At 63.6% G+C, this 45402-nt stretch carries 43 protein-coding genes and 1 pseudogene; 20 read left to right on the top strand and 24 right to left on the bottom strand.

Features of this window, described 5'->3' with window-relative positions; translation table 11 throughout:
• Positions 1 to 99 precede the first annotated feature (99 nt).
• On the bottom strand, positions 100 to 1323 hold the full coding sequence (locus tag VKM35_RS13025) for a TCR/Tet family MFS transporter (protein WP_324321502.1): 1224 nt from the start codon (positions 1321 to 1323) through the stop codon (positions 100 to 102).
• Positions 1324 to 1406: 83 nt separating this feature from the next.
• Positions 1407 to 2585, bottom strand: coding sequence for a class I SAM-dependent rRNA methyltransferase (locus VKM35_RS13020; protein ID WP_324321500.1), 1179 nt, complete (start codon positions 2583 to 2585; stop codon positions 1407 to 1409).
• A gap of 269 nt (positions 2586 to 2854) precedes the next feature.
• Here VKM35_RS13020 and VKM35_RS13015 point away from each other — a divergent pair.
• Together VKM35_RS13015 and VKM35_RS13010 are read left to right on the top strand one after the other, a co-directional pair.
• Positions 2855 to 3607 (top strand): annotated as a pseudogene (locus tag VKM35_RS13015) (rhomboid family intramembrane serine protease); the annotation flags it as partial.
• 103 nt (positions 3608 to 3710) lie between these two features.
• Positions 3711 to 4886: a GGDEF domain-containing protein gene (locus VKM35_RS13010; RefSeq protein WP_324321498.1), complete on the top strand. Its 1176-nt coding sequence runs from the start codon at positions 3711 to 3713 to the stop codon at positions 4884 to 4886.
• A 49-nt stretch (positions 4887 to 4935) separates the two neighbouring features.
• Here VKM35_RS13010 and VKM35_RS13005 read toward each other — a convergent pair whose 3' ends face one another.
• Positions 4936 to 5562, bottom strand: coding sequence for a DUF2238 domain-containing protein (locus tag VKM35_RS13005; RefSeq protein ID WP_324321496.1), 627 nt, complete (start codon positions 5560 to 5562; stop codon positions 4936 to 4938).
• A gap of 12 nt (positions 5563 to 5574) precedes the next feature.
• Positions 5575 to 6054 carry an Lrp/AsnC family transcriptional regulator gene (locus VKM35_RS13000; protein ID WP_324321494.1) on the bottom strand — a complete coding sequence of 160 codons (480 nt, stop codon included), beginning with the start codon at positions 6052 to 6054 and terminating at the stop codon, positions 5575 to 5577.
• Between the two features lie 140 nt (positions 6055 to 6194).
• On the opposite strand from VKM35_RS13000, the gene phhA reads away from it, so the two are divergent.
• Positions 6195 to 7082 (top strand): phenylalanine 4-monooxygenase, encoded by an 888-nt coding sequence (gene phhA, locus VKM35_RS12995; RefSeq protein WP_324321492.1) that lies wholly within the window; start codon positions 6195 to 6197, stop codon positions 7080 to 7082.
• A 93-nt stretch (positions 7083 to 7175) separates the two neighbouring features.
• Positions 7176 to 8258: a M23 family metallopeptidase gene (locus VKM35_RS12990; protein WP_324321490.1), complete on the top strand. Its 1083-nt coding sequence runs from the start codon at positions 7176 to 7178 to the stop codon at positions 8256 to 8258.
• A 73-nt stretch (positions 8259 to 8331) separates the two neighbouring features.
• On the opposite strand, the gene VKM35_RS12985 is transcribed toward VKM35_RS12990, so the two are convergent.
• Positions 8332 to 9354, bottom strand: coding sequence for a hypothetical protein (locus tag VKM35_RS12985; RefSeq protein WP_324321489.1), 1023 nt, complete (start codon positions 9352 to 9354; stop codon positions 8332 to 8334).
• Between the two features lie 70 nt (positions 9355 to 9424).
• Complete coding sequence (locus VKM35_RS12980) at positions 9425 to 10132, bottom strand: hypothetical protein (RefSeq protein WP_324321488.1); 708 nt, start codon at positions 10130 to 10132, stop codon at positions 9425 to 9427.
• 142 nt (positions 10133 to 10274) lie between these two features.
• Here VKM35_RS12980 and VKM35_RS12975 point away from each other — a divergent pair, with 142 nt between their 5' ends.
• The 4 genes from VKM35_RS12975 (at position 10275) to VKM35_RS12960 (ending at position 13940) form a co-directional block, all read left to right on the top strand.
• Positions 10275 to 11411: a sensor histidine kinase gene (locus tag VKM35_RS12975; RefSeq protein ID WP_324321487.1), complete on the top strand. Its 1137-nt coding sequence runs from the start codon at positions 10275 to 10277 to the stop codon at positions 11409 to 11411.
• The gene (locus VKM35_RS12970) at positions 11408 to 12046 is read left to right on the top strand and encodes a response regulator transcription factor (RefSeq protein ID WP_324321485.1); all 639 of its coding nucleotides are present in this window, start codon (positions 11408 to 11410) and stop codon (positions 12044 to 12046) included. The genes VKM35_RS12975 and VKM35_RS12970 overlap by 4 nt, the downstream gene beginning before the upstream one ends.
• Before the next feature lie 81 nt (positions 12047 to 12127).
• Complete coding sequence (locus tag VKM35_RS12965; protein ID WP_324321483.1) at positions 12128 to 13156, top strand: class 1 fructose-bisphosphatase; 1029 nt, start codon at positions 12128 to 12130, stop codon at positions 13154 to 13156.
• A 79-nt stretch (positions 13157 to 13235) separates the two neighbouring features.
• A complete protein-coding gene (locus VKM35_RS12960; protein WP_324321481.1) occupies positions 13236 to 13940 on the top strand; it encodes a 2OG-Fe(II) oxygenase in 705 nt (234 codons plus the stop codon).
• A gap of 5 nt (positions 13941 to 13945) precedes the next feature.
• Here VKM35_RS12960 and VKM35_RS12955 read toward each other — a convergent pair whose 3' ends face one another.
• Entirely contained in the window at positions 13946 to 14119 is a 174-nt protein-coding gene (locus VKM35_RS12955) for a hypothetical protein (protein WP_324321479.1), read from the bottom strand.
• A gap of 162 nt (positions 14120 to 14281) precedes the next feature.
• Between VKM35_RS12955 and VKM35_RS12950 the strand changes: the two genes are divergently transcribed.
• The 4 genes from VKM35_RS12950 (at position 14282) to VKM35_RS12935 (ending at position 17003) form a co-directional block, all read left to right on the top strand.
• Positions 14282 to 14536: a GlsB/YeaQ/YmgE family stress response membrane protein gene (locus VKM35_RS12950; protein ID WP_324321478.1), complete on the top strand. Its 255-nt coding sequence runs from the start codon at positions 14282 to 14284 to the stop codon at positions 14534 to 14536.
• Between the two features lie 89 nt (positions 14537 to 14625).
• A complete protein-coding gene (cls, locus tag VKM35_RS12945; RefSeq protein ID WP_324321477.1) occupies positions 14626 to 16044 on the top strand; it encodes a cardiolipin synthase in 1419 nt (472 codons plus the stop codon).
• A 37-nt stretch (positions 16045 to 16081) separates the two neighbouring features.
• Positions 16082 to 16351 carry a hypothetical protein gene (locus VKM35_RS12940; protein WP_324321475.1) on the top strand — a complete coding sequence of 90 codons (270 nt, stop codon included), beginning with the start codon at positions 16082 to 16084 and terminating at the stop codon, positions 16349 to 16351.
• 115 nt (positions 16352 to 16466) lie between these two features.
• Complete coding sequence (locus VKM35_RS12935) at positions 16467 to 17003, top strand: 4'-phosphopantetheinyl transferase family protein (protein WP_324321474.1); 537 nt, start codon at positions 16467 to 16469, stop codon at positions 17001 to 17003.
• A 75-nt stretch (positions 17004 to 17078) separates the two neighbouring features.
• Here the strand turns inward: VKM35_RS12935 and VKM35_RS12930 are convergent, their stop codons facing one another.
• Positions 17079 to 19967 (bottom strand): diguanylate cyclase, encoded by a 2889-nt coding sequence (locus tag VKM35_RS12930; RefSeq protein ID WP_324321473.1) that lies wholly within the window; start codon positions 19965 to 19967, stop codon positions 17079 to 17081.
• A gap of 109 nt (positions 19968 to 20076) precedes the next feature.
• Between VKM35_RS12930 and VKM35_RS12925 the strand changes: the two genes are divergently transcribed.
• Positions 20077 to 20844: a pyridoxine 5'-phosphate synthase gene (locus VKM35_RS12925; RefSeq protein ID WP_324321472.1), complete on the top strand. Its 768-nt coding sequence runs from the start codon at positions 20077 to 20079 to the stop codon at positions 20842 to 20844.
• Between the two features lie 8 nt (positions 20845 to 20852).
• Here VKM35_RS12925 and VKM35_RS12920 read toward each other — a convergent pair whose 3' ends face one another.
• The 11 genes from VKM35_RS12920 to dnaA form a co-directional block, all read right to left on the bottom strand.
• Entirely contained in the window at positions 20853 to 21251 is a 399-nt protein-coding gene (locus VKM35_RS12920) for an ExbD/TolR family protein (RefSeq protein ID WP_324321470.1), read from the bottom strand.
• 117 nt (positions 21252 to 21368) lie between these two features.
• A complete protein-coding gene (locus VKM35_RS12915; protein WP_324321468.1) occupies positions 21369 to 21812 on the bottom strand; it encodes a biopolymer transporter ExbD in 444 nt (147 codons plus the stop codon).
• Positions 21813 to 21837: 25 nt separating this feature from the next.
• Positions 21838 to 22254: a biopolymer transporter ExbD gene (locus VKM35_RS12910; protein WP_324321466.1), complete on the bottom strand. Its 417-nt coding sequence runs from the start codon at positions 22252 to 22254 to the stop codon at positions 21838 to 21840.
• Positions 22255 to 22286: 32 nt separating this feature from the next.
• Positions 22287 to 23057, bottom strand: a complete 771-nt coding sequence (locus VKM35_RS12905; protein ID WP_324321464.1) for a MotA/TolQ/ExbB proton channel family protein — start codon at positions 23055 to 23057, stop codon at positions 22287 to 22289.
• Positions 23058 to 23080: 23 nt separating this feature from the next.
• Positions 23081 to 23737, bottom strand: a complete 657-nt coding sequence (locus VKM35_RS12900; protein WP_324321463.1) for an energy transducer TonB — start codon at positions 23735 to 23737, stop codon at positions 23081 to 23083.
• 112 nt (positions 23738 to 23849) lie between these two features.
• Positions 23850 to 25169, bottom strand: a complete 1320-nt coding sequence (locus tag VKM35_RS12895) for a tetratricopeptide repeat protein (RefSeq protein WP_324321461.1) — start codon at positions 25167 to 25169, stop codon at positions 23850 to 23852.
• Between the two features lie 94 nt (positions 25170 to 25263).
• Entirely contained in the window at positions 25264 to 26064 is an 801-nt protein-coding gene (locus VKM35_RS12890; RefSeq protein WP_324321460.1) for a M48 family metallopeptidase, read from the bottom strand.
• A gap of 94 nt (positions 26065 to 26158) precedes the next feature.
• The gene (gene gyrB / locus VKM35_RS12885) at positions 26159 to 28603 is read right to left on the bottom strand and encodes a DNA topoisomerase (ATP-hydrolyzing) subunit B (RefSeq protein WP_324321459.1); all 2445 of its coding nucleotides are present in this window, start codon (positions 28601 to 28603) and stop codon (positions 26159 to 26161) included.
• 92 nt (positions 28604 to 28695) lie between these two features.
• Positions 28696 to 29808, bottom strand: a complete 1113-nt coding sequence (gene recF / locus VKM35_RS12880; RefSeq protein ID WP_324321458.1) for a DNA replication/repair protein RecF — start codon at positions 29806 to 29808, stop codon at positions 28696 to 28698.
• A gap of 106 nt (positions 29809 to 29914) precedes the next feature.
• A complete protein-coding gene (dnaN, locus tag VKM35_RS12875; RefSeq protein WP_324321457.1) occupies positions 29915 to 31015 on the bottom strand; it encodes a DNA polymerase III subunit beta in 1101 nt (366 codons plus the stop codon).
• A 218-nt stretch (positions 31016 to 31233) separates the two neighbouring features.
• Positions 31234 to 32559 carry a chromosomal replication initiator protein DnaA gene (gene dnaA / locus VKM35_RS12870; RefSeq protein WP_324321456.1) on the bottom strand — a complete coding sequence of 442 codons (1326 nt, stop codon included), beginning with the start codon at positions 32557 to 32559 and terminating at the stop codon, positions 31234 to 31236.
• Positions 32560 to 32737: 178 nt separating this feature from the next.
• On the opposite strand from dnaA, the gene rpmH reads away from it, so the two are divergent.
• The 5 genes from rpmH to VKM35_RS12845 all read left to right on the top strand — a co-directional run bounded on the left by rpmH (position 32738) and on the right by VKM35_RS12845 (position 37915).
• Positions 32738 to 32878, top strand: coding sequence for a 50S ribosomal protein L34 (gene rpmH / locus VKM35_RS12865; RefSeq protein WP_324321455.1), 141 nt, complete (start codon positions 32738 to 32740; stop codon positions 32876 to 32878).
• Positions 32879 to 32925: 47 nt separating this feature from the next.
• The gene (gene rnpA / locus VKM35_RS12860) at positions 32926 to 33363 is read left to right on the top strand and encodes a ribonuclease P protein component (RefSeq protein WP_324321453.1); all 438 of its coding nucleotides are present in this window, start codon (positions 32926 to 32928) and stop codon (positions 33361 to 33363) included.
• A gap of 30 nt (positions 33364 to 33393) precedes the next feature.
• Positions 33394 to 35109, top strand: coding sequence for a membrane protein insertase YidC (gene yidC, locus VKM35_RS12855; RefSeq protein WP_324321452.1), 1716 nt, complete (start codon positions 33394 to 33396; stop codon positions 35107 to 35109).
• Positions 35110 to 35287: 178 nt separating this feature from the next.
• Positions 35288 to 36637 (top strand): tRNA uridine-5-carboxymethylaminomethyl(34) synthesis GTPase MnmE, encoded by a 1350-nt coding sequence (gene mnmE / locus VKM35_RS12850; RefSeq protein WP_324321451.1) that lies wholly within the window; start codon positions 35288 to 35290, stop codon positions 36635 to 36637.
• A gap of 279 nt (positions 36638 to 36916) precedes the next feature.
• Entirely contained in the window at positions 36917 to 37915 is a 999-nt protein-coding gene (locus tag VKM35_RS12845) for an energy transducer TonB (protein WP_324321450.1), read from the top strand.
• Between the two features lie 102 nt (positions 37916 to 38017).
• On the opposite strand, the gene VKM35_RS12840 is transcribed toward VKM35_RS12845, so the two are convergent.
• The 4 genes from VKM35_RS12840 to VKM35_RS12825 form a co-directional block, all read right to left on the bottom strand.
• Positions 38018 to 39187, bottom strand: a complete 1170-nt coding sequence (locus VKM35_RS12840; protein ID WP_324321449.1) for an ABC transporter permease — start codon at positions 39185 to 39187, stop codon at positions 38018 to 38020.
• Entirely contained in the window at positions 39184 to 39930 is a 747-nt protein-coding gene (locus VKM35_RS12835; RefSeq protein WP_324321448.1) for an ATP-binding cassette domain-containing protein, read from the bottom strand. Before VKM35_RS12835 ends, VKM35_RS12840 begins: the two co-directional genes overlap by 4 nt.
• A gap of 52 nt (positions 39931 to 39982) precedes the next feature.
• The gene (locus VKM35_RS12830) at positions 39983 to 41524 is read right to left on the bottom strand and encodes an alpha/beta hydrolase (RefSeq protein WP_324321447.1); all 1542 of its coding nucleotides are present in this window, start codon (positions 41522 to 41524) and stop codon (positions 39983 to 39985) included.
• 141 nt (positions 41525 to 41665) lie between these two features.
• Positions 41666 to 42415, bottom strand: coding sequence for an FAD-binding oxidoreductase (locus tag VKM35_RS12825; RefSeq protein WP_414636661.1), 750 nt, complete (start codon positions 42413 to 42415; stop codon positions 41666 to 41668).
• 136 nt (positions 42416 to 42551) lie between these two features.
• Here VKM35_RS12825 and VKM35_RS12820 point away from each other — a divergent pair, with 136 nt between their 5' ends.
• Together VKM35_RS12820 and VKM35_RS12815 are read left to right on the top strand one after the other, a co-directional pair.
• Positions 42552 to 43502 (top strand): ABC transporter ATP-binding protein, encoded by a 951-nt coding sequence (locus VKM35_RS12820; protein WP_324321446.1) that lies wholly within the window; start codon positions 42552 to 42554, stop codon positions 43500 to 43502.
• A gap of 181 nt (positions 43503 to 43683) precedes the next feature.
• A complete protein-coding gene (locus VKM35_RS12815; protein ID WP_324321445.1) occupies positions 43684 to 44454 on the top strand; it encodes an ABC transporter permease in 771 nt (256 codons plus the stop codon).
• A 60-nt stretch (positions 44455 to 44514) separates the two neighbouring features.
• Here VKM35_RS12815 and VKM35_RS12810 read toward each other — a convergent pair.
• On the bottom strand, positions 44515 to 45402 hold an 888-nt coding region (locus VKM35_RS12810), incomplete at its 5' end, for an efflux RND transporter permease subunit (RefSeq protein ID WP_324321444.1).

Genomic DNA, 45402 nt, shown 5'->3' with positions numbered 1-45402 from the left:
AATACACGGACGGCGGCTTCGGCCTCGGCGCGATCGGGTTGGTCGCTCATGCGGATCTCCTGTTCAATGTTGGATGCTACGCGCCACGAAGGTCATCGCCTACTCGCCGCGGGTGACGCGCCAGGCGACGAAGCCGCCGAGGCCGACGATCGCGCCGGCCAGCCAGAAGCCAGCCCCGGCGAATGCCATCGGCACCGACGCGGTCGCGACGCCGGCGAAAACACGCGTGAACAAGGTCGGGCCGAAAATACCGGCGATGCTGTTGAGGCTGCCGACCGCTCCCTGCAGTCGACCCTGCTCCTGCGCGGAAACGTGCCGGGTCATGATCGCCTGCGCGGCCGGGCCAGAAATGCCCCACAGCGCGGCGATCGGCATCGCCGCCCAGAACCAGTAACCGCCGGGCGCGAATCCGTACAGCGTGAAACCCAGCGCGCCGCAGGCCAGGCCGATCAGCAAGGTACGACGCTCGCCGAAGCGGGCGATGAAACGCTTGATCAGCCCACCCTGCACGATCACGGCCAGCACACCGACGAACGCGAGGGTGTTGCCAGCCATGCTCGAATCCCAGTGGAAGCGATAGTCGGCGTAGAGAACGAACGTGCTTGGATAAACCACATGCGCGAGTGCCATGAGGAAAAGGACGCTGGCCAAGCCGAACAGTTCCGGATGGCCGCGCAGCAGGCGCAACGACGCGAGCGGATTGGCCCTGGCCCAGGAAAACGCCGAGCGGCGCTCGGGCGGAAGCGATTCCGGCAACACGAACATGCCGTAGCAGAAATTGGTCAGGCTCAAACCGGCGGCGATCCAGAACGGCAGGCGCGGATGCACCACGCCCAACCAGCCGCCGATTGCCGGTGCGACCACGAAACCGATACCGAAAGCCATGCCGATCATGCCGAAGGCCTGCGCGCGCTTTTCCGGCGGTGTCACGTCGGCAAGATAGGCATTGGCTGTGCTGAAGCTGGCGGAAGTGATGCCGGAAATGATGCGGCCGAGAAACAGCAGCGGCAGGCTCTGCACCAGCGCCATGAAAAGAAAATCGACGCCGAGGCCAAGATTCGAAAGCAGGATCACCGGGCGTCGCCCGAAGTGATCGGACAGCGCGCCCTGGATCGGCGAGCAGACGAATTGCATCAGCATGAAGACGGTCGCGAACCAGCCATACCAGACCGCCGCTTTGGAGAAACTGCCGCCGAGGAAACCGGCGATCAGATGCGGCAGCACCGGAATGATCATTCCGAAGGCGAGGATGTCCAGCAGCACGGTGATGAAGATGAAAGCCAACGCGGCGCGGCGCGCGGGCTGGGCGACGGATTCGTCCACGGGCGATCCTGCAAAAGGGAGGCGGGAGTTTAGATGACTCCCTCTCCCCGTTCACGGGGAGAGGGCTGGGGTGAGGGGTGTTTTCAGTCCACGCGGCAGAAAACCGCCTTGAGGTAGCGGCTTTCCTTGACGTGCGCCATGAACGGATGATCGCCGCCGGCGCCGGACACCTTGAGGATCTGCACGGTGCGGCCGGCATAGAACGCAGCGCGGCGGATCATGTCGAGGAATTCTTCTTCGCTGACCAGGCCGGTGCACGAACAGGTCAGCAGGATGCCGCCCGGCCGGATCACCTGCATCGCCAGCTTGTTCATGTCGTTGTATTTTTTCAGCGCGTTGATCACTTCGTCGCGGTCGCGGGTGAGCTTGGCCGGGTCGAGGATGACGACGTCGAACAATTCCTTGCGCTGCTGCGCGTCGCGCAGGTACGGGAACAGATCGGCCTGCACGAATTTTATTTTCGCGTGGTTGAGTCGCGCGTTTTTCTCCGCGACCTCGAGGATTTCCTCGTCGAGATCGATCGCGATCACTTCCTCGGCTTCACCGCGCGCCTTGGCGTAGATCGCGAAACCGCCGGAATTGCAGCAGATGTCGAGGACGCGTTTGCCCTTGGTGAAACGGGCAAGAAATTCGCGGTTGTCGCGCTGGTCGGCGAAGAAACCGGTCTTGTGACCGCTGCCCGGGCTGGCGCGGAATTTCAGGCCGTACTCGGTGATTTCGCTGGGCGCCGGCGGCTCGGGCGAGCGGAAGTCGAAGCTTTCCTGCTTTTGCACGTGTTCTTCGGCGAAGCTGTAGAAACGACAGCCGGGGAAACATTCCTTGAGCGCGTTGTAGATCCACTCGCGATAACGGAACGCGCCGGCGGAGAAGAATTCGACCACCAGCAGGTCGCCGTAACGATCGACCACCAGGCCGGAAAGACCATCGCCTTCCGAATGCACGACGCGCCAGGCGTCGGTGACTTCGTCCAGGCGCAGCATCTCGCGACGTAACGCGACCGCAGCGCGGATCTTGCGCAGGAAAAAGGCCTCGTCGACCGCCTCCTCGAAATCCTCAGTCAATACGCGCAGGGCGATGCGCGAATGGCCGTTGTAAAAACCGCGCCCGACCCAGTGATTGGTGTTGTCGACGATGTCGACGATCGAACCGGGCTTGGGCTTGGCGACCGGCTTTTCCACCATTTTCTGGAAAATCCAGGGATGGTTGGAGCGGCGCTCGATCTTGAGGTGGACGACGGGGAGTTCGGCGGCGGGTGTGTTCATCGGAGCATTGTAACGGGTGGGGGTTTTTCGGCAGTGGTATGACGGTGGTTTTGGCCGATCCCGCGACGCCATTTGCTCCCGTCATCCCCGCGAAGGCGGGGATCCAGTGTCTTTTCCTTGGCTCGTCGAAAGGGTCAGAAATGGAAAGTCGCTGGATCCCCGCCTTCGCGGGGATGACAGGAAATATGCGGGCGGTCGCCAGCGAGCTGGCTCCTACGAGCGGGTGGGTTTGGGCTTGCCTTGGCGGCGGTGCGCCCCATCTTTGCATCATGGACACCACCGACTCCGAGCACGACCCCGAACTCTCTGCCGCGCCGACGGTGTTGGCGCGCTTCAAGCGCGCGCTTAACCTGAGCATGGCGGCTGTGATCGCGCTGGCGCTGATCTTCATCGCCCAGGGCGCGTTCGACCTCGACCGTTTCGCGATCCGGCCGCAGCAGCCGGCCGGCCTGATCGGCATCCTGTGCGCGCCGCTGCTGCATGGCTCGGTCGGACATCTGGCGGCGAATGCGCTGTCGCTGCTGATTCTCGGCACATTGGCCGGCACCGTGTTTCCGAAGGCGACGCTGCGGGCGCTGCCGGTGATCTGGCTGGGCTCGGGCCTGGGCACGTGGCTGATCGCCACCGAAGGCCTGCATCTGGGCGCGAGCGGCGTGATCCATGGTCTCGGCTTTCTGGTTTTCACGCTGGGCGTGCTGCGCCGCGACCGGCCGGCGATCGCCGCGGCGCTGATTGCGTTCTTCTTCTTCGGCGGCATGCTGATGACGGTGCTGCCACTGGAGCTGGGCGTGTCCTGGGAATACCACCTGTCGGGCGCGGTGATGGGCATTTTCGCCGGCATCGTCTGGCGCCGCGCCGACCCCGCGCCGCCGCGCCGCCGCTACAGCTGGGAAGACGAGGAAGAAGCGGCGCAGGCCGATCCGGAACTCGAGCCGCCCTCACCCGAAGACGTGCCCGTGCTCTGGCATCGCCCTTCGTCGGCGACCAGCGGTTCCGTGATTGAATTCCGGCGGACAAAGCGTGAATCTGTGACCGAGTTGGCGCCTGGCGCAGAAACCCCGGGCAGAAATGGCCCGGGAATTGCACCGGATTCCAACGAATCCTCCTGATTCGCAGGCGCGCCCGATGGGCTGGACGTTCGACATCCGCACTGCCCTGTTCCTCGGCGCGTTCCTGACGTTGCTGATCGGCGTGCTGTTGTTCCTGGTCCGGCGCAGCGTCGCGACCTCGCTGCAACCGAGCCTGCGCTGGTGGATCACCGGCACCGTGTTGTATCCGCTCGGCTTCACTCTGATCGGCCTGCATGGCGCGCTCAGCGAAATCTGGTCGGTGGTGTTTTCCAACCTGCTGATCGCCACCGCCTTCGCCTGCATGGCGATTGCGCTGCGCACCTTCAACGGCAGCCCGCAACGGCGCGCGCGCCTGTTCGTGATCGTCCTGCTGGTGCTGGCGGTCGCGAGCTATTTCAGTCTCGTGCATCCGGACACGCCGGCGCGCATCGGTTGGGTCTCGGGCCTGATGGCGGTGTTGCTGGGTAGCAGCGCGCGAGCGATCTACCGCCGCGGCCAACCGCTCAATGCCGTGGTGCACGTCACCGGGGTGTTGTTCGCTTTCAGCACGGTGATGATGATCGTGCGCGCCTGGTTGAATCTTTCCGGCCACGGCAGCGTGCAGAGCGTATTCGCGGTCACGCCAATGCAGATCGTCGCCTACGGCCTCGGCAGCCTGCTGCCGGTGGTCAGCACCGTCGGTTTCCTGCTGATGTGCACCGAGCGCAGCCACCAGGACCTGGCCTCGGCGGCGCGTCTGGATTACCTCACTGGCATCTGCAACCGCCGCGCCATCGACGACCTCGCTTCGCGCGCGATCGCCGCCGCACGCCGGCATGGCATGCCGATGGCGATGATGATCATCGATGTCGACCATTTCAAACGCATCAACGACGAGTTCGGCCACGAGGCCGGCGACCAGGCGCTGATCGAAACCGTGCGCCGCATTCGCGACAGTCTGCGCGCCGAAGACCTGGTCGGCCGTCTCGGCGGCGAGGAGTTTGTCGCGGTGATGCCCAATACCGATGGACAGAGTGCGCTCGCCGCCGCCGAACGCACCCGCCACGCGTTCGCGCATGCGCCGATGCAGATTTCCGGCGGCAGCATCGCGGTGACGGTATCGGTGGGCGTGGCGGTGTTGATGGCCGAAGACCTGCAGTTTTCGCACCTGCTACGCCGCGCTGACCGCGCCATGTACGCCGCGAAAGCCGCCGGCCGCAACCGCGTGATGCTGGACCTGGTCACGCCCTGATCGCGTGCCTGTCGCCGCGATTCCGCGCCGCGACGAAGCCATCAGCGCATCAGCGCAATCCAAGCTGACGATCGTGCAGTCGCGCCCAGATCAGGGGCGACAGCAGCGCGCCGATCAGGCAGATGAACATGTCCCACTGCGTGTCCCAGACATCGCCCTGGGTCGCGAGAAACGCGTCGGCCTGGCCGCCCCAAAGCAGTGCCGACCACCATTCGATCATTTCGAAAAAAGCGCTGAATGCCAGGCAGGCGCAGGTGGCGAGTACGAACAGCCATTTCCCGCGCGGCAACGGACTGGTGCGCAGCAGCAGTTCCCGCACCAGCACAGCGGGCACGAACCCCTGCATGAAATGCCCGAGGCGATCGTAGTGGTTGCGGGAAAGATCGAAGGCTTGTTTTGCCCATAGACCCAGCGGCGTCTCTGCGTAGGTGTAGTGGCCGCCGTACATCAGCACCAGCGCATGGATCGCCAGCAACCAGCACAGCAGTCGCGTCAGCGGAAAACGCGGCCAGGTCCAGATCAGCAGGGGCAGCGCGAGCAGGATCCAGAAGATTTCCAGCAGCCAGGTCAGGCGGTCGGCGCAGCCGATGAAGGACAGCAGCAGCGCCGCGATCACGCCGCAGAACAGCAGGCGTCCTTCGCCGCGTCCCGGCGTTGTCAGTGCGGTCGTTGTCATCGCCATTCCTTGTCAGGCCAGGTGATCGAGCGCGAGCCGGCGCGTCTGCTTGACCGCGCGCAACACGAAACTGGAATTGACGTCGGCGACGCCGCTGCCGTTGAGCAGGCGATCGAGCAGGAAGCGCGAAAAGTGATCGAGATCGCGCACCACCACCTGCAGCAGATAGTCCATGTCGCCGGTGAGAGCGTGGCAGGCGACGACTTCGTCCCAGGCATTCACGCGCTGACTGAAATCGGTGATCGCATCGGCATCGTGCCGCGCCAGTTGTACACGCACGAACGCCTGCAGGCCGAGACCGACCCGGGCCGGGTCGACCAGCGCGGCGTAGCCGGCGATCACGCCGCCCTCTTCCAGCCGCTGTACCCGCCGCAGGCAGGCCGATGCCGAGAGGTTGATGCGCTCGGCGAGGTCGCTGTTGCTGATCCGGCCCTCGACCTGGAGTACGGCGAGCAGGGCGAGATCGGTGCGATCGAGGCGGAGTTCGCCCATATGTTGTGCCAATCCGCATAAATACCAATGATTATTGTGCATTTACCGCCGATCACCGCAAATTTGCAAGCCTGTTGCGCGGCGCAGGCGATATTCTTCGTCTGCTTGCGCTGATAGAAAACCTGCCCGAGAACCTTGCCATGTCCACCCCGCAGCGCGTCGAACATCAGCTCACCGACAAGGGCCATGTGCCGGTCTACACCACAGCGGTGGTCGAGCAGCCCTGGGACAGCTACACCGCCAGCGATCACGCGGTCTGGCGCACGCTGTTCCGGCGCCAGCGCGAGTTGCTGGTCGGCCGCGCCTGCCAGGAGTTCCTCGACAGCCAGGATGCGATGGGCATGGGCGAGGACGCGATCCCGAAATTCGCCGACCTCAATCGCCAGCTGCAGGCCCGGACCGGTTGGACGCTGATCGGCGTGCAGGGCCTGCTGCCGGAGCTGGATTTCTTCGAGCATCTGGCTAACCGGCGTTTCCCGGTGACGTGGTGGATCCGCAAGCCCGAACAACTCGACTACCTGAGCGAGCCGGATCTTTTCCACGACCTGTTCGGCCACGTGCCGCTGCTGATGAATCCGGTGTTCGCCGACTACATGCAGGCTTACGGTCTCGGCGGCGTCAAAGCGCATGGCATCGGCGCCGATGCGCTGGCGCAACTCACGCGCCTGTATTGGTACACGGTCGAGTTCGGCCTGATCGATACGCCCGACGGTCTGCGCATTTACGGTTCGGGCATCGTGAGTTCGAAAGGCGAGAGCCTCCACTGCCTGGAATCGGATGCGCCCAATCGCATCGGCTTCGACCTGCATCGGATCATGCGTACGCGCTATCGCATCGACACCTTTCAGAAAACCTATTTCGTGATCGACAGTTTCGAGCAGTTGATCAAAGCGACCGAGCCGGACTTCCGTCCGTATTACCAGCAGCTCGCCGAGCAGACGAGTTTTCCCGCCGGTGAGGTGCAATCGGACGACCGCGTTTTCCATCGCGGCAGCGGCGACGGCTGGCTTCTCGACGGCGACGTGTAGTTCGCAGGGGCGGCCATGGTCGCTCCTACGAAAAGCTGCAACCTTTCCCAAGCTGGCCGTCTCCATCCTCTCAATCCCCATTGAGAGATCGTCATGCGCTGTCTTTTTCTGCTCTGCCTGTTTTTTTCCGCCGCAGCGGCCCACGCCGATGCGCCTGCATTGGCGGTCGCGTTGTCGGCCAGCCCCGGACACATTTACGTCGAACGCCTGCCTGACGCGCAGGCGCTGAACTTCGATCTGCTGATCGACAATCGCAGCAGCGTCGCCCTCGATATCGACCGCGTGCAGCTCAGCGTCTACGACGCCGCGAATCATCTGCTGCTGCGTCGCTTCATCGATGGCAACGGCATTCGCCCGAGCATCGAAACCCTGGCCGGACACAGCATTCCTGCTGGCGCGAAGCTGACCGTGTTCAATCCGTTTGCGAGTCTGGACAAGGATCTTGCGATCGCGCGCCTGCACTACGACGTCGACCTGTCCAATGCCGACGGCAGCCAATCGACGACGCGCAGTCTCGACGTGACGCCGATCGCCTACCGCAATGCCGACGATCTCGTCCTGCCTCTGCGCGGTCGCATCATCAACTACGACGGCCATGATCACCTCGCCCATCATCGTCGCTTCGATGTGCAGTTCGCACCGATCGCGGCGATGGGCTTCAAGAGCAATTTCATGCGCTACAGCTACGACTTCGTGCCGGTGAATGCCAGTGGCGAAATGTTCGCCGGCGATTTCAAGCGCAATGCCGACTGGTTCGGCTTCGGCCAGGATATCCGTGCGGTCGCCGATGGCATCGTGGTCGCGACGATGGGCACGCGGCCAGATGATCGCCACTTCGACCAGGCCGGCGTCGCCAGCGATCCGATGTCGCTGTTCGGCAACTACATCGTGATCGACCACGGCCATGGCGAGTTCGGCGTTTACGGCCATCTGCAACAGGGCAGCGTGCAGGTGAAGGTCGGCCAACACCTGCACCAGGGCGATGCGATCGCGAAGATCGGCGCTTCCGGTAGCGCGTTCTTTCCGCATCTGCATTTCGAATTGCAGGACGGCCCCGACACCCGCGCCGAAGGCCTGCCCTCGTATTTCAGCGGCTACTCGCGCGTTCTCGGCGAGACGAAAATCCCGCGGCAACAGGCGACCGTGGATACCGGCGAGATCGTCGAGGCGGATTGATCCCCGTAGGAGCCAGCTTGCTGGCGATCAAACTTGCCTGGAGTAGTTCGGAAAATCGCGGGAATGCCCGCTCCTACGGCTCCGCCGGCATATCCGGAAAACTTTCGGCGTAGTCGTTGAGTACGGCCTTGTCGAAATGTTCGCCGGTCTTGAGCGCCACGGTGATCGGCGGCCCCGGAGGGCAGGGCGCGCGGATGCACCAGCGCATTTCGCTGGCGCGGATCACGCGCATGTCGCCTTCGTGGAGCCAGCCGTAGACGCGATAGTCGCCGGGCGCCAGGTTTTCGATCCGGTATTCGTGCTGATCGACTGTCGTGCGTGTACAGGAAAATTGTTTTCCATCGCTACTGATCGCGCAGACATGCATCGGCGGTATGGCCTCGCTTGGGTATTGGATCTGTCCGGAAATCGACCCCGATCCAAGCACGCGCGATGCGTCGGTTTTCGGCGCCGCCGGTGGCGAGGGCTTTGCCGGTGGCTTCGTCGCCGCTGCGGTTGCTGTCGATGGCGCGTCCACCGCCACTGTGAGCACGCAGTCCAGCGTCGCCTGATTGACGTCTTTGCCATCGGCGAACACGAGGCGCTCGCCGTTGTGGCCGCCATGCGCGGCGAGATCGAGGAATTGCCGACCCTCGGCATCGCTGGAGATCGCGATCTTGGTCTCATCGGCCGCATCGCTCACCAGGCTGGCGCGGTCGCCTTGCACCTGCATGGACAGTCGATGCTCGCTCGCAGACTGCGTGAGGTCGAATTCGAAAATACGACGGCCATAAACCGACAGAGGCTCGGCCGGCGTGCAATGCAGCGCGGCATCGGACGAGGCGTCCTGGCCTTGGCAATGCAGGCGCGGATCAGCAAGAAGTTTTACCGCCTGTGTAGCTATCGGTTGCGCGAGCCGCGTCCGATCGTCGCATTGCAAAAAGGATTCCAGCCCGCCGCCGTCGATATCCGCGACAGCCACGCTGCTCGCCGCTGCCACGACGCTGGTCGATGCCGGCGGTGGCGCGGCGACGATCGCGGTCGTCGCGGTTGGCGGCGGCGCCGGCCCGCAGGCAGCGAGAAAAAGACCCAGCGAAACAAGCGTCGCGGTACGCATCGGCCATCTCCGGTCAGGATGATGGCGAATCTATCGCATGTCCTGACCGGCCGTCTCGCTGCCGATGCCTTCAGGCGAGCTTGCCGGCGGGCAGGGTCGCAGCGACAGGCCTGGGCAGATATTTGCGGCCAAGATAGATGCGCGCGGCGACTGCAGTGGCCAATGGTCCGAGCCAGGCAACGTTGTGCAGCAGCGGTCCATCCAGCATCGGCAACATCTTCGGCAGACCGATCGACAGGAAGGCGATATGCGTGGCGACGCCGTTGCCTATCATCCCGCCGAGGTGCTCCTTCAACCACCAGCGCGGATTGTCCGGCGCCTGGCGTGTGAAGCGCAGCATCGCGATGCCGCCGAGCACGCCGACGCTGGAGAACGCGATGAAGATCACCTGCGAATCCTGCGCAAGAAACAGCCCCATGCCGAGCACGACCAGGCCGCTGACGATATTGAGCGCGGCCAACGCCTTGTAGGCTGGTCCGGCGAAACGCGCCCAATCGCGCTTGTCGCGGATGGCGCGCCAGCTCGTCCACACCGAGGTCACGACAATGACCCACAGATACAGCAGGAAGACGCCACCGAGCTGGCTTTTCAGCACGAGGATGCGGATCGCCAGCGGCAATGCCGGCACCAGCAGCGCGACCATCGCCAGCAGATAGATCTTGCCGGCGCCTTTGTGCAGCGGACTGCCCTTGCGGGTCATGCCGCCAATCCAGAACGTGACCAGCGCGAGCACGCCGAGCAGACCATGCAGGGAGAGAAGCAGTTTGTACGCAGTCATGGCGGGCCTCCGGGAATTGACTGCAGATTCGCGCGCCATCGCGATGCGATCAGGTGCCGGGCGTCACCAAACCGAGGTGCCGGAAGTCACTTTCGTGCGCGCATGGCTTGAGCGCAGCGCGATGCGGGCACAAGCTAGCGGCATGTGGACACGCCTGCGCAACCTGATCGAGCCGATGAACGTCGCCGCCTACGTGGCCTGGCTGGCGATCGGCATGGAAATCTGGCGCTCGGCGCCGAGTGGTACCGGCGTGATCGCCGAGGCCTGGCTATGGCCGACCATCATCACGTTGCACGCGCTGGTGCTGCTGCTGTTTCTCGCCGGTGTCCTGCTGCCTTTGAGCGACAGCCAGCGCCGCGTGCTGATCTGGATCGAGGTCCTGCTGGCCCTGCTGATGATCGCCAGCGCGCGCTACACCGCGATCCCGGTGCTGCTGATCATCTCGATGGCGCAGAACGCGCAGCTTTATCGGCCGCGGCAACTCGCGCTGGTGTTCGTGCTGGTCAACTTGGCGATGTACCTGATCGTGCGTGCTTGGTGGCAGAGCCAGACGCCGCTGATCTTCCTGATGATCAACGCGAGCTTTCAGTTGTTCGCGATGATGACCAGCTGGTATGCGGTCACCGCTGAGCGCTCGCGCGATGCGTTGGTCGCGACCCACGCCGACCTGATCGCCACACGCAGCCTGCTGGCTGAATCGGCGCGCGATTCCGAGCGCCTGCGCCTGTCGCGGGAACTGCACGATGTCGCCGGCCACAAGCTCACCGCGCTCAAGCTCAACCTCAGCGTGCTCGCGCGTGATCCACGCTGGCAGGACAACGAGCCGGTGCGGCTGTGCGCGCAGCTCGCCGACGAATTGCTCGCCGATCTGCGCGGCGTCGTGCAGCAGATGCGACTGCACGATGGCATGGATCTGCGCGCCGCGCTGACCGGCCTGGCGGCGCCATTTCCGAAACCGCGCGCGCACCTGCAACTGGCCGAGGACGCGCGCGTCGCCGATATCGCCCAAGCCGAGGCGGTGCTGCGCACGGTGCAGGAAGCGCTGACCAATGCCGCGCGCCATGGCAACGCCGAGAACATCTGGATCGTGCTCGCGCGCAAGGACGGCTGTATCACTCTCGATATCCGCGACGATGGTCGTGGTAGCGGCGCGCTGCGCATCGGCAATGGTCTGTCGGGAATGCGCGAGCGTCTCGAAGCGATCGGCGGCGGCCTGCAGATCGAACGCGGTCCCGCTGGCGGTGTACAACTGTTGGCCTCGCTGCCGGTGCTGGCATGAGCACGGTGATCCGGCTGGCGCTGGCCGACGACCAGGCGCTGGTGCGCAGCGGACTGAAGGCGTTGCTGACGAGCTTCGACGCGTTGCAGGTCTGCGTCGAGGCCGCGGATGGCGAAGCCTTGCTTGCCGCGCTCGCTGACGAGCGCGTCGACGTGATCCTGTCGGACATCCGCATGCCCGGCACCGATGGTTTCGCGATGCTGGCGCGCCTGCGCGAACGCGGCGACGAGACGCCGGTGATCCTGCTCACCACCTTCGACGACAGCGAATTGCCGTTGCGCGCCAGCGCCGCGAAAGCCCAGGGCTTTCTGCTCAAGGATGCCTCGCCCGAGGACTTGTTCGACGCGATCACCCGCGTCGCACGCGGCGAAACCCTGCTCGCGCCGGTTGCCACCGATCCAGTGCGCGCGCGTTACGCCTTCCGCGACCAAAGCCCGCCCACCGACACCTTCAACGAACGCGAAGTCGCCATCCTGCGCCTGCTCGCCGGCGGTTATTCCAATCGCGAAATCGCCACGGCGGTATTCCTGTCCGAAGGCACGGTGAAGAATTACGTCTCCGACATCCTCGACAAACTCGGCACCCGCGACCGCACCCGCGCCGTGCTCAAGGCGATCACCCTGCAGATCATCTGAGGTCGCTGGCGCTGCGCGCGGGTCAGGACCATGCGCGGAGCGCACGCTACACTATCGCCCTCCCGACCCGACGAGGCGTGCATGAAGCCCATCTCCCTGACCCGCTTCCTGATCCAGGAGCAACACGCCGGCCATATCAATGCCGACCTGCGCCTGCTGATCGAAGTCGTCGCCCGCGCCTGCAAGACGATTTCCAACGCAGTCGGCAAGGGCGCACTGGGCAGCGTGCTGGGCGAGGCCGGAACGCCGGAATCGGCGAGCGTGAACATCCAGGGTGAGGCACAGAAGAAACTCGACGTGCTCTCCAACGAAATCCTTCTGGAAGCGAACGAATGGGGCGGCCATCTCGCGGGTCTCGCTTCGGAGGAAATGGAACACTCGCATCCGATTCCGAACGCGTATCCGAAAGGCAATTACCTGCTGCTGTTCGATCCGCTGGACGGCAGCTCCAACATCGACGTGAACATTTCCGTCGGCACCATTTTTTCCGTGCTGCGTTGCCCGGACGGGATCACTGAGCCCGGCGACGAGCACTTCCTGCAACCGGGCACCGCCCAGGTCTGCGCCGGCTACACCACCTATGGCCCGAGCACGATGCTGGTGTTGACCGTCGGCCGCGGCACGCATGCATTCACGCTGGACCGCGAGCAGGGCAGCTTCATGCTGACCACGCGTGACCTGCAGATTCCGGTCGAGACGAAGGAATTCGCGATCAACATGTCCAACCAGCGTCACTGGGAAGCGCCGATGCAGCGTTACATCGCCGATCTTCTCGCCGGCAAAGACGGTCCGCGTGGCAAAGACTTCAACATGCGCTGGGTCGCCAGCATGGTCGCCGACGTGCATCGCATCCTCACCCGCGGCGGCATCTTCATCTATCCGCTGGATGCGAAGATGCGCGACAAGGGCGGCAAGCTGCGCCTGATGTACGAAGCCAACCCGATGAGTTTCCTGGTCGAACAGGCCGGCGGCGCGGCCAGCACCGGCCGCGGGCGCATGCTCGATGTCGTGCCGACCGGGCTGCATCAGCGTGTACCGGTGTTCATCGGTTCGAAGAACGAAGTGAACGCGGCGCTGCGTTATCACGCCGAGTTCGACGCGGGAAAGTGATCGCATTGGCGACAGGCGGCACGCGCCGTCACTGGCATCGGTTCGGTACTTCGATCGTTCCGTCGAAGAAGGGCGAAGCATGAATCAGCCGGATTTCATCGAAGTGTTCGAAAACGCGTTGTCGCCGGAGATCTGCCGGCAGCTGCTGGCGCATTTCGAGCGCAGCGGCCAGGCGAAGCCCGGTCGCGTTGGCAGCGGCGTGCTGCCCGAACTCAAGGACAGCCGCGACATCGGCATCAGTGGCAAACCGGAATGGCGCGAAGCCGAAGCGGCATTGAACGCGGCGATGTTCACCGGCTTGCTGGCGTATTTGCGCAAGTACCGCTACGTGCTGCTCGCGCCGCTGATGTTGCAGACTCGCGATGCGCGCAGCGGCACGCAACGCCGCCTGACGGAAGATGATTTCGACACGATGACCGATGCCGCGCTGTCCGATGTCGTGCGCTCGGTTCTGCGTCCGGGCGCGATCAACCTGCAGCGCTATACCGCCGATCAGGGCGGTTATCCGTACTGGCATTGCGAGTTGTATCCGAAAGACGCCAGCACCGAGACCTTGCATCGCACCTTGCTGTGGACGATCTATCTCAACGATGGCTTCGGCGAAGGCGAGACCGAATTTCTTTACCAGCAGCGCAAGATCGTGCCGAGGTCCGGCTCGCTGCTGATCGCGCCGACCGCCTTCACGCATACGCATCGCGGCAACCGTCCGCGCGGCGGCGACAAGTACATCGCCACCAGCTGGGTGCTATTCCAGCGCGCGGAAGCGCTGTTCGCCGAACGCTGAGCGGATTACTGCGGCTTGTCGCGCGAGCGTGTATGCGCCACGCCGGAAAGTATGCCGAGGCCGGCGACGACCACCGCGCCCACCACAATCCATTGCTGCGGGACGTTCATCAAATATGCGCCATAGATCAGGCCGCCGAGCACGACGAGCACGCCAACCAGGTAGAGGACGAAGGACATGGTGGACTCCGGGGGACAGCGCGGACGATTCCGGGCTGGTGTTGCATGGAATACGCCCCGACGCCTGAACGAAGTCGTCACCCGGCCTGAATTTGCGACCGTGCTAGGGTTGCGACTGGCTTCCAGCCGGAGGCCGGGACCACCACTTCGGAGAACACCAACATGTCGATTCAAGGCTTGCTCATCATCTTGCTTATCGGCGGCATCGCCGGCTGGCTGGCCGGTCTCATCATGAAGGGACGCGGCTTCGGCATCCTGGGCAACATCGTTGTCGGTATCGTCGGCGCATTCGTCGGCAGCTGGGTGCTGGGCATGCTCGGCATCGTCATTGCTGGCGGCATCGTCGGCGCGATCATCAACGCATTGATTGGCGCGTTGATCGTGTTGTTCCTGATCGGTCTGGTGAAACGCGCCTGATCGGCGATTCCATGGCCTGCGAACGGCGGCTACGGCCGCCGTTTCACTTTCCATCTTCGCAACACCAGTGCTGTGGTTAGACTGACGCCATGAACGAGCTCTGGCATACCCTGCAACCGCATTTCAGCTACTGGCTTCCGCTGCTCTGGTTCGCCTATCTGATCGGCCTGGGCGGCTGGATCGTGCTGCAGAAACGCGAGCCGATCGCCACCGTGAGCTGGTTGTTGTCGCTGGCCCTGCTGCCGGTACTCGGTCTGCTGATCTACCATTTTTTCGGTCCGCAGCGGATCAAGCGCCAACGCCTCAAACGTCTGCGCGCGCGTTCGCTGCTCGGCGACGGCAAGGACCGCAAGGCATTATTTGCCGAGGGCAGCCCGCTGATGCGGCTGGCATTCGGCAGCAGCGGCTTTCCGCCGAGTCATTGCCAACACGTGCAGTTGCTGGTCGATGGTGGCGCGACCTACGACGCGTTGCTGGCGGCGATCGCCGCGGCCAGCCATCACGTGCATCTGGAGTACTACATCTTCGAGCCCGACCGCACCGGTACGCTGTTGCGTGATGCGCTGATCGAACGCGCGCGCGCCGGCGTGACAGTGCGGCTGTTGCTCGATGCGCTCGGGTCGTCGCATATCAGCGAGCGCTTTCTCGCGCCGCTGCGCGCGGCCGGTGTCGAGGTGGGATTTTTCCATCGCATCCGCTGGCGTCTGCGCGGCCTGTGGCAGCCGAAACTGAATCTGCGCAGCCATCGCAAGATCGTCATCGTCGATGGTCGCGTCGGTTTCACTGGCGGCATCAACATCACCGACGACGAGAACGAGCGCTTCAACGCGGCGGCCTATCACGACCTGCATCTGCGCATGGACGGCGAAGCGGTGCGTTGGCTGCAGCTGGCTTTTCTCGAAGACTGGACCTACGCCTGTTCGCGCGTGCCCAAGGACGAGGGCCTGTGGCCGGAACAGGATGCCGGCGCGATCGCCGCACAGGTATTGCCGGCTGGGCCGGACTCGCCATGGGAAACGATCCATCGCACCCTGCTCGCGGCGATCGGCCAGGCGAAGCGCCGCGTCTGGTTGGCAACGCCGTATTTCGTGCCTGGCGAAGCGGCGCGCATGGCGCTGACGTCGGCGGCGCTGCGCGGGCTTGATGTGCGCCTGCTGGTGCCCGAGCGCAGCGATTCGCGCCTGGTCACCGCCGCCGCGCGTTCGTATTTCGGCGAGTTGATGGCGGCTGGCGTGCGCGTGTTCGAGTATCCGCGGATGTTGCACACCAAGGCCTTGCTGGTCGACGACGATACCTGCGTGCTCGGCAGTTCGAATTTCGACAATCGTTCCTTCCGGCTCAATTTCGAACTGTGCGTATTGTTCGAGGACAAGGGTGTGGCCGGCGCGCTGGAAACGATCCTCGCCGGCGATCTGGAACGAGCCCGCGAAGTGCCGCATGACCGCGGGATCGGTCTTCCGCAGCGACTGGCCGAGGCCGTGGCCCGGCTGCTCTCGCCCTTGCTTTAGCGCTGGGCTAAACTCCCCCGCAACCACGAGGTGCCCCGTGCATTGGCTCTATCTCCTGATCGCGTTGATCCTGATGACCGTCATGTTCGTCATGCCCATGCCGGGCTGGTTGGCGATCGTCCTGTTGCTGGCCTCGCTGGGTTTCGGCCTCGCCTGGATCCTGGGTTGGCTGTCGACGCGCATTTCCAGCGGCGCGCGCAATGACGCGCAGATCCTTAGCCCCGAAGACCTGCGCCTGATGCGCGAACAGGCCGCGGCGCGCAAGCTCGCGGCGCAGTCGCCGGGCGAGCCCGACGACAGCGTCTGAGCCCTGGCCGGCGCTGATCGCAGCCCGGGCACCGGCTCTGGCTGCAGACGAGTTGCGGCTGGTCTGGTGGCCGGAAATTCCTTCAGCGCAACCGCGCCGGCAACGCATCGACCGGATGCTGCGGCAGACGCTCGCACCCTTGCTTGGATTGCCACCGGAACAATTATTGTTCGGCCGCGAAGCCAAGGGCCGGCCGTTTCTTCGCCACGCCGACGCGCCCGACTTCAATCTCAGCGATACCGGTGGTGGCAGTCTGATCGCGATTTGCCGCAGCGCGCGCGTCGGCGCCGATCTGGAGCGCGTCGATCGGCAACTGCCGTTCGCGCGTTTGAGCAAGCGCTGGTTTCATACCGACGAATCCGCAGCGCTGGCGGCGATGCCTTCCGAAGCCGCGCGCGCCGCTTTCCTGCGCCTGTGGACAGCCAAGGAAGCGAGCTGCAAATGTACGGGCACGGGGATTTTCGGATTTCTCGCGCCGTGGCGTTTCGATGCTGCCGAAGAAACGCCGACGCTGATCGCTGCGCCGGAAGATGCCGGTGCCTCGTCGCGCTGGTCGTTCCTGCGGATCGCGCCATCACCGGCGCATACCGCAGTGATCGCCTTGCGCGACGCCGGGCCGCTGCGGCTGAGCGGGTTTACGCTGTCGGAGTGATGGCGGGCGGCGCGTTTTTAGCGCAACTATTGCGGGAGCGTCGACACGCCACGGCGTAAATTTCTCGGCGCTGGCTCAGCGCGGCGGTGGCGGATCGGTATCGACTTCGACGCGATTGCGGCCGGCGCGCTTGGCCCGGTACAAGGCTGCGTCGGCGCGACGCAGCAAGCTGTTCGGCTCGCCCTGCACGCTGGGCACGAAGCCGGCGACGCCGATACTGACCGTGGTTTCGGTCACGTTGCGATGCATCGCTTCGCGTACGGCTTCGCCGCGGCGCTGCGCTTCTTCCAGATGCACGCCGGGCAGCATCAACGCGAATTCCTCGCCGCCATAACGCGATAGCAATTCGCGCTTGGGATCATGCAGCGATGCCAGGTGCTGGGCGATGGTGCGCAAAAGCACGTCGCCCTCGAGATGGCCGTGGGTATCGTTGTAGCGCTTGAAGTGATCGACGTCGATCATCAGCACCGACAGCGGCCGGCGCTGGTCGAGGCAACGATACCACTCGCGCTGCAGGCCCTGCTCCAGCGCACGACGATTGGCGACGCCGGTGAGCGCGTCTTCGGTGGCGAGTTCGGCGAGCTTGCGATTGACCGCTTCGAGCTCGAAGGTGCGGTCGGCGATACGCGCTTCGAGTTTGCGGTTGGTTTCCAGATAGCGCTGCGTGCGGCGACGGATGAACTCCTGCACCAGCAACGCGATCAGCGCGAGCAGGGCGATCGCACCGAGCAGGCGCACCCACCAGCGCTCATGCCATTGCGGCAACACGCGGTAGCGATAGCTGACCGGGCCGGCGGTGCGGCCATTGCGCGTGCGCGCCTCGACTTCCAGCACATAGTCGCCATGAGTGAGCGCGCGCACGTACAGGTCGCGATCGGTCCAGTCGCTCCAGCCGTCGGTGAACCCATGGATCTGGTAGCGGAACTGCAGGCCGCTATCCATGCTGACCATCGAGTAGCGGAAGTGCATGCGATAGCCCGATGGAACTTCGACTACCGAGCTCTGGCTGACGACGGGCAAATGCAAGGTGTCGCCATCCGGACCATCGGCGCTGACCTGTTCGAAACCCAGTTGCAGCGGTGCCGGCTCGGCTTCCTTCTGGCTGGGATCGAATTGCAGCAGACCACTCCAGGTGGAAATGCGCAGCGTGCCGTCGAGGTTGTAGCGGATGTTGCCGAAGCCGGACGTGCGCTGCGAAGGCAGGCGCACCTGCTGCCATTGCGATTTCGGCGTCGCGCGCAGCCACAGCTGTCGGCTGGTGTAGGCGTAAGTGCCGACCGGTGTTTCGGTGACGCTGAGTTCGCTAGGGCGATCGACGAGGGTGAATGGCGGGGCGACGTCGGCGGAAAATTTTTCGCCGTCGAAGCGGAAACCGCGCTCGCCGCTGATCACATGGATCCAGCCGTCGAGCTTGAACAGGCTGCTGCCGCTGGCGGGATCGAGCTCCAGACCCTCGCGTGCGCCGAACACTTCCTGCTTGATGCGCTCGCCTTCGTGATTGAAGGTCCAGCGTTGCGGGCCGCCGCGAGTGTCGCCGAACCAGATCTGGTCGCGGGCGACTTCCTGCAATCCCGCCGCGCTGGCACCGTCGAGCGAGATCTGTTTCGCGACATGCCACAGGCCAGCGACGCGCTGGAGAACGAACAGGCTGTTCTCGCTCAGGCCGTAGGCGCGGTCATGATCGAAGGTCGAGAGCGCGAGTTCGAACACGCCTTCCTGCTCGCCCTGGAACAGAATGCGCGTCTTTTGGCTGTTCTTGTCGAGCACGAACAGGCCGTTGCGATAACCCATCAGCAAACCGGAATCGGTGCCGGCGAGCGCAAACGCTTCGTAGTCGATGTGATGCGGCATTTCATTGCGGATAAGCCCATCCGGGGTCATCGACAATTTGATGAAGCCGCTGGTGGTCGCGACCCACAACGCGCCCTCGTACCATTCGAAATCCTGCACGGTGCCGCGGATGCCTTGTTCACTGCCCAAATGCGACCACGGCGACGGCAGCGACATGCGGATCAGATCGCCTTCGGTCGCCGCCCACAGCCCGCCTTCGCGATCGCTGCCCAAGGCCTGCACGCCATAGCTGCCGAGGTTGACGCGATCGCGCAGAGCGTAATCGGCGCCATAGCGGAATACTTCGCCATTCAAGGTGCCGACCACGAAACTGCCGTCGGCAAGAGGTAGCACGTCATAGGCGCGGGTATCGCGCAGTTCCACGCCGGCACTGTTGGGCAGCGGCGCGATGGTCTGGGCGTCGGCGCGATACAACCCCTGACTGCCGACCAGCAGGCGCCAGCCGGGTTTGCCGATCATGCCGGGCAACGCCTGGTCGGCGAACAGGGCGCCGCCGGGCTCGAGTTCGAAACGACCGTCGACGAAACGGCAGAATCCTTTTCCGGCGACGCGCGCATACAGCGTGTTGCCCTGGGTGTAGAAGCTGCGCACGTTGTCGGCCAACGGCCAGTGCTTGGCGTGACGGTGGTCGTAGCTGAGGAAGTGCAGGGCGTGCTCAGCGTGGAAATACACGCCCTCGCTGGTCGGGTGCACTTCCCAGATGATGCCAGTCTCGCGATCGTGGCCTTCGAGGCCGGACGCCGTCAGCAGTTGCTCGTAGTGGATTTGTCCATCGGCGCCGGTGGTCAGCCAACCGAAGCTGTCGAAGCTGCCGACGTAGATATGGCCGTCCTGACCGGTGGCGAGATCACGTCCTGCCGCCTTGCCGGGCAGGCTGATCAGGTTCCAGCTGTCGCCGTCGTAGCGCAGCACGCCTTCCGCGTTGCCGACGTAAAGACGGCCGTCGCGATCGGTGGCGATCGCGGTATGCCGTGGCGTCGCGTTGTAATCCTCGGGCAGGTAGCGTCGCAGCAACGGCACGCCGCTCAAGCCATCGGCCAGCACCAAAGGCGAGAGCAGCCAGAACAGCAGACAGAAAAGGGCGGGTTGTTTGCCGGCTTTTTGAGGGCGCATCCACGCAGTATGCGTCAGCGCTCCCGCACGGTAATGTGCCTGCCTGCACAAATCGCCGATGCTGCGGATCGCCTTCTGCGGTGTGCCATGCTTCAAGAGTGGGGTTTCCATGACGGTTCTGAGCGTGAATGTGAACAAGATCGCGGTGCTGCGCAACTCGCGCGGCGGCGATCAGCCCAGCGTCGTGGCTGCCGCCCGCGCGGCGATCGCTGCCGGCTGCGGCGGCATCACCGTGCATCCGCGACCGGATCAACGACACATCCGTCCCGACGATGTGCTGGCGCTGGCCGATCTGGTTCGCGGTCGTGTCGAGTACAACCTTGAGGGCAATCCGTTTGCGCCGGCGCGCAAGGAATATCCGGGCTTTCTCGCACTGGTCGCGGCGACGGGCCCGGCGCAGGCGACGCTGGTGCCGGACGACGATGGCCAGCTCACTTCGGATCACGGCTTCGATCTCGCGCGCGATGGCGCCCGCCTGCGACCTTTGATCGCCGAGCTCAAGGCGCTGGGCGCGCGGGTGTCATTGTTCATGGACGCCGGTACGCCCGACATCGCTCGCGCAGCCGACATCGGCGCCGATCGCATCGAGCTCTACACTGGCCCTTATGCGCAGGCGTTTGCTGCCGGCGACGCTGCGGCCGCGCTGGCGCTATGCGCGCGCACTGCGGACGAAGCGCGGGCGGCGGGCCTGGGCGTGAATGCCGGACATGATCTGAGCCAGCACAACCTCGAAGCTTTCCTGCATGGCGTTGCCGGCGTGCAGGAAGTTTCGATCGGGCACGCGCTGATCGGCGAGGCGTTGTACGACGGTCTCCACCAGACCATCGCCACCTATCTGACGATCATCGCGCGCGCCGAGCAGGGATCGCCGGCGTAAGCGCGACGCTATTGCAGGAAGTTGAAATTCTGTAAGCCGGCGTTGCGTGCCAGCGCCAGGCCTTGCGCGACGCTCTGGTATTCCGCCTCCGGATTGGCCCTGACCTCGACGATTACCGGCAGACCGCTGGCCGCCGCGGCCTGCTCGAAACGCTGGCGCAGCTGCTGTTGCCCCATTGCCACGCCATCGAGGGTGTAGACGTCGCCGGCCTCGATCGCAAGTTTGAGGGTCACGTTCTTGCTTGCCGTTTGCGGGGGACCCTGCGGCAAATCAATGGGCATCGTATGGCTGGCGATCGGCGCGGCGATCATGAAGATCACCAGCAGCACCAACATCACATCCACTAGCGGCGTGATGTTGATGTTCGCGATATGGCTGTTCCGGGATTCGGCAATGGCGAAACTCATGGCGCTTCTCCTGGTCGGGGACGCCTCCACATTTACGCCCGTTGCGAAAGCGCCGCAAGCCTTGCCAAAAAAAACGCCGCCCGGAGGCGGCGTTGCTGCTAAGGGTCTTGCGTGTTCTTACTGACTGGCGCCAGGCGCCACGAAACTGATCTTGACCAGGTTGGCGTTCTTCGCACGCGACAGCACCTTGGCCAGGACTTCGTACTCGGCGTCCTTGTCGGTCTCGATCTCGATCGTCGCCTGCTTGGCGGCATCGACGGCGCCATTGCCATTGTCACCGCGGGCGCCTTCGACGTCGAACTGCGCCTGCAGCGACGACATCGGCGTCGGGCTGCCGTTCCAGCTCACGGTACCGCCGGCATCGATATGGATGCGGATCGGATCGGGCGAGGCGGTCGGTGGTGGTGGAACAGTCGACGGTTGCGGAAGATCGACTTGGATCGGATACGAGGTCGGCGGCACGGTGACCATGAAGATGATCAGCAGCACCAGCATCACGTCCACGAGAGGAGTGACGTTGATGTCGGCCATTGGGCCGCCGGTGTTGGAAGCAAATGCCATGAAAGAAGTCTCCTGTCCGCGGCCGTTAGTGGTTGCGTTCCGGGCTCGACACGAAACCCACCTTGCGCATACCGGCCCTGCGGACGGTCTGCACGGCATCGTTGATGATGCCGTACTTGGTGTTGGCGTCGGCGCGGACGTTGACCATCGGCTGCGGGGTGCGCTGCACGGTCACGGCGAGTTGCTGGTCGAGCTGGGACGCATTGACGCGCTCGTCGTCCCAATACAGTTCGCCATTGGCCTTGATCGTCAGGGTCACCGGCGGAACGTGGATATCGACCTTTTGCTTGAGCGTGGCGAGCGGCAGCTTGACCGTCACCTTGTGGGTCATCAACGGCGCGGTGATCATGAAGATGATCAGCAGCACCAGCATCACGTCCACGAGGGGCGTGACGTTGATGTCGGCCATCGGGCCACCACCGGAGTTGGAAGCAAATGCCATGACTGCGTACCTTTGGGCCTTGGGAGCTCGACTTAGCGCTTGACGTCGCCGACGCGGGAGCCGGTAGCGAAGAAGTCGTGCAGGTCGTGCGCGAAGGTGTCGAACTTGGCGTAGGTGTTGCGGTTGCTGCGCACGAAGTAGTTGTACGCAAGCACCGCCGGGATCGCGACCGACAGACCGAGGGCGGTCATGATCAGCGCTTCACCGACCGGGCCGGCAACGGCGTCGATCGAGGCCGAACCGGATTCGCCGAGGCGGATCAGGGCGTGGTAGATGCCCCAGACGGTACCGAGCAGACCCACGAACGGAGCGGTGGCGCCGACAGTGGCGAGCCAAGTCAGACCGTACTCGAGGTTCGAGCTTTCGCGGGTCACGGCCTGGCGCAGGCCACGATCAATGAACTCGGAACGGTTCAGCGCTTCGACCAGACGGCTGCCTTCATGGCGCTGGTGGTGGGCGGCGGCCTGGGCGCAATCGAGCGCGATCTTCGAGAAGGGCTCGTTGACCGGCTGCTCTTCCATGAAGCGGATCGCGTCCTGCGCGTTCGGGGTTTCCCAGAACGTACGCACGACCTTGTCGGCGCGGCTCTTGACCACCGTGTTCTTGATCAGGTTGACGACCGTGTACCACCACGAGCCGATCGACATGAGGACCAGGATCACGAACACGAGCCCGCTCACCCAGTCGAAGTTCTGGATCATGTGGCTGAAGCCCATCTGCTGCAGGGCTTCGGCGTTGTTGGTGGATCCACCCGCAGCGGCCGGTGCGGCGGCAGCGGAGATGAGAAGGATGTCCTGCAGCATATAGATGACCTTTATTCAGTTATTTATTTGGGAGCGAACACTACGGGAACGCGAACCAGGCCCGCCACTTTCTGGCCGCCACGGGTGCCTGGGTTGAACTTCCATCGACGCGCCGCCTGTTGGGCGGAGCGATCCAGATTGTGGTTGCCGCTCGATTTCTCGATCTGTACATCCAGCACGTTACCGCTGGCATCAATCGACACGAGCAGTGTCACGGTACCGCCAACGCCACGACGTTCTTCCTCCGGCGGGTAGCGCGGCGGGAACAGGCTTTGCGCGGTGACATCAACGCTGCCTTCGAAATCCTGAGGCGCTGCCGGCGGCGATGGCGGCGATGGCGGCGGTGCCGCGACAGCAACCGGGCTCGGCGTATCGTAGACCATCGGCGGCTCTTCCGGTGGCGGCGGGACCGGCGTCGGCTTGGGCTGATCGACGACCTTGGTCACCGTCTTCACAGGTTCCGGCGGCGGTGGCGGCGGTGGCGGTGGCGGCGGTGGTGGTTCGATGAAGTTGACCTGGGTCACGTCTTCATCCGCATCGACCGCGGTCGGCGACGAAATGGGCGCCATCAGCATCATGAAGCCGGCCACGTGCAGGGCAATGGCGAATGCCGTGCCGCTGATCCGGGCCCAACTGAGCGGCTGACGCTCGTTATCGGAGGTGGAATTGAAATCCGTCATGCGGGTGGCGGCTCATCATTACGTTCTCGCGGCGCACAGGCGACGCGACCCACCGCAATCCGGCGGCGAGGACTTGTTAGCTTATACCAAGGCGACATCATTACCAACCGGGTCACTTGCCGGCAGCTTGACGCAAAGCCGTTTCAGCGGCTTTCTTGGTCTCGGGATATTTCGCGGCTTCGCGGTATGCCGCCAGCACCGCCGGCTTGTTGCCCAAGCCGAATTCGGCGCGCGCCACCACCAGCCAGGCGTCGCCCTTGTTCTTCAAGCCCTTGGCGAGAGCTTGCTGCGCGGCGGCTTTCGCCGCGGCCCATTTTTCGTCCTGGGCCTGCAACTTGCCGACATTGAGGAACAACTCGCCATCCTTGGCCAGCGGCGCCGCCTTGCTCCAGGCATCAATGGCCTGCGGAATCTGGTCGAGGTTGTAATAAAGCGTGCCGAGCGCGCTGTAGGAGTTGTAGTCGGGATTGAGAATGCCCTTCTGCAGACCATCGGTGATCATCGTAATCGCGTCTTTTTCGCGGCCCTTGATGTTCGCGAGAATGCGATAGCCCTGCTCGTAATCCTTGGTCTCGGTCAGCAGGCCTGCAGCGCGCATGCGATCGAATACTGCGCCAGCCTTGGCATCCTCATCGGCGTCCTGATAGGCGCCAGCGAGGCTCATCATCAAGGTCTTGTCGTTGGGCTTTTTCGCGAGCATGTCCTCGAGGACTTTCGCGGCTTCCTTGGGCTGGTTCATTTCCTGGTAGTCGGCGACCAGCAGACGCACGAGGTTGTCGCTGCTGTTGCCGGTCGAAAGAGACTTCTTCACTGCCTCGACCGATTCCGGATAGCGTTTCAAACGATAGTAGCCTTCTGCCTTGACGGCGTAAGCCTTCGGCTCCTCGCTCGCGGTTCCGGTGAGGAACTGATCGGCGGTGGCGATGGCATCGGCATATTTCTCTTCCGCCATCTGCATCTGTGCCAGCTGCAGCATCATCTGGAAGTGCGTGTTGTTGGGCAGGCTGTTTTCGCTGATCGCGCGCTGCAGATAGGGAATGACGTGGGTATAGGTATCCGTGTCCTTGGCCATCCAGACAAAAGCGGCGATATAGGCGGCCATGCCACGGTCATACGGCGTAGCCCGCGAATCGGCGATCAGGGCATCGGCGGCCGCGATCGCCGCGTCATTTTTTTCGTCTTTCTGCAACGCGGACAGCGCGGCGAGCTGCTTGGTCAGCGCGGTGTTGCCGCTCTGCTTGGGCTCTTCGCGTTTGGTCTGCGGATACATGGGCGCCTGTTTGGTTCCGCCTTCCTTGGCACGGCGCGCGGCGCGCGTGTTGGCGGCGCGGCTGTCGACGCCGCCGGTTTCGGTCTGGGCATGCGCGATCATGATCGGCAGCGGCAACAGCACTGCGGCAAGCGCAGCAGACAGCAACAGGGTCTTTTTCATTGTTCGGCTCCGTAACCGCGCCAGGTGCGGTATGCGTGGGGGGTGAAGCGTACGGGGGTTAGAGCAATAGCTCAACCCACAGAAATCAAAAAATTCAGAAACACCGGGGCGTTCGTCCCATGGCGTGGGCGGCGCGGAAATTTGCCTGCAGTTTCGGCGCGCGCTCAGCCAGCGCCTTGATACGATTTTGCGGATCCGGATGCGTGGACAGGATCTGCGGCGGCGCGCCGTTCTTGCTCGCGGCCATCATGTGTTGCCAAAGCGTGACCGCCTTCGCAGGATCGAAACCGGCATTGGCCATGAAGCCCTGGCCTTTGAGGTCGGCTTCGGCTTCCTGCTTTCGCGTGTTGGGCAGCAGCACTCCGATCTGCGCGCCCAGGCCCATCGCGCCCATGATCATCTTGGATTTTTCCGGCGAGGTCTTGCTGCCGGTATAGGCGCCAATCACGTCGAGCCCGACGCCGGCGAGCATTTGCCGGGAGACGCGTTCGTTGGCGTGCTGCGAGGTGACGTGGGCCATTTCGTGGCCGATCACCGCCGCCAATTCATCCTGCGAGGCGATCACATCGAACATGCCGGTGTTCACGCCGACCTTGCCGCCGGGCAGTGCGAACGCATTGGGATTGGCGTCTTCGAACACCTGCACTTCCCAGGCCTGCGTCGCCTCTTTCTGCGGCAGCGCGACCAGCAGCGCATTCACCACGCAGCGCGCCTGTGCGATGCGCTTGGGATCGTGAGAAAGCTTGTCGCTGGCCTTGAGCTTCTCGAATGCCTCGACGCCCATCTGGTTCATCTGCGCGTCGGAAACCAGCAGCATCTGTCGCCGCGCCTGCAGCAATGGTGACGTCGCCAACACCGTCGCAACCGTAGCCAGCATCAACAATTTCTTTTTCATGTCGCCCCCGTTTGGCCATCGACGCCGAAAGTGTTTACGTGGTTCGCGCTTAACGCTGGGCCAATACTCCGATCGCGATGCTACGCCTTGGCGATCAGACGTCCAGATTGCCTACGCGCAATGCATTTTCCTCGATGAATTCGCGGCGCGGCTCGACGACATCGCCCATCAGCGTCGAGAAGATCTGATCGGCGGCGACGGCATCCTCGATGCGCACCTTCAACAGGCGGCGCGTTTCCGGATTCACTGTCGTATCCCAGAGTTGCTCCGGATTCATTTCGCCGAGGCCCTTGAAGCGCTGGATCGTGCGGCCTTTTTTCGCTTCATCGAGCAGCCAATCCTGCGCTTGACGGAAACTCGTCACGACCTGCGTCTTGCCGCCACGAGCAACCGTGGCGCCCGCTTGCAGCAGGCCATCGAGCATCGCGGCGACCTCATTGATCTGGCGCAATTCGCCTTGCAGCACCTGATGCGCGGCCAACGTCTGCACGCTGCCCAGACCGTGGTGGCGTTTCTCGATCACCAGCGCGCCGCCGGAAGTTTCACTCGCCGTCTGTACGCGGATGGCGTAGGTGGGGCGACCCAGGCCAACGGCATTGAGTTTTGCCACCAGGCTCGCACACCAGCTGGCGAGTGCGGACTCGCTCTGGAAATCCTCGGCCGTGAGTGGCCGCTGTTCCATCATCGCCTCGAGCACGGCGCGATCGACGCGATACGCGTGACGGGCGATGACCTCGGTCGCGGCAACGACATCGAGCATGAGTTTTTCCAGCGCCGCGCCTGAAATCGCCGGCACCGCGTCGGACGGACGCAACTCCGCGCCCTCGATCGCGTTGTTGACCAGATAGGCGTTGAGCGCGGCGTCGTCCTTGAGATAGAGCTCGTTCTTGCCTTGTTTGATCTTGTACAGCGGCGGTAGGCCGATATAAATGTGGCCGCGTTCGAGCAGTTCGGGCATCTGCCGATAGAAAAACGTCAAGAGCAGCGTGCGGATATGCGATCCATCGACGTCGGCGTCGGTCATCAGGATGATGCGGTGGTAGCGCAGTTTGTCCGGGTTGTATTCGTCCTTGCCGATGCCGCAGCCGAGCGCCGTGATCAGCGTGCCCACTTCCGCGGAGGCGAGCATGCGATCGAAACGCGCGCGCTCGACGTTGAGGATCTTGCCCTTCAACGGCAGGATCGCCTGCGTCTTGCGGTTGCGGCCCTGCTTCGCGGAACCACCCGCAGAGTCACCCTCGACAATGAACAATTCCGACAACGCCGGATCTTTTTCCTGGCAGTCGGCGAGCTTGCCGGGCAGGCCGGCGATATCGAGCGCGCCTTTGCGACGGGTGAGGTCGCGCGCCTTGCGCGCCGCTTCGCGCGCGCGCGCGGCATCGACGATCTTGCCGGCGATCGCACGCGCCTCGTTCGGGCGTTCCTGCAGGAATTCCTCGAGCTTCTGCCCGATCACCGCTTCCACGGCCGGGCGCACTTCGGACGAAACCAACTTTTCCTTGGTCTGCGAGGAGAAGCTTGGGTCCGGCACTTTCACCGACAGCACCGCGATCATGCCCTCGCGCATGTCGTCGCCCGACAGCGTGATCTTGGCCTGCTTGGCGATACCGTTTTGTTCGATGTAGTTCGACAGCGTGCGGGTCAGCGCAGCGCGGAAACCGATCAGGTGGGTGCCGCCATCCTTCTGCGGGATGTTGTTGGTGAAGCAGAACATCGTTTCCTGGTAGGCGTCGGTCCACTGCACCGCAATGTCGACGACGATACCGTCTTTTTCGCCGGAAGCAGAGATAACTGATTGATGCAGCGGGGTTTTTAGCGCAGCAAGGTGCTCGACGAAACTCTTGATGCCGCCCTCGTACTCGAACAGGTCGCGCTTGCCTTCGCCGCGCTCATCGATCAGTTCGATCTTGACGCCGGAATTGAGGAAGCTCAGTTCGCGCAGACGCTTGGCGAGAATGTCGTAGTGGAATTCGACGTCGGTGAAGATTTCCGCGTTGGGCAGGAAACGCAGTTCGGTGCCGCGCTTGCCGGAGGGGCCTACCGCTTTCAGCGGATAAACAGGCTCGCCGAGGGCGTATTCCTGCTGGTGGTGCTGGCCATCGCGCCAGATGTCGAGCCAGAGTTTGGACGACAGCGCATTGACGACGGAAACGCCGACACCATGCAGACCGCCGGAAACCTTGTAGCTGTTGTCGTCGAACTTACCGCCGGCGTGCAGCACGGTCATGATGACCTCGGCCGCCGAGACGCCCTCTTCCTTGTGGATATCGGTCGGAATGCCGCGGCCGTTGTCGGACACCGAACAGGAACCGTCGTTGTGCAGGGTAACGACCAGGTGGTCGCAATAGCCGGCGAGGGCTTCGTCGATGCCGTTGTCGACGACCTCAAAGACCATGTGGTGCAGGCCGGTGCCGTCGTGGACGTCGCCGATGTACATGCCGGGGCGCTTGCGGACCGCTTCCAGGCCACGCAGGACGGTGATCTTGCTGGAGTCGTAGGCGTTGTTGGCGGGCGGGTTCGGCAGCTGCGGATCGGTCATCGGTTTCTGGTTCTCTGCGCGTGCATGACGATCCGTCGCGTCGCGGCGGACCAATGAATTAGGGTCTCGCGAGTATACCGCGACGGCGTTTTTTACGCCTCGCGGGCGATAGCGGAAAGGTCTGGTAGGCGTCGGATTTCGCCGCGTTCCACGTGAAACCTTCGCACGTTGCAGGCGACCTCCCGAAGCGTCTGCGGCTCTTCGGTGCCCGTCAGCAACACCTGGGCTCCGGACTCGATGACCGCCGCCAACACTTGTCGCTGGTGAGCCAGATCCAGCTCCGAAGCCAGGTCATCAAGACAGATCACTGGCCACTCGCCTCGCTCCTGAGCATGCGCCTTGCCCTGCGCCAACACACAGGTCAGCGCAGTCAGCTTTTCCTGGCCTCGCGACAGCGCCTCCCGCCCGGGCAGGGCGGCGAAGCGCACCTGCCAGTCAGCGCGATGCGGTCCTACCGAGGTATGCCCGGTCATCAGGTCGCGATCGCGCGCCAGTTGCAGCGCATCGAGCAGTGATAGGGCTTCGCGCTTCCAGCCTGGCTGGAATTCCAGTCGGCAAGCGCCGAGCTCGGGAAGGAAGACCTTTGCGACCTCCGAAAGCACGGGCTCCAACCGATCCAGATAGTCCTGACGCTGCCGGGTGATTGCTTCGCCCGCCTCCGCCAGCTCCAGATCCCAGGACGCAAGGGTTTGTGGTGCCGGGGAGGTCTTGAGTAGGGCGTTTCTTTGTTTCAGCGCCCGGGCTTGGCGGCGCCAGAGGGGAAGGAAGCTCGGTTCCACGTGAAACAAGCCCCAATCAAGAAAGCGTCGGCGCAGCTCGGATCCGCCAGCGATCAATTCATGACTACCTGGTTCGAAGATCACCACCGGCAGTTCTGTACACAATTCGGTGAGGCTTGGGACAGGGCCACCGTCGAGACGCGCCTCCCAACTACTACCGGTATGGCGAAGGCCCGCCCTCCGGAACTGGCCACGACCGTCCCGCCATTCGGCATAAAGGGAAAGATGCGGCTGACCACTGCGGATCAACCCGTCGCGAACACGCCCTCGAAACGAGCGGCCGTAGCCGAGCAAGCTCAGCGCCTCGATCACGCTGGATTTCCCGGCGCCATTCGGGCCGGTAATCAGGTTCAGCCCTGGCGCCAGCTCCAGTTCCGCTTCCTCAAGACAGCGGAGCTGGCTGATCCGCAACAGGCCAAGAATCATCGCTGCCGCTCCGGACGGGGGGCTGATGGAAAAGATGATCGGCCAATTGAAACAGGCCCGGGATTTCCGGGCCTGTGGGAAAGCTTGCTGAAGTGAAAAATCCGCGTCACAGGCGCAACGGCATGACCACGTGACGGCTGCGCTCATGGCTGGCCTCGCGCAGCAGGGCCGAGGAGTTGCCATCACGCAGATTGAGCACCACGTCTTCCTCGCGCAGCGCCGACAACGCATCCAACAGGTAGGTCACGTTGAAACCGACCGACAGGTTGTCGACACGGGTTTCAGCCTCGACCTCTTCCTGGGCTTCTTCCTGCTCGGGATTGTGGGCAACGATGCGCAACTGTCCTGGCGAGACTTCCAGCTTCACGCCGCGGTATTTCTCGTTCGAAAGAATCGCCGCGCGCTGCAAAGCAGCCCGGAAAACTTCGCGATTGATCTTCACTTCCTTGTCGGCGCCGATCGGGATGACCGCGTCGTAGTCCGGGAAGCGGCCATCGATGAGCTTGGAGGTAAAGGTCACGTCCTCGCGGCGCATGCGCAGGTGGTTGCGACCGATCTCAAGCTCAACCTCGCGGTCGCCGCCTTCGAGCAGGCGCTGCAATTCAAGCACGCCCTTGCGCGGCAGGATGATCTGCTTGCGAGTCTGAGCGCCCGACGGCAGCGGCGCTTCGCACAAAGCCAGACGGTGGCCATCGGTCGCCACGCAGCGCAGGGAATCCTCGCGCAGGTCGAGCAACAAACCGTTGAGGTAATAACGCACGTCCTGCTGCGCCATCGCGAACGCAGTGCGTTCAATCAATTCCTTGAGCGCTGCCTCGGAAACCCGGATGCGTTCGACCAGGTCCAGATCCTCGATCGCCGGAAAATCATTCGAGGGTAGGGATGCCAGAGTGAACCGGCTACGGCCTGCCTGCACCGTGACCTTGTCGCCGGTCTGGCTCAGGGTGACGCGCGAACCATCAGGCAGTGCGCGGACGATCTCAAACATCTTCCGGGCGGGAATGGTCGTCTCGCCGTTCTGTGCGTCTTCCACCGCACAGCGGGCAACCATCTCGACTTCAAGGTCGGTGCCGGTCATCGAAAGTTTGCCGTCCTCGATCTGCACCAGCAGATTGGCCAGGACGGGCAGGGTCTGGCGTCGCTCGACGACGTTGACGACCTGCTGCAAGGGTTTGAGAAGAGCTTCGCGCGACAGGCTGAAACGCATGCAGGAACCCCAAAGCCAAAGTGGATATATTTAAGATTGGTGGTGGTAGAGCAGCCACAAAATGCTATAAAAACAAAACAAACTATTGATTTTTATGACTTAATTTTCATTCTTGGCTGTGGGCCAAGACACTTGGTGCTGCGGGATAATCTGTGGGTAAGTTTTCGGGTCCGGATCCGTCCCCGGGTTATCCACAGCTTTTCCCCGTCCCCTGGGGATTACTCAGTCAACTTGCGAACCAGCTTGTCCCAATCCTCGTGCAACTTGCCGTCGGTTCCGATCAGATCACGGATCACCCGGCAGGCGTGCAACACGGTGGTATGGTCCCGGCCACCGAACGCATCGCCAATTTCCGGCAGGCTGTGTTCGGTCAGATCTTTCGCCAGCGCCATCGCCATCTGCCGCGGACGTGCCAGAGAGCGCGTTCGCCGCTTCGAAAGCATGTCCGCCATTCGCAGCTGATAGTAGTCTGCCACGGTCTTTTGGATATTGCTGATCGAAATCACCTGCGCCTGGGCGCGCAGTAGGTCGCGCAGCGTCTCCTGGGCGAAATCGGGCGTGATCGGTTTGCCCATGAAGTTCGAGCGCGCCGCCAGAGTGTTGAGCGCGCCTTCGAGGTCGCGCACGTTCGAACGCATGCGCTTGGCGATCAGATAGGCGACGTCATCGGGCAGCACCACGCGGCGTTCGCTGGCCTTCGCCGAAAGAATCGCCGCCCGGGTTTCGAAATCCGGCGGCTCGATCGCCACCGACAAGCCCCAGCCCAATCGCGATTTCAATCGCGGCTCGAGATTCTCGACTTCGCGCGGATAGCGATCGCAGGTCAGGATGATCTGCTGCTTGCCGTCGAACAGCGCGTTGAAGGTGTGGAAGAACTCTTCCTGGGTGGTTTCCTTGCCGGCGAAAAACTGGATGTCGTCGATCAGCAGCGCATCCACCTGCTGGAATTGCCGTTTGAACTGGTCCATCGACTTGCTGCGCAAGGCATTGACCATCTTGCTGACGAAATCGTCCGAACGCAGATACAGCACGCGCATGCCCGGGTTGCTGGCGCGCATGAAGTTGCCGGCGGCATACATCAGATGGGTCTTGCCCAGACCGGTACCACCATAGAGCAGCAGCGGGTTGTAGGCCCGGCCAGGATTGAGCGCGACTTGTCGGGCAGCGGCGAGGCCAAGCTGATTGCTGCGACCCTCGACGAAATTGTCGAAGGTGTAATGCGTATCCAGGTTGCCCTGGTAGTCCACGGGCGTCGTACGAACCGATCCAGCGTTGGCGGGAACGGCGGCGACCACGGTTTCGCGCTTGAGCGAACCTACCGCCACCGCCACCGGGGTCGGCGAGCCGACGTAGTGGCTGACCAGCTCGCGGATGCGCTCCAGATAACGCTCGCGGACGATGTCGACGACGAAATCATTGGGCGCGTAAAGCGTTAGGCCTTCCGGCCGCGGATCGGCCTGCAGGGGCTTGAGCCAGGTGTGGATATCCTCGGCCGAGAGTTCGGTTTCGAGTCGTTCGAGGCAGCGGGGCCAGGCAGAATCCATCGGGTGCAGGGACAGTCTCGCCAGGCCGCGAGGGGTCGCGGCCTGTGGATAAGTGGGCGGATCGCCAGTCTAGCGCTGCGACGCCATCCCTGCCAAGCACAGTCGGCTTGACTGGCAAGGCCCTGATTCGCTATCATTTTCAGTTCTTTGCAGCCCTATCTTGAACTGAGACGCCATCATGGCCACCAAGCGCACCTATCAGCCCAGCAACATCAAGCGTAAACGCGACCACGGTTTCCGTGCCCGCATGGCTACCGCCGACGGCCGCAAGGTCCTGGCCCGTCGTCGTGCCAAGGGTCGTGCCCGCCTCTGCGTCTGACCCTGCGCCGCGATCTTGCGGCGCATCGTTATGGATTGTGACGGGCCGTGACTTCCACGCCCCTTGCTGATCATCTCGATTTCCCTCGCTGCGCGCATCTGCGCGCCTCGGCCGAATTCCAGGCCGTGTTCGGCGAGGGAAAACGCATTTCTGGCGCCTGCTTTCGTCTGCACGCACGGATTGTTGCCGACGCCAGCGAGCGGCGCCTCGGCGTCGCGGTATCCAAGCGTGTCGATAAGGCCGCGGTTGGCCGCAATCGCGTCCGTCGCCAGGTGAAGGAAGTCTTCCGCCTGCATCGCGCCCATCTCCCCGGCGGCGATTTCGTTTTCGTCGCCAAACCCGAAGCGGCGAAAGCCGACAACGCTGCGCTTCGCGCCGATCTCTTGTCCTTGCTCGATCGCGCCCGCACGTTGAAGCCCATGACCCCGCCCGGCACAATGCCGCCCTCCGCTGCGACCACCGGTCGCGACCCCACCGCACCCTAGCTGGCGCCACGCGCCGAGACAGCCTCGTCCATGAATCAGACCCGTTCGTTCCTGTTGATCCTCTGGCTGTTTGTCGCCGGCCTGTTGTGGATGCAGTGGAACAAGGCACCTACCAACCCGTCGGGAAGCACCCCGGAAACCGCGGCCGCAACGGCCGCACTACCCAGCGACGCATTGCCCGATACCGGCAACAACGCCGCCGCGCTTCCTGGCAGTGTCGTCACGACAGCGCCGACGGCGACCGTGGCGCCGGAAAAACTGATCACCATCGAAAACGATGTTCTTCGTCTCACCATCGATTTGCATGGCGGCCACATCGTCGATTCGCAGCTGCTGACCTATACCGTCGAGAAACAAGCCGGCAGCCCGAATGTGCATCTGCTCGCCACCGATGCCGCGCATTATTTCCGCGCCGACGCCGGACTGATCCGCGTCGACGGACAGCAGCAGAAAACCATCGATCAGCAATTCCAGATCGAATCGGGCGGCGATCAAAACAGTTTCGTCATTGCGCCCGGCGCCGCCACCCTCGCACTGCCCTTGCTGGCGACCGATCCGACCACCGGCCTGAGCGTGCGTCGCACGCTGACGCTGACACGCGGCAGCTTCGTGCTCGGCCTCAGCGAACAGATCAGCAACACCGGCACGACGTCGCAGAGCGTGTATCCCTTCGTTTCGCTCGACCGCGTCGCGCCGCCGGTACCGCCGAAGCACAGCTTCATGACCAACCCGGAAACCTTCAGTGTCGTCGGTGCGGCCTGGTATTCGCCGGAAAAGAAATACGACCGCACGCGCTTCACCAAATTCGATGGAACCAAGCCGCCGACCGAAGAAATCGCGAATGGCTGGATCGCAATGCTCCAGCATCATTTCGTCACCTCCTGGGTGCCATCGCCGAAAGAGAACCAGAAGTTCTACACCGCGACGCTCAACCATGCCGGCGTGCCGCTCTATGAAATCAAAAGCGTCGCCACGCCGCTCAGCATCGCGCCGGGCGCAAGCGCCACGCATGAAGCCAGCCTCTGGGTCGGCCCGAAGCTCCAAGCCAGCATGGTCAAGCTCGCGCCGTCGCTGGAAAACAGCGTCGACTACGGCATGTTCCGCGTGATCTCGCAGCCCTTGTTCGACTACATCCTCGAGCCGCTGCATGACCACGTCACAGGCAACTGGGGCTGGGCGATCATTCTGACGGTGCTGCTGCTCAAGCTCGCGCTCTACCCGCTGTCGGCCAAGCAATACAAATCGATGGCGAAGATGCGTGCGGTAATGCCGCGCATCGAAGCGCTCAAGGAGCGCTACGGCGACGATCGCCAGGCGTTCGCAGTGGCGCAGATGGATCTGTACAAGAAGGAAGGCGTCAATCCGATTGGCGGCTGCCTGCCGATGTTGATCCCGATTCCGATTTTCCTTGGCCTGTACTGGGTGCTGATCGAAACCGTCGAGATCCGCCACGCGCCGTGGATGGGCTGGATCCAGAACCTCACTTCCGCCGACCCGTATTTCATCCTGCCGGCGCTGAATCTCGCGGTGATGTTCCTCACCCAAAAGCTCACGCCGACCCCGGGCATGGATCCGATGCAGAAGAAGATGATGCAGTTCATGCCGCTGGTGTTCGGCGGAATGATGGCGTTCTTCCCGTCCGGCCTGGTTCTTTACTGGGTTACCAACGGCGCACTCGGCCTGTTGCAGCAGTGGTGGATGACCAAGCAGCATGGCCCGAAGACCGCGGCCACTACCGTCCGCTGATTCAAGGCGCGGAGCATTTGGACAGGGCCCGCGCAAGCGGGCCTTGTTTTTTCCAAAGCCGCTGCACCGGAACCTGGACACGCGGGAAGGTTTTTGCTGGCACCGACGGCCGGCCGAAAACAGAATGAACCGGAATCTCATAAGCTGACCCTAGCTGCCGCAGGACGAATCACGCCGCATGTCGAAAATCGCCGCCATCGATACCATAGCCGCGATCGCTACCGCGCCAGGCCCCGGCGGCGTCGGCATCGTCCGGATATCGGGCCCGCTCGCGAGCACCATCGCGGAAACGCTCTGCGGCAAAAGCCTGCAGCCGCGGCAGGCGCATTACACGCGCTTTCTTTCCGACGATGGCGAAAGCATCGACGACGGCATCGCCCTGCATTTCCCGGCGCCGCATTCGTATACCGGCGAAGACGTGGTCGAGCTGCAGGCGCATGGCAGCCCGGTGCTGCTCGCGCAATTGCTGCGCCGCTGCCTGCAACTCGGCGCGCGCGCGGCCCGGCCCGGCGAATTCACCGAACGGGCATTTCTCAACGAAAAACTCGATCTCGCGCAGGCCGAAGCCGTTGCCGATCTGATCGCCGCCGGTTCCGACGCCGCCGCGCGTGCGGCGCGACGTTCGCTCGACGGCGAATTCTCCCGGCGCGTCGATGCGGTGGTCGAACATCTGCTCGGTCTGCGCGTCTACATTGAGGCCGCCCTGGATTTTCCCGATGAGGAAATCGATTTCCTCGCGGCACCGGAATTGCTCCAGCGATTGCAGGAAGCCAACGCCAGCCTCGCGCGGCTGCGTCGCGATGCCGAGCACGGCAAGCGCCTGGTCGATGGTTTGCATGCCGTGATCGTCGGTGCGCCCAATGCCGGTAAATCATCGCTGATGAATGCCTTGGCGGGCAGCGATCGCGCCATCGTCACCGATATCGCCGGCACCACCCGCGACCTGCTGCACGAAACCCTCGACCTCGACGGCCTCGTGCTCACTTTGGTCGACACCGCCGGCCTGCGCGAATCGGGCGACGCCATCGAAGCCGAAGGCATCCGTCGCGCGCGCGCCGAACTCGCCCGCGCCGATCTCGCGTTGGCCGTGCTCGACGATCGCGACGTCAGCGCGGCGGAAGCATTGGCAGCGGAGTTGTCGGCGCTGCCGACGGTGCTGTGGTTGCACAACAAGAGCGACCTGTCCGGACAAACAGCACACAGCGAAACGCGCGCGGATGGCGAGCATCTGTGGCTGTCCGCACGTACTGGCGCCGGCCTTGACGCGTTGCGTGCGCGACTGCGGCAGCTGGCCGGCCATGGCGAAACCGGCAGCGGCAGTTTCAGCGCCCGCGCCCGGCATCTCGAGGCGCTGGCGCGTGCGGCCGGACATTTCGACCTCGCCGCCGGCCATCTGCGTGCCGGCGCCGGCGAACTGGCCGCGGAGGAACTCCGCGTCTGCCAGGCCGCGCTGGGCGAACTCACCGGCCAGGTCGATGCCGACCAGTTGTTGGGGCGGATTTTCTCCAGCTTCTGCATCGGCAAATAGACGCGAGCAACGCCCGCGTCGCCTGGGCGGGGCGCATACGGCGGCAGCGATTCGCGCGAAAAGCACTTTCGGCAGGTGGTTTCGCTCGGCTTGGGGCAGCTGCAGAAATCGCAGGTGAGGGCACTTCGTCACCGTCTGCGCCCGCTGCGCATGGCGTTCCGCGCGATCTGCCGACCACCAGTTGTCAGGAAAGTGACGCGCGCTACGGAAATGGCTTGACAAAAGGGCCAAACTTTTATGTGCTGAAAGTAACGCCCCACCCCTACGAGAGCCAAACCCATGTCCCGATTGAGCGCGTCATCTGTTTCCCTCCGCTTGGCGATCGCCTTGGCTCTGGGCCTTGGCCTGGCCGCTTGCAACAAGGACAAGCCCGCCGACACCACGGCACCGGCCGCCACCGCGCCGGCCGGCCCGACCGCCGCCGAAGCCGCCGCTGCCCAGGCCGCGCAGCAGCAGGCCGCCGCACTTAATGCCCTGTCGGTCGACGAGCTGAAAAAGCGCGGCAGCCAGGCCCTGCGCGAACAGCGTCTGTACGCCCCGGCCGGCGACAACGCGATGGAGTACTACCTCACGCTGCGCAAGAAGAGCGAGAAGCCCGACGCCTCCGCGGAAAGCGCGCTGATCGATCTCACCCCGTATGCAGTGATCGCTGCCGAGCAGGCGCTTGGTCGCGAAGACTTCATCGAAGCCGAACGCCTGCGTGCGCTGATCGCCGATGCCGACGCCCAGGCGCCCGCGCTGCCGCGCATCACCGATGCGATCGCCAAGGGCAAGGCCAACGTCGCCAACCGCGCGACCCAGGAAGCGACCCGCGCCGCTGATCTGGCCAAGGCCGCCGAAGACGCGAAAGCCAAGGCCGCCGCTGCAGCAGCCACTGCGGCGACCACGACCACGGCGCCCAAGCCCACGACCGCCGCTCCTGCGCCGACCCCGTCCGCGCCGCCGCCGGCTCCGGAACGTGCAACGCCCGTGGTTACCGCGCCGTCCGCACCGAGCCCGTCCGCACCGGCTCCTTCGCGCAACACCGGCGGTGGTGGTCTGGTGCCGATCAGTACGCCGCAGCCGGCCTATCCGCCGGAAGCGCAGCGCCAGGGCAAGACCGGCGAAGTGGTGGTCAGCTTCACCGTCAATGCCGACGGCTCGGTCGGCAATGTCGACATCGTCAGCTCCAAGCCGCGCGGCGTGTTCGATCGCAACGTGCAGGCGGCAGTGCGGCGCTGGAAGTTCCAGCCCACCGACCAGCAGACGGTGACGCGCACCTTCACCTTCCAGCGCTGATCATCGACAGCCGCTGATCGCTCACGGCGATCGCGACAAGAAGAAGGCCCGGCATGCGAATGCCGGGCCTTTGTTTTTATCAGCGTCCTGCGACGAAACGCGTCAGGCGGAAATCGCCAGGCTTTCGTCGTGGTAGCGGCGCGCCGCCAACCACCACAGCAGCGCACCGAGACCGAAGCCGGCGAGCAGATACACGCCCCATTCGCTGCTGCTGATGTTTTCGCTGCGCACCAGTTTCAGGATCATCTGGTTCTGCGCGAGAAACGGCGTCGCCATCATCCACAACTGGTTCTTCACCGGATTCACCATCAGGATGATCGTCGGCAGCATTGGCAGCAGCATCAGCAGGCTCATGTAGCTCTGCGCTTCCTTCACCGACTTCGCGCCCGCGGCGATGAAGGTTAGCAGGCAGGTACCGATTAGCACGATCGGCAGCATCACCAGCAGGATGCGCGCGATCGCCCACAACGAAACATCGAGTTTGATGCCCAGGCTGGGCGCGAACACGAAGCTGAGCTTGAACGCGATCAGCGTCAGCAACAGACTGGTAACGCCAAAGGCGCAGGCGGCGGCGATCTTGCCGCTCATGATCGTCGCGCGCGCCGCCGGCGTCGCCAGCAGCGGCTCCAGCGACTGCCGTTCGCGTTCGCCGGCGGTGGCATCGATCACCAGATACGCGCCACCGAGAAAGCCGGTCAGGATCAGCAGATAGGGCAGGAAAGCCAGCGCCTGGCCGACGCGACTTTCCGGCGTGGCGAGATCGCGATGGCTCACACGCAACGGCGCTGCCGTGGTCGGGCTGATGCCGCGTGCGACCAGACGCAACGCACCGACGCCCTGGCCGTAATTTTCCAGCAGGGTTTCGAGTCGCTGCACCGGAATCTGCGCGTCCTCGCGCGAGCTGTCGTGCAGGATTTCCACCGACGCCGGCAGGCTGGCATGCCATTGCTCGGCGAATTTCGCATCGATGCGCAGGATCACGTCCTGGCTCTGGTTGCGGATCGCCGCATCCGGATCCTTGGGCGCGGGCTTGACCACGATGTTCTGGCCTTGCAGCCAGGCGATCAGGTTGGGTGCGTTGCTGGCACCGATCACCGGCACCTCCAGCGGCTTTTCCAGCTGCGAGGTGATGCGGTTGTTGGCGAGGTAGCCGATGCCGAGGATCAGTGCTGGCATCAGCAACGGCCCCATCAGCAACGACACCATCAGCGTGCGGCGATCGCGCAGCAGGTCGGTCAATTCCTTGACCATCACGACAAACAGCGGGTTCATGCGTGCAATCCTTCTTCCGAACCGATGGCCTTGACGAAAGCGTCTTCGAGATTCGCTTCGCCGGTATGCGCGCGCAGTTCATCGGGAGTTCCCGCAGCCATGACCCGGCCTTGCGCGATCACCACGATGCGGTCGCAGAGCGCGGCCACCTCCTGCATGATGTGACTGGAAAAAATCACGCAACGACCTTCGCCGCGCAACTGGTGCAGGAATTCGCGCAGGCCGCGTGTGGTCATCACGTCCAGGCCATTGGTCGGCTCGTCGAGGATCACGTTCTTCGGGTCGTGCACCAGTGCCCGCGCGATCGCGGTCTTGGTGCGCTGGCCTTGCGAGAAACCCTCGGCGCGACGATCGAGCACGTCTTCCATGCCCATCGCTGCCGACAATTCGTTGGTGCGCCGGGCGATGTCGGCTTCGCTCATGCCGTGCAGGCGGCCGAAGTAGGCGATGTTCTCGCGCGCGGTCAGGCGCTTGTACACGCCGCGCGCATCGGGCAACACGCCGAGATGGCGGCGCACGGTTTCGGCATCGCGCACGGCATCGAAACCATCGATACGCACGCTGCCGGCATCGGGCGACATCAGTGTGTAGAGCATGCGCAGCGTCGTGGTCTTGCCGGCGCCGTTCGGGCCGAGCAGGCCGGTGATCTCGCCATCGCGGGCGGTGAAGCTCACGCCTTGCACGGCTTTGACCAGCCCGGTCTTGCTCTGGAAGGATTTATGCAGATCAATGGCTTCGATCATGAGGGCAGTCTCGCGGCGAGTCGGGTCGAGGTCGGAAGCAAGCGGAATGCGCTCATGGTTCCCACCCGTAGAATCCAGTGAAGGGTTGCGCGTACGGCACCTTGTCCAGGCAGGAAGCATCGAGCTTCATCGCATCCGCGCTGTCGACGAACTGCGCGAACAGGCGCGGCATGCAACCGGCCGGCAGCACGTTGTGGCCCTGGCCGCGCACGATCAGATGGCGACTGTTGGGCAGATGGCTGTGCACTTCCTCGCCGTAACGCGGTGGCGTCACCGGATCGAATTCGCCGGACATGATCAGCACCGGCACGTTGCCGGTCAGCGGTTCGCGGAAGCCCGCGGGGCGCCGACCTTTCGGCCAGACCGCGCATTGCGCCGCCGTCACCGTCACCATTTCCTCGCCGATCAGGCTGCCGGCATCGGCGGGGTCGGCTTTCAACTCGCTGGCGTCTTCGGTGCAGACCACCGATAACTGCATGCCGGTCATGATCTGATCGCCGACGGTGCTAGTGATCAGTTTCGACAAGGCCATCAAGGGTTCGTAGCGACCCTGCGCGGCTTCGTTGAGCTCCAGCGGCAGCAGCCCAGCAACTTGCGGTGCGTAGGCGAACATGCGCGCGAGATTCGCGACATGGCCGGGCGTGAGTTTTTCCTCGCGCGCCTCGCCGGTGACGGCATCGCGGTAGTGCACCAGCGGCGGCGCGACGGCGAGCTGCTTCATCAGCGCGTTCAGGCGCGCGCGCGGATCGCCGAGTTTCGCCGCGCACAGCTTGTCCTGTTTGCAGCGCGCGAATTGCAGATCCAGCGAGGCTTCGAGATTCTTTGAAAAATCATTGCCCAGCACCAGCGAGTTGGGCGCGATGCCGTCGATGGTGATCGTGCGCGTGTGCTGCGGATAGCGCTTGCCATATTGCTGCGCGACGCGGGTGCCGTAGGACACGCCCATCAGATTGACCTTGTCGGCGCCGATCGCCGCGCGGACATCGTCGAGATCCTGGATCGCGTCGGTGGTCGAATAGAAACGCAGGTCGGCTTTTTTCGACAGCTCCGCCGCACAGCGTTTGGCGAACGCCTGCGCATCGGCGACGCTGTCGTCGTTGTCTTCCATCACCGCGTTCTTGCCAGCGACGTTCTTGCACACGAGTTTGTTGGAGCCGCCGGTGCCGCGCTGATCGACCAGGATCACGTTGCGTTTCTTGCGCAGCTCGGCGAAGGCCGGCGCGATGCCGGGAAAACTTTCCAGCGCTGACTGCCCAGGGCCACCGGCGATCATGAACATCGGGTCGGGTTCGGCATCGCCCTTGGCCGGCAACCAGGCGATCGCCAGGCTGATCTTGCGGCCGTTCGGCGCAGCGTGATTTTCCGGCACCTGCAGCGTCGTGCACTGCGCTTCCAGCGCCTGCGTGGCGAACTCCGGCGCCAGCGTGCAAGGCGTGAATTCCAGTTGCCCGAGTCGCCGCGCGACGGGCTTTTCGACGGCGGCCGCTGCGGCATTCGCCTTGTCGGCGGTATCGGTATGGCCCGGATGCCATTTCGTCCAGGCGATCACCGCGAACGCGATGAGCATGACGATCCAGCGGCTGTACTTTTTCAACGTGGCGCTCTCCCTTGTTGATCGGCTCAGAATGCCAGACGCCTGCGCGCCGACAATGTGACCGACATTGCTCCGGTATCGTCACCGACCGCGCGTTCGTGATCTGGCTGCGATCGTTCCCGCGCGGGGAAAGTACCGGGGTTATTTGCTGCTGACGTATTTTTCGCGGCGGATATGCGGGATCGGCAGCCCGGCGGCCTTCAGTGCCTCGAACGCGGCATCGACCATGTTCGGATTGCCGCACAGGTAGGCGATGTCGTTTTCAGCCGACGGAGCGAACTCTGCGAGCGCCTCCTGCACATAGCCGCGGCGCACGTCCGGATGCGCATCCACCGGCAGCTCGCGCGAGAAACACGGCACGAAGCGGAAGTTCGCATGCGTGGCCGCGAACGCATAGAAATCGTCGGCGTAGATCAATTCCTCCGGCGTGCGTGCGCCGAACAGCAGCACGATCTCGACGCCGCGCTCGCGCATCAGCGTTTCGAGTTGCGGCAGCATCGCGCGGTACGGCGTCACGCCGGTGCCGGTGCCGATCAGCAGGTAACGTTTGTTGCTGTCGTTGGGCATCAGGCAGAAGCGGCCGTAAGGGCCGCTGCACTGGATCTGCTGACCTTCGTCGAGCGCGGTGAATAGCGCGGTGGCGGCGCCACCGGTGACATAGCTCACCGCGATCTCGACCGCTTCGCCCGGACCCAGTGCGTGGTCGTGGATGGTCGCGAGCGAATAGCTGCGCTTGGTCGCCGTGCCGTCGGGATAATTGAAATGCACCTGGATGAACTGGCCCGGATTGAAGTCCAGCGGCAGACCATCGTCACGCGCGAAAGCCAGATGGCGCACGCTGGGCGCGAGCATGCGGCTGCCGATCAGCCGAAGCGGGAATTGATGAACCACAGGGACTCCAGACAAGGAAGCGGTCCGGACGCGCGGGCGCGCCGCCGGTCCGGACAGACAAGCCCCTATAATAAAGCCTTCACGGCCCCAGCCGCGCCTGCGGCGCCCACGGCCCGACCCAGGAGTCCGTTGCCCGATGTCCGTTCCCGCGCTACAGATCACCGACCTCCGCAAGACCTACGACAACGGCGTCGAAGCACTCAAGACCGTCTCCCTGACCGTCGAGCCCGGCGATTTCTTCGCCTTGCTGGGCCCGAACGGCGCCGGCAAATCCACACTGATCGGCGTGGTCAGCTCGTTGGTCAACGCCTCCGCCGGCAGCGTCAAGGTGTTCGGCGTCGACATCGCCACGGATCGTTCCGCCGCGATGCGCCTGATCGGCCTGGTGCCGCAGGAAATCAATTTCAACATGTTCGAGAAACCGTTCGACATCTGCGTCAACTACGCGGGCTTCTACGGCATCGAGCGCGTGGAGGCGGAAAAGCGCGCCGAGGAAGAACTCAAGGCAGCGCAGCTCTGGGGCAAGGCGCAGATGATGAGCCGCACGCTGTCGGGCGGAATGAAACGACGCCTGATGATCGCCCGCGCGATGATGACGCGGCCGAAGCTGCTGATCCTCGACGAACCCACTGCCGGCGTGGACATCGAAATCCGCCGCGGCATGTGGAAGACGCTCAAAGAGGTCAACGCCGCCGGTACCACGGTGATCCTCACCACGCATTACCTGGAAGAAGCCGAAAGCCTGTGCCGCAATCTGGCGATCATCGACCGCGGCCAGATCATCGAACAGGGTCCGATGAAGGAGCTGCTGTCGAAACTCGATGTCGAAGGCTTCGTACTCGACATCGACGGCAAGCTGCCCGCCGCGCTGCCGCAGCTTGAGGGCATCAAGATCGAGGCCAGCGACGACCACACGATCCAACTGGAAATGCCGCGCAGCCGCGACCTCAACGGCGTGTTCGCCGCGCTCGACGGCGCCGGCATCCGCGTGCGTTCGATGCGCACGCAGAGCAATCGCCTGGAAGAACTGTTCGTGCGCCTGACCGGCGACAACAACAAGAATCCCGTGACCCCGGCGCAAGCATGACCAGGAAAATCGCGCGGTTCCATAACAAATACCCGTCATTCCCGCGAAGGCGGGAACCCAGCGACTTTTTTACTTGAGCGAAAGACGCTGGATGCCCGCCTTCGCGGGCATGACGAGAGTGATGGTTTTTCGAACAACTATAGATGTTTGTTTCCGCGCGTACGACGAGAAAAGACAAACCATGAGCAACCCGAATTTCATCGCCCTGCAGACCATCGCCCGTCGCGAGGTCTCGCGCATCCTGCGCATCTGGGCGCAGACGCTGGTGCCGCCGGCGATCACGATGACGCTGTATTTCCTGATCTTCGGCAATCTCGTCGGCCGCCGCATCGGCAAGATGGGCGACTTCAGCTACATGGATTTCATCGTTCCCGGCCTGGTGATGATGAGCGTGATCCAGAACGCCTACGGCAACATCAGCTCGTCGTTTTTCGGCGCCAAGTTCGGCCGTCATATCGAGGAACTGCTGGTCTCGCCGATGCCGAACTGGGTGATTCTCGGCGGTTACGTCGCCGGCGGCGTGCTGCGCGGGCTGATGGTCGGCGCGATCGTGCTGGTGATCGCGATGTTCTTCACGCACGTACGCGTGCCGCATCCGCTGATCACCTTCAGCACGGTACTGCTGGGCGCGACGATCTTCTCGCTGGCCGGTTTCGTCAACGCGGTCTACGCGAAGAAGTTCGACGACATCGCCATCATCCCGACGTTCATCCTCACGCCGCTCACCTACCTCGGCGGCGTGTTCTATTCGATCACGCTGCTGCCTCCGTTCGCGCAGACGCTAACCCACCTCAACCCGATCTTCTACATGGTCAACGCGTTCCGCTACGGCCTGCTCGATTACAGCGACGTATCGATGTGGCTCGCGTATTCGGTGATGCTGTGCTTCGTGGTGGCCTTGACCGGCCTGGGCCTGCGCCTGCTCACCAAAGGCGTGGGGTTGCGTTCGTAGGAGCGATGGTAATCGCGACCAAAAGGAACGCGGCCGTCTCGGTCGCGATTTCCATCGCTCCTACGGCTTCCCGCGCCGCTTCACCCATTCGCCGACATCGTCGAGCACGGTGAATGCGGCAGGGATGACGATCAGGCTCAACAGGGTTGAAGTGATCAAGCCGCCGATCACCGAAATCGCCATCGGCGCGCGGAAGCTCGAATCGCCGGAGAAACCCAGCGCGATCGGCAGCATGCCGGCGCCCATCGCCAGCGTGGTCATGATCACCGGCTGCGCGCGTTTGCGGCAGGCGTCGATCAAGGCGTCGTGCTGGCTCAGGTGGCCTTCGTCCTCGGCGATCACCGCGTAGTCGACCAGCAGGATCGAGTTCTTGGTGGCGATGCCGATCAGCATCAGCAAACCGATCAGCGCCGGCAACGACAGCGCGTTCTGCGTGATCAACAGCGCGCCAAACGCGCCGCCGGCGCACAGCGGCACCGCCGTGAGGATGGTCAGCGGCTGCAGCGCGTGGTTGAACAGCAACAGCAGCACCATGTAGATGCAGACCAGGCCCGCAGCCATTGCCAGCAGGAAGCCGACGAACAATTCGACGAACACCTCGGCGTCGCCGGTGTTGAGAAAGCTCACGCCGGCCGGCAGTTTCTGCACGCTGGGCAGCTTCTGCACTTCCTTCATCACATCGCCGAGCGGGCGGCCGTTGAGTTCGGCGGTGAAGGTGATGTTGCGCTGGCGCTGGTAGCGATCGATCTGCGACGGCCCACTGCCGGCGACGATATCGGCGACGGCCGACAGCGGCACCGTGCCGTTCTTGCCGGGCACGCGCAGGTCGCCGATCAACGCCGGATCGGCGAGCGCGGTCTGGTCGAAACCGACGCGGATCGGAATTTGTCGCTCGGGCAGGTTGAGCTTGGCCAGGCGCTGGCTGAAATCGCCGGCGGTGGCGATGCG

Source organism: Arenimonas sp. (genome assembly GCF_035312645.1).
GTDB lineage: Bacteria > Pseudomonadota > Gammaproteobacteria > Xanthomonadales > Xanthomonadaceae > Arenimonas.
The sequence above is the reverse complement of the archived record's forward strand: the minus strand, read 5'-3'. Positions and strand labels throughout refer to the sequence as shown.

Bases quoted from the DNA above. Each gene is read 5' to 3' on its own strand.
- VKM35_RS12895 (WP_324321461.1), bottom strand. From the start codon at position 25,169: ATGAAAAAGACCCTGTTGCTGTCTGCTGCGCTTGCCGCAGTGCTGTTG.
- VKM35_RS12970 (WP_324321485.1), top strand. From the start codon at position 11,408: ATGAGCACGGTGATCCGGCTGGCGCTGGCCGACGACCAGGCGCTGGTG.
- VKM35_RS13000 (WP_324321494.1), bottom strand. From the start codon at position 6,054: ATGGGCGAACTCCGCCTCGATCGCACCGATCTCGCCCTGCTCGCCGTA.
- VKM35_RS12820 (WP_324321446.1), top strand. From the start codon at position 42,552: ATGTCCGTTCCCGCGCTACAGATCACCGACCTCCGCAAGACCTACGAC.
- VKM35_RS13010 (WP_324321498.1), top strand. From the start codon at position 3,711: ATGGGCTGGACGTTCGACATCCGCACTGCCCTGTTCCTCGGCGCGTTC.
- VKM35_RS12890 (WP_324321460.1), bottom strand. From the start codon at position 26,064: ATGAAAAAGAAATTGTTGATGCTGGCTACGGTTGCGACGGTGTTGGCG.
- recF (WP_324321458.1), bottom strand. From the start codon at position 29,808: ATGATTCTTGGCCTGTTGCGGATCAGCCAGCTCCGCTGTCTTGAGGAA.
- VKM35_RS12935 (WP_324321474.1), top strand. From the start codon at position 16,467: ATGCTGCGGCAGACGCTCGCACCCTTGCTTGGATTGCCACCGGAACAA.
- VKM35_RS12960 (WP_324321481.1), top strand. From the start codon at position 13,236: ATGAATCAGCCGGATTTCATCGAAGTGTTCGAAAACGCGTTGTCGCCG.
- mnmE (WP_324321451.1), top strand. From the start codon at position 35,288: ATGTCGAAAATCGCCGCCATCGATACCATAGCCGCGATCGCTACCGCG.
- VKM35_RS12975 (WP_324321487.1), top strand. From the start codon at position 10,275: ATGTGGACACGCCTGCGCAACCTGATCGAGCCGATGAACGTCGCCGCC.
- VKM35_RS12930 (WP_324321473.1), bottom strand. From the start codon at position 19,967: ATGCGCCCTCAAAAAGCCGGCAAACAACCCGCCCTTTTCTGTCTGCTG.
- VKM35_RS12915 (WP_324321468.1), bottom strand. From the start codon at position 21,812: ATGGCATTTGCTTCCAACACCGGCGGCCCAATGGCCGACATCAACGTC.
- VKM35_RS12980 (WP_324321488.1), bottom strand. From the start codon at position 10,132: ATGACTGCGTACAAACTGCTTCTCTCCCTGCATGGTCTGCTCGGCGTG.
- VKM35_RS12955 (WP_324321479.1), bottom strand. From the start codon at position 14,119: ATGTCCTTCGTCCTCTACCTGGTTGGCGTGCTCGTCGTGCTCGGCGGC.
- gyrB (WP_324321459.1), bottom strand. From the start codon at position 28,603: ATGACCGATCCGCAGCTGCCGAACCCGCCCGCCAACAACGCCTACGAC.
- VKM35_RS12835 (WP_324321448.1), bottom strand. From the start codon at position 39,930: ATGATCGAAGCCATTGATCTGCATAAATCCTTCCAGAGCAAGACCGGG.
- VKM35_RS12950 (WP_324321478.1), top strand. From the start codon at position 14,282: ATGTCGATTCAAGGCTTGCTCATCATCTTGCTTATCGGCGGCATCGCC.
- VKM35_RS12900 (WP_324321463.1), bottom strand. From the start codon at position 23,737: ATGACGGATTTCAATTCCACCTCCGATAACGAGCGTCAGCCGCTCAGT.
- VKM35_RS12905 (WP_324321464.1), bottom strand. From the start codon at position 23,057: ATGCTGCAGGACATCCTTCTCATCTCCGCTGCCGCCGCACCGGCCGCT.
- VKM35_RS12910 (WP_324321466.1), bottom strand. From the start codon at position 22,254: ATGGCATTTGCTTCCAACTCCGGTGGTGGCCCGATGGCCGACATCAAC.
- VKM35_RS12990 (WP_324321490.1), top strand. From the start codon at position 7,176: ATGCGCTGTCTTTTTCTGCTCTGCCTGTTTTTTTCCGCCGCAGCGGCC.
- dnaA (WP_324321456.1), bottom strand. From the start codon at position 32,559: ATGGATTCTGCCTGGCCCCGCTGCCTCGAACGACTCGAAACCGAACTC.
- VKM35_RS12965 (WP_324321483.1), top strand. From the start codon at position 12,128: ATGAAGCCCATCTCCCTGACCCGCTTCCTGATCCAGGAGCAACACGCC.
- VKM35_RS12920 (WP_324321470.1), bottom strand. From the start codon at position 21,251: ATGAGTTTCGCCATTGCCGAATCCCGGAACAGCCATATCGCGAACATC.
- cls (WP_324321477.1), top strand. From the start codon at position 14,626: ATGAACGAGCTCTGGCATACCCTGCAACCGCATTTCAGCTACTGGCTT.
- yidC (WP_324321452.1), top strand. From the start codon at position 33,394: ATGAATCAGACCCGTTCGTTCCTGTTGATCCTCTGGCTGTTTGTCGCC.
- VKM35_RS13005 (WP_324321496.1), bottom strand. From the start codon at position 5,562: ATGACAACGACCGCACTGACAACGCCGGGACGCGGCGAAGGACGCCTG.
- rpmH (WP_324321455.1), top strand. From the start codon at position 32,738: ATGGCCACCAAGCGCACCTATCAGCCCAGCAACATCAAGCGTAAACGC.
- dnaN (WP_324321457.1), bottom strand. From the start codon at position 31,015: ATGCGTTTCAGCCTGTCGCGCGAAGCTCTTCTCAAACCCTTGCAGCAG.
- VKM35_RS12815 (WP_324321445.1), top strand. From the start codon at position 43,684: ATGAGCAACCCGAATTTCATCGCCCTGCAGACCATCGCCCGTCGCGAG.
- VKM35_RS12985 (WP_324321489.1), bottom strand. From the start codon at position 9,354: ATGCGTACCGCGACGCTTGTTTCGCTGGGTCTTTTTCTCGCTGCCTGC.
- VKM35_RS13020 (WP_324321500.1), bottom strand. From the start codon at position 2,585: ATGAACACACCCGCCGCCGAACTCCCCGTCGTCCACCTCAAGATCGAG.
- VKM35_RS12845 (WP_324321450.1), top strand. From the start codon at position 36,917: ATGTCCCGATTGAGCGCGTCATCTGTTTCCCTCCGCTTGGCGATCGCC.
- VKM35_RS12840 (WP_324321449.1), bottom strand. From the start codon at position 39,187: ATGAACCCGCTGTTTGTCGTGATGGTCAAGGAATTGACCGACCTGCTG.
- phhA (WP_324321492.1), top strand. From the start codon at position 6,195: ATGTCCACCCCGCAGCGCGTCGAACATCAGCTCACCGACAAGGGCCAT.
- VKM35_RS12925 (WP_324321472.1), top strand. From the start codon at position 20,077: ATGACGGTTCTGAGCGTGAATGTGAACAAGATCGCGGTGCTGCGCAAC.